A 57,671-nucleotide genomic window follows, 5' to 3' on the forward strand; every position below is an offset into this window, starting at 1 on the left:
CATCCGAAAATATTATTTAAAAAATAGGTTTAAATATGCAGACCACAAGATTATTATTTCTTTTCATTACAGTTTTTTCATTCACAAATTGTGATCGTGAAATAGCAAATGTAACGGGAAAATGCGATCGAGAAAAGAAACAGTCCAACAATTGTTTGCTAACCACCGTTTTGGCTTGTGAAAGAACTCCTGAAGCGGAAAGATATCGTAGATTAGGGATTAATATCTGTACAAACATTGATGGGTATGTATTTATGATACAAGCATTCTGTGATGTTCCCGAAGAATGCAAGCCTGCACCTAAAACTTCTAACTCGAGACGAGATTAAAAACGACATCCCTAAACATATGCTCCTACTACGAAAATAATTTAACTTAAACCGATTTTGTTTTAGTACATAAAAAAGCCCGGGGATTCCGAGCTTTTTCACTTTCTCCTTTGCCGTCAGGTTTACACCCTCCCGACAAAGTTTAGTTCTGGATTCTAATTAAGAAGCGAGTGCTTGGTCAAGTAGGTCCTTCGCAACCACACGAAGAGCCATCACTTCTTCCGCACCTTCAAAGATAGAGAATACGCGAGCATCCACAAAGTAACGTGATACTGGATACTCTTCCGCATAACCCATACCACCGTGAATTTGCATTGCTTCTCGAGTGACCCACTCAGCAATTTTGGAAGCATACAATTTTACAAGTGTTGCTTCCATTTGACCTTTGTGGTTATCGAGTAGAGTTGCTACATAGTTAGTGTACTGGCGAGTTGCTTGGACAATCATAGCCATCTTCGCAATTTTGAACTTAGTTAGAGTGTAATCGTAAATTGGTTTTGCGAATACTTTACGTTCTTGAGAATAACGAAGTGCTGCTTCTAATGCTGCTTGCATCACACCATTGGCACGAGCTGCTGTTTGGATCCGTCCACCAGCAAATCCTTCCATTTGGAAATAGAATCCTTTGCCACGTCCTGCATCTCCACCAAGAAGGTTTTCTTTAGGAACAAAGTAATCTTCAAAAGATACTTCGTAGGAGTGCATTCCTCGATAACCAATGGTTCCGATTGCTTTTCCTTGGATGGTTCCGCCGCCGTCTTGTTTGTAACTGAACTCATGTCCGTCAAACGAAGGTTTTTCAGCAAGTAGGATGGAAAGGCCTCTGTGTTTGAGACTTGGATCCGATTCTGTTCTACAAAGGATAAGAAGAAGGTTCGCATAACCTGCAAATGTACACCAAGTTTTTACACCGTTGATGACAAATCCGCCCTCTACTTCTTTTGCCGTAACAGAAACACCTGCAACGTCCGAACCGTAGTTAGGTTCTGTTACCATGATTCCTGCAAATTTTTCACCGGAAGCAAGTAGTGGTAACCATTTGTTTTTTTGTTCTTCGGTTCCCCCTTTGAGGAGAGCCTTGGACATAATTTCTGGTCTTGTGATGAGTGATCCCGCAGCACCGAGTGATCCACGTGAAAGTTCTTCAGTGACCACTAACATGGAAATGTTGTCTGGACGGTCATCTGGTTGGATTCCACCAAATTGTTCTGGAATACAAAGTCCGAAACAACCCATGTCTTTTAATCCATTGATGATTTCTTGTGGGATGAGGTCGTCATGTCTGTGGACATGTTCTGCATGAGGAACCACTACGTTTTCAGCAAAATCTTTGAAGATTCCACGGAAGTTTTCATGGTCTTCAGAAAGGCCATAAGCACCGAAGTGTCCCAGGTCTACGATCTTATCCACGATCGCTTCATAGTTTTCCATTTTGGAAGCTGCTTCTACGAAAGTGTTGATCTCATCAGAAAAAAGTTTAGAGAATAGTTCTTGGTATGTGAGTTCATACTCCGCTGGGCGAGCTGCGAGTTCGGAACGAATGTTTGAAACAGTTTCCGCCGCAAAAGTAAGGGCCATTTTTTGTTCCATTTCGCCCGTTCCCTTGGAAGCATCCCAAGCATAAACGATAAAGTTCTCAGCAACACGTTGTTGAGCGGTCATCCAAGCCAATTGGTAAAACACATGTTGCGTTTTGTCCATTTTGCTTACAGAAACTTTGCCGTTGTCGGAATTTTTCAGAGCGAGTCGTTTGGTTATATCATTGAGGAGGGCGGCTTGAGAACTTAGAGCCTTCTCCGCCTGGGATTTTTCGAGTTTCACTGCCGTTGCGGTCATGTGTTTAACGTTCCTGCGGGTGGTTTTCTTCCACTATACGGAAGGAAAGTACCCTGTCATTTTCATTTTTAGACTAGGTTTTGGGTCAGGGAGGTCGAAACTGGGCAAAAGTACGGAGCTAGGAAAGAAATTATTGAAAGTCATAGGAATTGATCCTGGGTCCCACCGCGTCGGATATGCCATTTTGTCCTTTCCTGAAGGCCTTCGTCGCAATCCAACGCTTTTAACTTACGGAACGATTGAGGTGGCTCCGAAAACCCCTTCTCCTGACAATTTGCTCCAAATCCGATCGGAACTGATGGACATCCTCACCGAATTCCAACCGGATGCGGCGGCCGTAGAAGAATTGTTTTTTGTTCAAAATACCACGACAGGAATGAAGGTCGCGGAATCCCGCGGGGTCATCCTTCTTTCTCTGGGGGAAAAACAAATTCCCGCAGTATCTTTAACAGCTACCCAAATCAAAAAGGGAATCTCCACAAAAGGAAACGCTACCAAAAAAGAAGTTCGGGCAGCGATCCAAATGATATTAGGATTTAAGGATCTCAAAGGCCACGATGACTCTTGGGATGCCATCGCTTGTGCCTTTGTGGGTCGGTCTTTAGTTTGATCCACTCCGAGCCTGGTTCATAGACAAAAAGATTTCATCCTTCTTCTCTCGACTAGCATTGGCTGAGATTGTAGAAAAACCTGTTGTGATTTCCAGATCTCCCTTTTGTAATCCACTGATCACAGTATCCGCATATTCATCTAAGTTCAGTCCCGCCGTATGCGTGTTAGGGATTCCTAAATCTGTGTCCACCATAGGAGGAGAAACCTCAATGATTTTGATTGGTTCCTTACGAAATTGAAACCTAAGTGTCATTGTGAAAGAGTGTAACGCAGCCTTGGTGGCACTATACACAGGAGCATAAGCCAAAGGAATGTGGGACAAACCAGAAGTGGTATTTAAAATCGCAGCATTCTCTCTCGCAAACAGGTGTTTAGCGAATAACGTAGAGAGGTGAATGGGAGCCCCTAAGTTGATATCGATTTCTTTTCCCATCTCCGACCAAGGTTCCACTTCATTTAATTTAGGATACCGTTGGATTCCTGCATTATTGAATAATACATTCAGCTCCGGATAATCCTTAGTTGTTTCCAAGAACAATCGTTCCCTTTCCTCGGGGCGAGAAACATCACAAAGATACGTTCCCCAATCAGGGTATGATTTCCGAATCTCCTCCAGTTTCTTTTCATTTGTTCCGCAAACTATTATTCGATTTCCGAGACCTGCGAGTCGCTTGGCCAAAGCCAGCCCAATCCCACTTGTTCCGCCCGTGATGAGTATTGTATTTCCATTCCATAACATCTGATTACCTTCCATATTTGTAACTTACATTTATAATATTATGTAAGTTACAAATTGTCAAGTCCGTAAGTTTCAAAACTAACGTTTTTTTCATTTTGTAATTTCGAATTGACCGGGAAGGTTTAAATCCGAGAATTTCCCTATGCCACGGACTGGTCTCACCCCTTCGGAAATTCAAGATAAAGCGGTAGAAATTGCCATCGACCAAATGCGAGCCAAAGGATTTGAAAAGGTTCGCCTGGTGGATGTGGCCAAAGAAATGAGAATCAGCCACGCGGCACTATACTCCCATTTTCAAGACAAAACGGCGCTCCTTGATGCGGTATCGGAACGTTGGCTTGTGAATCTGGACAAAAGGCAAGATTTGTTGGTTCTGGAAAAACGAGATCCTCTGCAGAAGATTCTCACTTGGTTTTTAAATTTACATCGAATGAAGTTGGAGAAAGTAAAAGTAGATCCCGAATTGTATAAAGCCTTTGATATTGCCGCATCAGAATCCAAACCGTTCATCCAAACTCATTTATCAAATATGCGCAAGCAGATGTCGACTCTTGTCACGGAAGCCATGGAACAAAAAAAGTTGAAAAAGAAAGATATAAAAATGGTCACAGAAATCCTGATTACCACCGGCACGGCTTTCACCCATCCAAAACTTGTGGCCCAATACTGCGAAGAGGATCGTGAACCTTTGTTAGTGCAGACAATAGAAGCGGTATTGAAGGGATTGGCTTGAGGGGATTCGAGGAGCTGTTTTGGATGTTTGGTACTTGGACACATAGCTTGCAGATGAAAGTGAGTGAAAAAAAGACAATTTGCTGATTCTAAGCGTTTCGATGCTGTTATGCGAATGGAGGAAGTTGCCGCTTTAATTAATTTATAATCTCTTTCTTTTAGAAACAGTAAATATCAAAAAGAGCATTAGATCTGGAGTTACAGAGTGTAATATAGAAATAATTTCAGGATAACTTAGAAAAGTTATAATTAAATGTATTGGTAAGCCGAAATAACAATAATATTTTAAAAGTTTGTACAAAGATTTGAGTTTTTTATGCTGATTGTAAATATTTTTGTATAGAAAATATGAAGGCAAAATTTGGAAAACAATGCAGAGAAATGAATATAGGAGATAATTAAAAATTATTGAGAATCCGCCCGCTGCGAATTCGGATACGCGAATTGAATTAGAGACGGAAAATATTCTATAAAGTAATGAAGCCAGTATAAATATTATAATAATTCTTACACGGATAATTTTTAGCAAGTGGGCATTAGAAATTTTCATCAAGTAGATAGAATGTTATTATATATTAACCTTATATTTTAATCAGAAACTTAAAGATAAATTTTAAAGTTCCTATTGTAATTTCTTTTTACATTCAAAATAGTTGAAATCGATTTTCTTCTTACTTTTTTTCTCCTACCAAAAACCTTGCCGTATTCACATTTCGGATCGTCATGGACTTATATAATTTATGGCTAATGATTTTGGCTAGTTGGCTTTTGTTCACATTTTCTTTTTTAATATTCCAAAAGATGGCACCTTTGACATAACGAACATCGACAAAATCTTTTTTGAAAGGTAGTTCCTCAATGGTATTTTTTGAATCTATATCGGGAAACAAATAGGCGATATCCGTTCTTTGCGTTGGATCGTTTTGCCAATCTTTTGGGATAGCATCTGCAATTTTTTTCATTTCTTTTTCAGTCTTAACGAGTGTAGGAATTTCAAAATCGAAATTTTTTTCTAAACCGGTTGTTATTACTAAGTGAACCGTTTTTGGATCTTGGTTTGATTCAAAAATAACATTCCCTGAATTGATATAAGTGGAAACCTCAGTAAACCCTAAGGACTCAAAAAGAACCTTTAGTTTTTTCATCTCCACTTTTCGGTTTCCTCCTACATTGATTCCTCTAAACAATGCGATGTATTTCATTTTGAGTTTTATCCTAAATTTGCGATCCATCAGATGGCTTCTTTCGAAACCAACTGATCCATAAACGCTAAAAGATCGTTTCCTTAAGGCCTTGGGCAAACCAAAAGAAAATCTTCAAACACTTGGGAAATCAAAAGTTTGTTTTTAAAAACAAGGCCAGTGCTTCCTGCAGAAATTTCCGCACCTTCATTGGCGTAGACTTCTGTTACTTCTTTATTTGCAGGATTGATTTTGAAAACGCGAGTGGGTGCTAAATTGGTTCGGTTCATGACATGACGAATGAATTTATAAGTAGAATCATGGGCCGCAAGCCAAAGCATTCCCTTCTCATCTTCCATAATGTTGTCAGGTCCCGCACCAATGGCAATGGATTCCAAATACTTTAAATTAATCTTTCCCGCAGTGCGATCCACTTGGTAGACGCGGATGGCTTTTTCTGCAAACACAGATCGATACAATACTTCCTCGTTTCCTTTTTTACGAACATAAATTCCATTTCCGAGGAGGACGGGAACTTCCAATGCTTGGAAAGATTTTCCATCATAATAGGCAATGTCAGCCCTGGCACTGCGAATGATCATATCCCAATACTTACGAAAAGCGTTACTGGTTCCATTGTCATTCGATGCAAAAATTTCACCAGAATCATTCATAAAGATATCGTTCGGACTTGTGAGAGTAGGATCACTCAAAGTTTTTGTATGGGACCATTTGCCCGCTTTTGTACGTTCAAAGATTTCGATGGTATGTGGATTTTCATCCACTAATGTATGTGAGATGACAGCTAAAGTATCCACTCCTTTCACTTTCGCATAACTGATACCATGCGGACGAAAGTTTTCAGGATAATTGGTTTCTATTTTTTTGGATTCTAATTTCTGATTGGTATCTTGGAGCGAAACTTCGAATAAAGCTCCAATATCTTTCAGACCATTGCGGCGTTCATGAGAAGACACAATGACAGTAGAAGTTTCTCGAATGAGATCTAGATCTTCCGGGCCGGGAGTTCCTGAAATTCGTTCACAGCCAGCGATCGGCTTTTCCTGGATTCGGCCACCGCAATCCAAAATTAGGAAAACGAGGGTGGAAATGGAAAGGAGAGTCCATAAGGTTTTTACGCGCATCCGACCATTTTGGTTCAGGAATTCAGATTCCTCCAGAAAAATCTTTCTGGACATTATTGTGCACTGCAAAATAATGGAAGCATAAGGAGTAACATCCGATGAGCAATGTGGAAAACAAGCTTCAAGATATCGTAAATGCTGGAATTGGTGCCGTAAAGACTTCCAAAGAAGTTTGGGAGAAACTTGTCGTGGACCTAAACGAGAAAAAAAGCAAATTCGAAACCAACTTTCAAAAGTTAAAGGAACAAGGCGAAAGCGACACCAGTGACAATGCCTTAAAAGTAAAAATGGGTATTGCTTGGGGAATCGTTCGTTTTGACGAGCTCAAAGACAACGTAGTTAAGTATTTAGACAAAGTCAAAGAAGGAAACGAAACAAAACCTTCTTAAGTTTTATTTTGTATATCACCATCCTGAATTTTCTTCCGGCAGGTTTTGTTCGCAAGGCCTGCTGGGTTTTTTAATCTGAACTTCGGAGTGACCGGATTTGAACCGGCGACCCCTTGCCCCCCAGACAAGTGCGCTACCGCTGCGCTACACCCCGTGTTCTGAAATCCAAAAACCTTACGATCCAAAACGGGTCAAGCCCCTTACTAATAAGAATTCAAATGCCGAGATTGTCTGGAGAAATTGCCCAGATGATTTGCCCATGTGCGAATTTCTCCCGAGCCACGTTGATGGCGATAGTAGAACCGGGTTGGAAAATTAAGTTTTCGGCTACCGTTGCATTTCCAAGGAGCCTTGCTGCAAAGTAGGTAATGTCTGGATTGTGACCAACTAACAATACTGTATCGGAATTGGAAAAATTTACTAAACAAGAGATGATATCGGAACAACCTTTTCCGGCAGCCAGATCATCAGATGCCAACATTTCTCCCCCATACTTTAATTCTTCAGAAAGGATTTCGGCGGTGTGTTTAGTTCTAAGATAAGGACTATAATAAACTTGTTTGACTGCTAATGCAGAGTTTTTTATGAATCTTCCGATTTTATGAATATCACTGACGCCTTTGTCTGTTAGTTCCCGCTGGGTATCGGAAATGGTAGGAGTTGCATTTTCAGCCTCACCGTGACGAACTAAAATGATCTTCATAGTCTCTCCTAATCCCAAGATTGGAACCACGGACTTACGGAGAAACAAAAAATTAAGGAATTTCTTGCGAAAAAGAATGATAGAGGTATTCTAAGGATTATGACAGACAAACCCTACCGCAAAAACGTAGGCATGGTGGTTTTTAATTCTTTAGGAAAAGTAATCGTTGGGGAACGAGTACAATTCCCAGGTTCTTGGCAGTTCCCTCAAGGTGGCATTGATGAAGACGAAGATTATTTGGATGCCGCTAAACGAGAATTATATGAGGAACTTGGTATCAAAAAAGCAACTTATGTAACGGAATATCCTGATTGGATTCCCTACGACTTTCCCAATTCCCTTGGCCTAAACGCTCACTTACAAAAATTTCGTGGCCAACTACAAAGATGGATCCTTTTCTATTGGGATGGGACTTTGGAAGAATGTGATTTGGTCCATCACGAACAAGAGTTTTTGACCATCCAATTTATGGAAATTGAAGATACCATCGAGGCGGTTGTGGAATTCAAACGAGATGTTTATAAAAAGTTTGTTCCTATTTTTAAATCGGCCATCCAAAATTACATTGCCGAGAAATCAAAATCCAAGTAAGTTCTAGAAAGGAGACAATCTTTGGCAAAATCAGAAGAAGCAAGAGCGCGAATTGTAATACGGGGAATGGTACAAGGGGTTGGATTTCGTTATTACATCCTGCAAAAAGCCCAAGAGATGAGACTCAAAGGTTATACACAGAACTTACCCAATGGGGAAGTAGAAGCCGTTGTAGAAGGAGACAAACTTTTTATCGAAGATTTGTACAGAGCTATGCAACGTGGACCGACCAAAGCAAAGGTAAAAGATCATGTCATCGAATGGAGTGATCCCAAAAACCAATTCCGAACATTTTTAATTAAAAAATAACATGAAAAAACGAAGACTTGGCAAAACAGGCATGGTGGTATCCGAAATTTGTATGGGTACCATGACATTTGGTTCCTCGTGTAACGAAGATGAGGCGTTTCGGATTTTAGATCGTGCTTATGATGCCGGAATCGACTTTTATGACACTGCCGAAATTTACCCAGTCCCCCCTCAAAAATCCTGGGTTCATAGAACAGAAGAGATTTTTGGAAAATGGTTAAAAACAAAACCTCGTGATGGAATCCTCATCGCCACTAAAGTGGCAGGCCCCGGTCATGGATGGTTTAGTCCTCCCCTTCGTGAAGGAAAAACAGCTTTAGATAAATATCATATCCGTCGTGCGATTGAAGGCTCCTTACAGAGATTAGGCGTAGAAACTATTGATTTGTACCAGACACACTGGCCAGATCATGATGTAGCTTATGATGAAACTATGGAAGCACTCACAGAGTTAAAAGACGAAGGGAAAATTCGATACGCCGGTTGTTCGAATGAAACCTCTTTTGGTCTTATGAAAAGTCTTTGGACTTCAGAAAAACACAATCTCATTCGTTATGATTCCATTCAAAATAATTTTTCAATTCTGAATCGTCGATTTGAAGATGAGTTAGCACAAGTTTGTCGAAAAGAAGGAGTATCCTTACTTCCTTATTCTCCTCTTGCTGGTGGTGTACTCACAGGAAAATACAACGGACCCGTTCTTCCGGAAGGTTCTCGATTTGTTCGTTATATGGCAGAAGGGGAAAGACAAAAACGAATGGCCAGCCGTTTCCTAAATGAAAACACTTTGACTTCCACGGTAGAACTGATGGCCATTGCCGAAAAATATGGTATGAGTTCCACAGTTCTTTCCGTTGCTTGGAGTAAACAACATGATTATGTTGCCTCGACCATTATAGGTGCTAATACCGTGGCCCAACTAGATGAATCTTTAAAAGCAACTGATGTGATTCTATCAGATGAAATCTTATCGGAAATCAATCTTGTTTCCAAAAAGATTCAATACCCTATGGGTTAAGGTAAGAAAAATCAATGAGTTCCAATCACTCCGATCAGAATTTAGAAAAACAATCCAATGGAGAACAGTTTCCATCGGGAAAAAAAATATCGAAATTCGAAAAGATTACTTCGGGAATTTTTCGGAAGTTAATGATTTTATTTTTAATCACTTATCTCTTCCCAGAATGTTCGAGTTTTGGGCCTAAAAATGCACAAAGTAGTCTCATCATTGTTCATATGACAATTGTTAAAGATGAAATGGTTTTGGATGAGTTGATAGATCCCAGGTTTCAAAAAGTAACCCTTAGAAAGGGGGAAAAAACATTTGAATTCAATGAAAGCTCCGAACACTACTATTACTTTCAAAATTTAAAGGAAGGCCAATATGAAATTCATGATGCTGTCCATCTTTTGAATCGTGGTGCTTCCGACTTTGCCTTCGGAAGTACAAAACAACCTACTAAAATTGATATAGATTTTGAACGTTCAGAAATAGAAAAATCAAGAATTGACTTACAACCAGGAACCGTTGTATTTCTGGGAAGTTTTCATGTAACTGTAGATTTTAAATTCCAAGAAGAACCAAAAATTAAGATTCGTTACAGTAAGTCCAACGAAGAAGAGTTAGCCGCTATGGATCATTTATATAAGAATTTTCCTAGAACCGGTTGGGGACAAAAAGCAAAAAATAGAATCAAACTTCTTTCTTCATTTGCCCAATAACAGAACTAATTGATTTTTTTCCTATCGCTGGGAATATATGAATTCATCTCGATTCACTCAACTTCGAATTGATTTGTAACGTACCTTATGAAATTTCTAAACTAATGTCACCAAATCTGGATCTTGTAAGTGAGGAGTGTTATTCCAACTCACTGGCTCCCAATGGTCTTTTTCTCGTCGAAAGATGCTGAGAGAAGAGTTGGTAATTGACTTCATAAATACAGGAAATTCTACAGGAGACATTTTACAAGAAAGGCCCATCATGATGGCAATGGGAGTACTGGAAGAAACCACAAGAGTGCTCTTTACGTTTCTGGGAATATCCTTTGGACCAAAAGATACTTTTTCCACATATTCTTGGAATGTATATGGTTCCACTGGATCCCAAACTCCATGAACCCAATCATTTAAAACAATCTGAATTAGTTCTTGGAAGTAGTCTCTGGTTTCCTCTTTTCCTTCTTCCCAAGCCTTTTTGTATGATTCATATAGTTTTGCAAAATTAATGTTTGCGTGACGAATCTTAGCTGCAAGACCGAGCCACATTTTAGAATCGAATTCGTCCCAAGCTGAATTTTCAACTGGATCAGGGATACAAAACCGATCGTTTATAAAACTTTCGATGATTCCTTGTGCTGTTTGTTTTTGCCTATTGAGTGTGCCTGTATAAACAGAATCAAATTCGATTCGTTGGCTTTTGAAATAGTCACCGAGTAGTTTTGCTTGTTTCCAACCATGTTCCGTTAACTGGTCGTAATTTTTTCCGAGTCTGTCTGCCTGTCCATGACGTACCAAATACAATAAAGACATTTAAGTTTGGAACCTCGGGTTGGACACGCTGAGTGTTTCTTTCAATTGGTTTTTGGTAAAATTCCAGAGGGGACCACCCGGTTTCAAATTCAAACCAGTGTTATCTTTTGTTTGTTTCCGGATTTCTTTGGCGAAGGTTTTATTCCATTCAAGAAGAAGATTGTATTTTTTTTTACGGCTTAGATTTAAAAATTGGTTTCTGTCATATTCCGATTCCAATTGGGAAATCTTTAAATTTAAGTTTTGAATACTGTCCCAATCAGATTCGAATTCTTGTGATTCTGTTTCTCTGGCAAGCACACCTAACATGTTCCAGGATACTAATGCTTTATAGGATAATAGATCATCACCTTCTAATTTAGGAAGCAGGTCCTTCATTAAAAAATCCTGAATAGCGGAAATAAGTTCCTTTGTATCTGGTCTATATTGCACGAGTAACTCCCATAATTAAAATTAGGCGACCGACTGTAAAGTTCCGTATTTAAACAAAAAACCTTGTCCCAGATCAAACCCAGTTTTTGTTGCGATTTCCAAATCGGTCGGGGTTTCAATCCCTTCCAAAATACATTTGATACTTTTCATTTTTGCAAATGCCAAAAATCCTTTTAAAATCTCGGCATAGTGTTTGTCGGTACGAAGTAAAAACAACCAACGCCGATCAAATTTTAGATAACTAACACCTTCCAAAAATTCAAAACAAAACAAGTTATTTTGTCCACCAATATCATCTAGAGCAAATGGAATATTCATTTCTTTGAGATGGTTCATACAAAACTTAGAGTCTTCAACAGAAGCATAATCAGTGTTTTCAATCAATTCGCATACTATGTTTTTATTACTTTTAAGAACCGAGTCCCAATGATCTGCATGAATTTCCTTACTAAACACATGGGCATCCATATTCAAAAATAAAGGAAATCCCTCCGGTCGATTTTGAATTTGGAAATCCTTCAACTTTTTCTCAAAGGCAAAAAAGAAAGCCGGATCATTATGCATTATTTGGAAAGCTCTGTCTGGCGGAATTTTTCCATTCTTTGTAAAGAACCTTGCCAGTGCTTCATAAGCGACTGTCTTTTTGTCCGCAATGGAAACGATTGGTTGGTATTCAGTGGCAAAGGCACCGTCCCAATAGAGGGATTCCAAAGATTGATACTCTTCCCAATACCGCGGCAATTCGAAAACATCCATTCCTAATTCTAGAGTTTGTTCCATAAGAACCTCCGACTCTTTCCAAAAAAAGTGGTCCAGGCTTAGAGTCAAGGTAAATGATTTTGATTCTCAATACCGTATAGCGATATAAGGAAAAGCAAATATTAATTTGAATCCAATTCCTCAATGAGTCGCATGGCTTCCCATTCCATTTCTGCTGTGCGCCGACCAATGGCTGCAAGCTCAATCCCTTTGTCTTTGCCGGAAAGGTGCCGCTCCGTTTGCTGTGCACTCCCTATGGCCCAGCGCACATTCCCCATTATCTCCCAATAAATTACCTTAAATGGATCCACGAGGATACCGGAAGTCTTTTGGTATGCCGCGTAAAAATCTTTGCGGTCTCCAAAACCACCAACTTCTTTGCTCAGTCGGCCAAACCTCCAATCGCGCATACACAACCATGCAATGTCTTCGTGTCGGTCCCCAAAGTGAGCGAATTCATAATCTAAAATTCCTTGGAGGCCTTCGGCATTCATCATAAAATTTCCGGTTCGAAAATCCCCATGAACAAGAACAATTTCATCAATGGAAGGAGCATGAGTTTCTAACCAAGAGAGACAGAGTTCAATGGCCGGGTGGGCTTCGGGAAGTTCGTCTAACGACTGTCTTAGATCGGCAATTGCAATCGAAATATAATTGTCTATAGTGACGAGTTTTAGTTTTTGTTTTAGCTCTTCATCGGAAACCGAACTTGGTTTTACTGTGTGGAGTTTTGCTAAGTTTTCTGCTAAGTCAGAAACCATATTTGTTTTACGATAGGAATCCAATTCCTTGTCTTTGGTGATGTAACGCCCCGTTGCCTTACCACCAATTTTTTCCATAAGATAGAAGGGAGCACCAATCACCTCTGGAGTTTCTTCTAAAAACACTGGCGTAGGAGTTTTGACACCGGCTTTGTAAACAAGTTCGGCCACTTTGAACTCATCTCGCTTGGAAAGAGAAGAAAGTAAACTTCCTCCCTTGTCCGTACGCAAAACTAATGATTGTTTACCGGAATTAGTTGCCAAGTCCAAGGCGTAATTGTCTTGGCAGGCTCCCCCACTCAAATGATGGATATGAGAAACTTTAACATTGTCTTTCCAAATCGCAGATAAGTGGAGTTCTACCTTTTCCTGTATTTCCTTAATTTCCATAACCTCAAAAATCCCATTTTTCGGATACATAGTTACGACCAATCACCATTTTATGTACTTCTGATGGTCCATCCGCAATCCTTGCTGCCCGAGCATCACGATAAAACAACTCAAGTGGTAGGTCACGAGAGTATCCTTTTCCTCCACAGATTTGAATCGCCATATCAATCGTATTACATAAAGATTCGCTCACCTTCCATTTTGCCATGGATGTTTCTTGGCGTGCATCTTTTCCTGTTTTTAATAACCAAGCGGCTTTTAATGTGAGAAGGAAGGACATTTCAATTTCTGTGGCGCGTTCGGCAAACATCCATTGAATTCCTTGGTGGTCCGCAATACGAGAGCTAAACACTTCTCTTTCTTTCGCATAACTTCGTGCAATCGATAAGGCTCGCCTTGCCATCCCTGTCCAGCGCATACAATGTGTTAAACGTGCGGGACCAAGCCTTTCTTGAGAAAGACGAAACCCTTCTCCCACACGACCGAGGACCATATCTTCTGGAACTTCTACATTCTCAAAATTCAGTTCACAATGTCCACCGGGCCCATGCGAACCCATAAGCTCAATTTCCCGAACCATAGTATAACCTTTGGCATCGGTTGGCACAAGAAACATAGTGGTTTTACGAAAACTTCCATTTACCTTTGCCATCACAATCAAATACTTCGCGCCATTGGCTCCAGTGCAGTACCATTTACGGCCGTTGAGAATGTACTTATCACCTTGTTTTTCAGCATTGGTTTGTAAAGAAGTTGGATCGGAACCAGCGCCAGGGGAAGGTTCTGTCATAGCAAATCCTGTTCGCAAGGTCCCTTTGATTAATGGATGTAAGATGAGCTCTTTTTGTTTTTCCGTGGCGGCGAGAGAAAGCAAATGCATGTTTCCTTCATCTGGGGCATCACAATTAAAGATGTAAGGTGCAATGGGTGAACGACCCAGTTCACTAAATATAATACAGGTGCCAATTAAATCTAATCCCAATCCACCTTCTGACTTAGGAAGGTGTGGTGTCCAATAACCCAAAGCCTTTACTTTAGCACGTGCTTGTTGGTTGATATCTTCTGGCATTCGACCTTTTTCATAGTCATAATGTTTTTCCAGAGGAATGATTTCATTTGTGATGAAGTTTTGGATGTTTTTGCGAAGTGTTTCCACTTCTTGGGGAATTTCAAAGTCCATTGATTCCCAGAATTAAAGGAATCAATATGAGTCGTAAAATCTTTTTTTAATGAGATCGAAAAATAGGTCTTTCACGTTTTGAATTTCTTCTAATTTCAAAATGCAAATGTGGACCGGTCGCTCTACCTGTTTGTCCTACTTCTCCAATTTTTTGTCCCTTTTTTACTTTCTGACCTAGGTTTATATTAAAATCGAATAGATGTCCATAACGAGTTTCATAACCCAAACTATGTTTTATAATGATTAAATTTCCGTAACCACCTTGTTTGCCTTTAAAAATAACCTCGCCATCCATGGAGGAAAATACGTCTGATCCTTGTTCGGCGGCTAAATCGATCCCTCCGTGAAAGGTATCTTTTTTAGTGAAAGGATCTAATCGTTTACCAAAACCAGATGAGATTCTAGCTTCCGTTAATGGAAGCTGAAATCCAAATCCATAGAAGAAGGATTTTTCAGATTTCCCCATAGAGATTCCTGGTAAAAACCATTTTTCTCGTCCTGAATCGTATTGTAATTTATTGGGATCGATATTATACTTTTCGACTAATGTTTGTTTTGTTTTTTCATCCCCTGAAGTTTCTTCTGGGTGAAAGGTTCCACGCATATTAGGGATTTCTAAAACCATTCCTGGTGATAAATCATGAGGAGAGCTTAGCTCATTAACTGAGGATAAAGTTTCCAAATCCATTCCCGTTCGAGCCATAATTTTGAAAAAGTTATCCTCTTTTCGGACCTTGTATTGATAGTATTTCAGGGGAATGAGTTCTTCCCTTTTTGCTCCCGATTTTGAAATTCGTAAGTTTTCTTTGATTTCGGAGCGAAGATTTTTGAGAGAGGGATTCGAATATTCCAAATTCGCCAAACTAACGGGGCCTGAAATAAGGGGTAGAAATCCACTGATAGCGGCCAGAAACAGGACCCATTTTAGAAAATCGACGGTTTTAGACATAATCTTCTGATTTGAATATCGACCATTTCCCAAAAAAACGATGACGATTCTTGCCGAAATTGAGGAACTGTAAGGCAGATGCAGAATCGTTTTTTTGAGATCTTTCGGCTCACAGCCTATTCGTTGGGTCTCGTTTATGTATGTTCCTTCTTTTATTCCGTTATTTTTTTAGCCTTCGTGAACAATACGGTGCTTGGTGATCGGATTCCCGAAGACCAGATTCTCCCCCTCTATGAAGAATATTGGGAAGGTAAAACTGACTTTTCCACAATGCTTACTGAGTATGAAAAAATTGTGACTCCGATCAAAGAACAATTCCAAAAGGAAATAACTGAGAATCCAAGTTTACTATTATCTCAGTTTTACGATAAAGTATTTTCTGAAAAACCTCACTATCTATTAGGACATTCTATTCCGTGGTTTTTATGTTATGTGGGATTGGGATACTTGCTTTATAAAAAGGTATTACAAATTCCTGTTACAAACCTTCAAGATGAACTTTCAGTCCCCATTTTACTCCGAGGAATCGCAAACGGATTTATTTGTTTCATCGTAGTCGTCATTTTTGGTTTGCTCCTGGAAAAACTGTCAGTACCAGTTGAGTCGGGTGTGTTTGCAAAAAAACTTTACGAAGCTCTTCATGGAAATGGATATCTACTCGCTTGGGGAATTTATGTTGTGGGAATCATTACAGGAATCCTTGAGGAAATCTTTTTTAGAGGTTTTTTATTAAAGGCCTTTATCGACAAAAATCTTGCGCAAGAAGGTTTGTTCATCGTGTCTTTACTTTTTGGCTGGCTCCATTATGGAGAAGGAACATCAATTGCCATTCCATTTATTATTTGTGGTGTGGGTATGTTCTTTGGTTATATTTATATTAAAACTGGAAATATTTGGATCGCTATGGCCTGTCACGCTACATACAATTCATTAGGTTTAATCAATGCATACTTGCAACTTCCTGGAGTCCAATCATGAAATCGGGTAAAGGATTCCGATCATTTGTTTCTTATTTTTGTTTCACTTTAATACTTTCAGTGAGTGCAACAGATTCTCTTTTTGCAGGGGAAACAGTGGAGATTTTAGGTGGCCCAGAGGACGTTAATCTTCGTTTGGTGGCTCTTTTAAACAAACTTGATCCTGATTTTTATGCAGATGAAAAAACACAAGGATTTGTTTACCGATACAAACACCGATGGAAAAACCCTTATGACTTTAATATCTATGTGGGAAAAGTGGGAAAAACATCACCAGACTCCATCATTCGAATTGAGTCTCCAAGACGAGGGCAAGAAAGAATGTGGAAACAAATTTTGGAGCAAGAGTTACTCCAAAAACCTCCTCATGAATCAGCGGTTCCCTTGTCCGAAAAATATCATGTGGTTTCTCAAGGTTTAAATTTAATCTCTCCAATGGCCTCTGTTGGTTACAACTCATGGAATTCTCCCTTATTTACCAACAGAGACACGTTTGTGAGTATGAGTATTTATCTGTTATGTGATTTGATTTTGGCAGGTGGGGCCTATTTATATGCCCAAGAGAATCTTCCGAAAAAGAATATTTGGGACAATATGGCCAATGTAAAAGGTGCTGGGAATGTTTGGGACTCACCCAATGCGGTCGGTGTATTTGCTGCGTTAGCTGTCTCTAGGGCAGTTCGTGCCTTTGACGCCTGGGAAGATACTTCAGCACATAACAAAACAGCACAATTTGGCTGGTCGTTTAAATTCTAGTTTTTCACCACCTACTAAATACAGAATTTCTATTATGATTTGAATAGATCCCTTGCGGCATCGGAAGCACTGGATCTTTCAAAGTCTTCTCTCTCAATTAAGGTTAAATCCAATCCTTCTTTATCGATTCGGCTGAGAATCTTTGCTATATCCCCCACCTTACTCAATTTAGTTGCTAAATATTTGAAAGTGACTCCACATTCAGGACATTTTTTATCTTTTAAATAGTTAAGTCCTAGTTTTTTACAATTTCCACAAGTTCCGTAGAGATCGTCGATATAGAGTAATTGTTTTTTTACATCCTCCACACTGAGTTGTCGCCAAACTCTAACAAATTTAGTATTCTTTCCGGATGTATCTGAAGTCATAGGCAATAGGAAGTATCGTTTATGAATCTTGTCAAGAAGCAATCCTCTGTGGTTTTAATTCTATTGATTTGCCTTTCTGGTTTTTTGGCCGTTGCTATCGGAGCCTTTGGCGCCCATGGATTAAAAAAATTTGTGAGTCCAGAACTTATGGTAATTTTTGAAACGGGAAATCGTTACCATTTTTATCATACTCTGGCAGCATTACTATCCTTTCTTTTTTTGCAACAGTCAGTCGTTTTGGAATCGCCAAACAAAAGTAAAAGTTATTTAAAGTTAGCAACTTGGATGTTCCTTTTGGGAATTTTGATTTTTTCTTTCAGTTTGTATGCCCTAGCCATTACGGGAATCCGAATTCTTGGAGCCATCACTCCCATTGGCGGAGTGAGTTTTTTAATTGGCTGGATCAGTTTAGGTGTTGGTTCTTATTATTTCTTTGTCCCAAAAAAATAATGGCCTTGTTTACTGATTAAATTTCTAGAAATCAATCCGTCTGCGATGAGTAACAACCCGTCGGCGGCGGCTTTTTTAGCCTCTTCTTCGGTATCTTTTTGTAATGCCATAAGTTCGTGTACATATTTTCTTTTTTGGATATCCAAAACTCCTAACATAGAACCTGCAATTTTTTCATCCATTTGCAGAAATGCCAAAGCAAGTGTCTGCGGGGGTGTTTCAATACATAAATAGTATAATGCGAGATTATCAAAATATGATAACTGGCTTAGTTTTTCGAGTGTGGGTTCTGATCCTGACATATATTTCCTTTAAAATTTAATCATAAAAAAAAGTTAAATTGTTACTTCTTTGATTTTCCCATTCAAATAAGATATCAAATGTTTGGCATTTGCAGATTCGCCTGTCGTTTGTTTCATCAGGGTATCCACATCGAAAATTTTTCCTTTGGAATGGATATTTTTACGCAACCAATTTAATAGATCAGAAAAATCCCCATTCGCAGAAAACTTGTTATGCGAATCAGGAAATTCTTCTGTAAATTTTTTAAAAAACTGGGAACTAAAAATATTTCCAAGAGTGTAAGTTGGAAAATAACCAAAGGCTCCCATTGACCAATGAATGTCTTGTAAAACGCCTTCTGCATCGTTTTCAATTTTAAGTCCAAAATTTTCCTTCATCTTTGTATTCCAAATCTCAGGTAAATCTTTTACTTGGATTTTTCCATTGATTAGATCTCTTTCAATTTCAAATCGTAAGATGATATGCAGATTGTAAGTGACCTGGTCGGCTTCGACTCTCACTTTTGTTTTTTCTGTACTATTGATGTATTGGTAAAGATCTTTGAATGGAAGTTCCTTATCTGTTAATCCAAAATCAGATAACAAAATGGGATACACAAATTCCCAAAATGGTAAAGAACGGCCTACTTGGTTTTCCCACAAGCGACTTTGGGATTCATGGATTCCTAAACTTAAGAATTCCGTAATGGGAGTTGGCCAATCGGGCATTGCGGAAAGTCCAGATTCATAAAGAGAATGACCCGTCTCGTGTAACACTCCAAAGATGGAGGATAAGGGATCGGTTTCGGAATATCTTGTTGTGATTCGTTTGTCTCCCTTTCCCAAACTTGTGGAAAACGGATGGTTACTTGTATCCAATCTAGATTCTTTTGATGTGAGTCCAAGGAGAGCCGGCAATCGATTACAAAATTTGGTTTGTTTCTCTACAGAAATAGAACCGGGAAATGGATTTTTGAATTTGGGAGCCTTGGTAACAAGAGGAACCAAAGATTCTTTCAAATCAACAAATAGAATTTCGATTTGGTTTGCTTTGGCACCTTTTTCATAACTGTCAAGCAAGGCATCGTAAGGTTCTGTCGTATAACCGAAGTAATCTGCTTGCTTTTTAGATAAATGGACAAGTTCTTCCAATCGTTTGGCAAAGGCTTGGAAGTTTTTTGCTTTTTTTGCTTCTGCCCATTCTGCGTGGGCAAGGTTCGTAACCTTTGCGAATTCAGAAACAAAATCCGAAGGAAGTTTATCTGCTTTTTCCTTTTCTTCCATAAGGACTTCCAACTCCCGGTGCCATAGAGACCGTTCTGATTCAGGAAGTTCACTAATAGATTGTTTTGCTGATTGGATTTGGCTTAAGAAAGATTTGTCCGTCATCCAATCGTGGGTGAGTTCCGCGACGGCAGCAATCTGTGCCGATCGGTACTCCCGACCCTCTTCCGGCATCATTACTTCGGAATCCCAATGGAGGGCGGATGCGACATCTTGGAATAGTTTGATTTTTCTATATTGTTTTCGGTAATTTTCGAGTGCTTGGGGCAGAGCCATAGTCTCATTTTCTCCCTACCACACTTTCTGGAACCAAAAATCATTGACCCGTTACCCCCAACCAAAACTATGTATTTACTGTCGCGGGTGTGGTGTAACGGTAGCACAGCAGCCTTCCAAGCTTCTGGCGAGGGTTCGAGCCCCTTCGCCCGCATGACAATCTTTTCAAAAATCAATCAACATTCAATATCCAGTTGGCTCGAACAGTGGTGCGACCTGAAATAGGAGTGACCCATAGGGAACGACTATTTCAGAAAGAAAGCCACGAAGGCTTTCGACGAGCAACGCCGTGCCTCGGAGCGACGTGAGGACAGGATGTCCGAACCGCGGAGGGCGAGTCCCTCCGCCCGCTTTTTGAGTGAGTCGGTACAGAATGGATACTAGTATCCCCGCCCGATTCAGGGTGGGGAACTAGACCCGCCACCCAATGCTTTCCTTCTATCACAACCACCGTATTCCAAAAACCCAAATTGCAAAAATTCGCAATTTATTTTAAATAAGTTCATATTTCGGAAATCTTTTCACTATCGCCAAAGGAAACAGATTCATATAGAGATAGGTTTGCAAAGGTTCTAGGTAATCGATAGATCCCAACTAACTTTCCATTAGATGGGATCAAGGAGATTCATATCTTGTTGGACTAGTGTTTTATTTGGAGGCTCTACCTAACTTTGTGGCCTCTGCAACTTCGACTAATTTACCTGTTTTCACATCGTAATAGTATCCATAGACAGGAATATCTTTAGGAATCAGGGGATGGTTTCGGATTCTTTTCACGTCATCGATGACACTTTGCTCTAAATTTTCAAAGGTTAAAAAAGGAATGAATTTAGCTTCCTCTGAACCACCAGACTCTTCTAAATTGCGCCATCCGTTAGAATCAATAGTGGCCGTTTTCAAACTTTTTGAAAGTAGGTTACGAATGATCGGGTCCGTGAACAATTGCATCCCACAATCAGAGTGATGGATGACAAAAAATTCTTTGGTTCCGAGTAGTTTATAAGAAATCACCAGGGAACGAATGGCGTCATCACTGGCTCGGCCTCCAGCGTTGCGGATGACATGGGCATCTCCTTCGGAAAGGCCTGCATACTTCGCAGGATCTAGTCTTGCATCCATACAAGTAAGGATGGTAAAACTTCTCGCAGGAGGAAGGGCCAGATCCCCTTTTTTCCCAAATTCCGATACGTATTTTTCATTCGCACCGAGGACTTCTTTATGAACTTTGCTTGTTTCTTGCTGGATGAGTGTGTTTGACATAGTGGAAATAAATTTCAATATAACGGAACAGACAAGAAAACAATTTTCTGAGGAAGGATTTCTCAGCCAGATCTGCACATTGCATTTGGCAAACGGACAAGAGATTGGAGAAGTTAGTTTTGGCTTTCATTCCTGCGCCAGGGATACGAAAGGCTTGGTCGCCTGCCATCGTTAGATGGTAGGCGACGGGAGCGAACGCGGACCCTGAAGTAGCCCGGTCAAGGTTACCAAAGAATCCTGATTTTAGTAAAATTTGAGGCGCTAAAGAAACTAAAAAAGAAAAACGATATCTTGCATTAATTTCAGTTAGCTTGCAAATGCATAATCACTATACCCTTTTTCACCAGGTGTATAAAGAGTGGTTTGATCAAACGAAGCAAGAGCTATGTTCTTTTGGAAGCGAGTGACTAGGTCTGGATTGGCAAGGAAAGGTTTACCAAAAGCAACAAGGTCAGCAAGTCCCGAAGAGAGATCTTTTTCTGCACGTTCCACGTCATACCCACCACTTAAGATGAGAGTTCCCTGAAAAGCTTTACGAATGTTTTGCACTGTTTCTGGTTCTACGGTTGGTGCCCCCATGGAGGAGTGATCCACCAAATGGATGTAAACCATTCCTATTTCATTTAACTTTTCAGCTAACAACGAATACTCGTCATGAGTTTCAGGAAAAGGAAAAAGATCATTATAAGCTCCATATGGAGACAAACGAATTGCTGTTTTTTCTTTTCCGATAGCGGCACTCACTGCTGTTGCAACTTCTACTACATATCGAATCCGGTTTTCAATAGAACCACCATATTCATCTGTTCGTTGGTTGGATGAGGGATGTAAAAATTGTTCAAGCAAATATCCGTTAGCTGCATGTAATTCCACCCCATCAAAACCCGCTTGGACTGCATTTTTCGCTGCATTCACAAATTCTTCTAAGGTAGATTTTAATTCCGCTTTGGTCATTTCTTGTGGAGTGGGATGGTCTTTCATTCCGTCCGCATCTGTCCACATTTGTCCTTTGGCAAGGATTGCTGATGGTCCAAGAACTTTTGCCCCTTTCGGTAAATTCAATTCGTGTCCAATACGACCCGTATGCATCAGTTGAACAAAAATTTTACTCCCTTTGGCGTGGACTTTATCAGTTACTTTTTTCCAGGCTTTGGTTTGTTCTTCTGAAAATATTCCAGGAATTCTCGCATAACCAAGACCATTCGGTGATGGTGAGGTTCCTTCTGTGACGATGAGTCCTGCTTCTGCTCTTTGTTCATAATATGTGGCTACGAGGTCACCAGGTACGTTTCCAAGGGAACGGGAACGGGTCATGGGGGCCATCACCACTTTATTTTTTAAGGAAAGATTTCCTAACTTCGCTTCTGAAAATAATGATTTCACAAGGTTCTCCAATGTTGATTTACTATTGAAAAATAGACTACAATATGAAGTGATTTGATGTTATAATTATTTAATATTAAACTAATTTTCGAAAAAAATCAAAAATCGATACCAATAATGGTTAGGTCGTCCTGACGATCCTGACCATTTAGAAAATTTTGTAGTGTTTTTAGGAGGTAGTCTTCCGCCTCTTCCAAGGAGAAATCGCGAGTGGATCGGAAGAGATCATAGAGGGCCTCTTCGCCAAACTCCTCTCCTTTTAGATTGAAGGCTTCAAAAACTCCGTCGGTAAATACAAAAAGTCGGTCTCCCGAATCCCAGGTGAGATCCGATTGTCCGTAGTGGATTTGTTTTTTGAGACCCATCATCCGACCTGTTTTTTCGAGAAGTTGGATTTGGTTGTTCCGTAAAAGCACTGCAGGCGGGTGGCCTGCGGAGGCAAACTGAATGGTTTTTTTAGCAAAGTCAATATCTAAAATCAATGCCGTCAAAAGGCTATTGAGGGATACAAAGTTGTCCATAAATTCTTCATTAAAAATTTCCATCACCTTTGATGGAGGTAATTCGAAGTTCTTGATATTATCATACAAACCTTTGATTGCCATAGTAATCATAGCTGCATGCACTCCATGGCCCGTTGCATCCGAGATCAGAATTCTATACTTTGATTCTTTCAAAAGACAAATATCAAAATAATCCCCACCAACTTCCGACACCGGAAGATAACGATACACTAGCTTTAATTGTTCGATAAGTTTAGGATCTGTGATGAGAGAATTCTCTTGGATTTTTTTAGCCACAAAAAGATCTCTTCTCATAGCGCTGAGCGTACGATTTAAAGTTTGCGTGCGTTCTTTGACTTTTTCTTCTAAATCAAAATTGGACTTTTCTAAATTAAATTTTACAAGGATTTCCGCTGCTTCTTTTTCTTTGATGATGGTGTTGTAACGATCTGCCAGAGCAAAAGCAAGTAACATCATTTCAGCTGCGGAACCATATTGTGGTCCGTCAATGGTAAAGGAATTTGTAGGTAAGAGTCCTAATGCCCTTAGTGTAGAAACAATGAGAGCTAAAAATAAAAATGCAAAAGCTAATAGAAAAAAATAGGCTATTCTTTCTTTTTTCAAAGAACAAATAGTTCCAACAAATAAAATCCAAAATGCTGTGAATGCATGGCTAAGAACTATGATTTTAACAAACGATTCAAAAGAAAAAATATATAAAATTGGCAAGAAGATCTGTAAGAAGATCAAAGCGATACTCATTCGATCCAATTTAGGAATCAACTGCTTTGTATTTAATAAACTTCTCATAAATACTAAAAAGAGAATCAAAACTATAGAGATGAATAAATTCACCGAATATTGATCCATCCACGGTGAGTGTGGCCATAAGTATTCCGAAGCTATTCCATTGTGCGAAGCGATGGTAAAGGCTGTACTAGACACTACTAAAACATAGAGAAAGTAATTAGAATCCTTTAGGATAAAAAATAAAAACAAATTGAAAAGAACCATGGCAAAAGCGATTCCAAAGTACATGGCTTGAATGACATGGTCGTTGATCTCATGACGATCATATAAATCTCGATTCCACAATTGGATGGGAAGATGGATTGAGTTTGGTGACTTTACTTTCAAAAAAACCGTCGCATTCGTATTTTCTGGAAATGAAATCGGAAATACAAAAAACCGACTTTGGTAGGGACGTTCTGTCATTGGAACAGAGTAACCAGATGAAACTTTTTTCATTTCTTTTGAGGTTTGAATATACAAATCCAGAGTTTGTAATCGCGGGTAAGAAATAACAATGGTGATTTCTTTGGAAGTTTGGTTTGTATTTTTTAATTGGATTTTTAGCCAATACGTAGATTTTGAATAGGAAAAATTAAAAGCCTCATCTGAGGAAGGAACGTTTATAAATTTTGATTCATAGATTGGGGAGCGAATGGAATCAAAATCCAAATCATTGGCAGGATCTTCAAAAACTAACATTGCTTTAGCGAGATAGATTGGGGATTTATCACTATCGCCTATATCAATAATTGGAACTTTCGCAGAGATAGGATAGACAATCAAAAACAAATAAATCGAAAGATAAAACCAATGGCTTCGAATCCATTTCATCTGGAATCTTCCGTAGCAAATAAATCGAGGGAAAACATTTGGTTGTTTTTTGCAAAAATACAAATCCCATCAAAACTCACCGACAGCCCTTGGGGACCAGGAAGTAATTTCTCTGTGATTACCTCTCCTTTTGGGGAAAGTAAAAGAAGCGAAGTCTCTTTATCATCACTATATTCATCATGAAAGCTAAGAAGGACGATTGTATGTTTTCCATCAAACGTAAAGACAGATACCACCTCCGATTCGATTGGCATCTCTAACAAAAGATTTCCCGAAAAATCAATCATATAGATACCGGAAAAATCACTTGTGATGACGATTCGATCTTCAGTTACTATGATTGGAGTTTTTGCCATCCCAAAGGAATGAGGCCCTAAAGTATCCGTAGCACTGAAGGGAAATTCTTTAATGGTTTCCAATTGGGAATCCAAAAGAAGAGATTCATCCAAAGAAAATGGCAAATACACTCCACCAGGAAATTCGACTGGAGGGGAAGCCAACTCTCGAACCAAAGAGATCCCCGAATCGTGAGTTTGTTTGAATTCTTTTTTCTCTCCTGTATTTGCTGATTCTATGATGGCATAATAATAGTAAATTTGGTATTGCGAATCGATAAACACAGGATGATAAGGAGATAAATATTGGAAAATAATTTCATCAGAAGAATTGATTCCTAGAATTCCTTTGAGTGTATGAAAGACGAGATTTCCTGATTCTGTTTCAAAAACCTTACCCGAAAAAATTTCATATTTTGGTAATGAAATACTTCGTAGTAATTCTCCCGATTTTAAATCATAAACTTGGATTTGGGATTGGTGAGGAAGATACAATGTATCGCCAAGTATCGTAAAACAAAAATTATGCGAAATTCTATTTTCTGAGATGTCACGTTCTTCTGTTGAAAGGATTTCGTAACACTTATAAGCAAGTGGTATAGATACAATGAGTTTGCCTGAAAGATCGTAAAGACAGAGTGTATCAGGTCTGTTTAGTTTTGAAAAGTATTCTGATCCTTTTTGAAATCCTTGGTAAGAACAAAGATAACCTGATTGGTAAAAGAGAATAGGGATTTCTAAACCTTCCTGAAAAGGTTTGCGAATGGAAACTTTCCAAAGAATTTTCTTTTGGCTTAAATCATAGGTTTGTAAAAAATATTTCTCTTCAAGAGCACTGATAAAAGTAAATTGGTCCCTTGCAATAAATTCGGAAACAATGACGAATTCGTTTTTCTCCAAAGTAAAAAGTGGGGCTGCGGAAGATGGAAATCCTTGTGTTTGGATTTTCTGGAATTCGTTTGGGTATTTTTTTTGAAACCATTGGAGAAGCCATCTTTTGACTGTAGAGGGCAAACTGGGATCACGTTGGAAGTATAAAGTTTTTAATGCTTCCTCTTCTGTTTGGGCCAGAGTTTCTAAAATTTCCTCAAAGAATGAATAAGGAAATATAGAATTTTTATGGGTGATGATTCCCGAGACTGAAGGATGACGAATTAATTCTGAACGCTGATCATCAATTCGCTCGGCCGTTTGTTCGTAAAACTCTGGATAGGTGGATCTGGGATCACCAGTACCTCGGGTTTTGATCCACCAAAGACTCTGGCAATCCTTACACTCATAGATTTCCTGAAACAAATTCAGGGAGTTTTCTACGATATCATTGATAGGAAACGAGTGGGTTTGTCTTTCGTCTTGCACCGGTTCTAATCGGGAAAAACGGGAAGATCCTTTCTGGCAAAATAAACAGGACATATGGTTTCAGGGAGTCTAGGTCTATCTAGAAAAACTCCACAAGTCAAGTCCGTTTCTAGTGAAACGAAATAAACGTATACCTTTACTTTGTTCTTGGCAATTTATTTCAAACTTTGTATTTTACCATTAATCCATGTCTCTACAACCCAAGACATACGAAGCCCTGTTGAATGATCTAAAACGTTTGGATGAAGAAAACCAAATCTTGAAACAGACTTGTGACGATACAGCTTCGAAACATTCGAATCTCATTCATGCTCTCCAATTCACACAGTTTTCCATTGATACAATTTCCGAAGCCATCGTATGGTTAGATGAAGAGGGAAACTATGTTTTTGTAAATGATGCCGCTTGCAAAAACTACGGGTATACAAAAGAAGAATTACTTTCCATGAAAATGTTCCAAGTAGATCCGCTGTTTAGTGCGGATCGTTGGAATGCTCATTGGCAAGAAATTTTAGATCGTAAATCCTTCACCATCGAAACAATCAATAAAAGAAAAGATGAGACCCTTGTTCCGATAGAAGTTACCGTAAACTTAGTAGAATACGATGGAAAACAATACAATTGCGCCATCATTCGTGATATTACGGAACGAAAACTAGCGGAGGACAAACTGAAACAATCGGCAATCCGATTAGCCGAACTCAATGCTACTAAGGATAAATTTTTTTCGATCATCGCCCATGACTTACGTGGCCCCTTAGGAACCCAACGCGAATTTACCAAAATCTTAAGTGAAAAAGATTCCCGTTTTTCAGAATCCGAAAGGATACATTACTTAAAGATGTTAGAGGAATCCTCTGATTTGGTTTATTCCTTACTGGAAAATCTACTAGACTGGGCTCGTTCTCAGAGTGGAAATATCACCTTCCAACCAATCGTTATTCATTTTTATGATCTTGCACAAAGAGTGATCGGACTTTTAAATCTTTCCGCTGACAAAAAGAAAGTGACCATCTCTAATCAAATCCCAAAAAACCAACAGATTTTTGCTGATTTGTTTATGATTGAAACTGTGGTGCGAAATTTAATTTCCAATGCAATCAAATATAGTAACCCCAACCATGAAGTTGTCATCGGCATAGTTTCGCAAGAAAACCAAACTCATCCGAGTTCCACTGTATTCTTTGTTAAAGATGAGGGAGTGGGAATGGAAAAAGGACAAATAGAGAATCTATTTCGATTGGATAAAAAAAAATCAACTCTAGGAACGGGACAAGAATCTGGAACGGGACTTGGACTCATTCTATGTAAGGAATTTTTGGAAAGACATAATGGATCGGTTTGGGTACAGAGTGAACCTAAAAAAGGTTCCACCTTCTTTTTTCAATTAGGACAAAACACAATATAAGATTCCTTTTTTGCTTATCATTCAAAAATTTAAGATCTTTTATAATTTTTTTGGACTCAGTTTTATAAAAATCGTATATTATAAGGGATGCGAAATTTCAGTAACATAGTTTTCGTTTTTTTCTTTATATTTCTTTTCCCTCTTGCGGCGGAAGATCTAAAACCTGATAATGATCCTAACATAAGTAATGCGAAAAAATCTTCTTCCATTTTTGGATCTGGATTAAAAGTACTGGAACTGGCGGGAGAATTTATTCAAACTCCATCAGCTGGTGGTCCACAATCTGTTTCTAGTATTTTGAATTCTGCGCGCGTTGCCGCAAGTTTTGCAAATTCCGATTCTGCAAATAATTTAAATCCACCGGGAATCATAACAGAAAGCGCAGAATCAAGACCTACTTCAACAGTCTCTCCCAGGATTAAATATTCACACCAAATTTCTGAAGATTTTTTTGTCGGCTTAGTTTATGCGAAAGGAGAACACTACAACGACACGAGAACCAGTTTTAGTACAAATGGTCTCTATTTGAATGACAAGATTCGTTCAGGGATTAATGAAGTTGGATTTAAAATTGGAATTGGTCCCTTAAATTACCTAACCAGTACAAGTTCCAATGAATTTAGTTTTTCCTATTCTGAATTGTCTTCCAAAGGACCCTTTCAATCGTTTCAGTTAAAATTTCCATTTTTAAGGACGGGAGAACAATCTGTAACAGAAGGATATGCTCTTTCCACTGGAACTGTAGAGTTTAGAACCAAGAATTATGGAATGAATTTTGGATTTGTCACCTCCATAACAGATTGGCTCAACTTATACATGATAGGTGATCTTACCGTTTTTGCAGGACAATTAAAACTCGCTTCCTATGGAATCGAAACCGCTTCTACCGGCACACTCAATACAAACAATCAGCTCGTATTTAGTACACCTGTTAATAAAACAGATTTAACTATGTTTCAATCCAAAGAAGGGTTATCAAGGGGACTCGGTGGGGCAACAGTATCCTTTGAAATGGGACTTGTTTGGAAATTCTTTGATACCTTTGGATTAAAGTATGGAGGTTTCTACCAAATGTCTGCTTTTAGTGTTTCTGAAGTGAGTGGATACAATTGGGGGCCCGACAAAAAGCCGGTTGAGCTTAGCTCTGTTCCAAATCTTAATTCTTCCCAAAGTTCCAAAGAATTTGGATCTTATGGAGTGAATGTTTCCGTTGTAAAAAACTTTTAATCCTGATTTCCTGTCTTATTAATAGAGACTTATCTCTCAAAGACAGGATTAGATGAAACATAAATCCATACTATACGCCCAAAAACTCGACTTCCAATGGCCGACATTGGATCCTTTTTTGTTTTGTGTCCACCATGAAGATTTTTATCCCAAAGGGAACGGAAAGTTTGGCCCCGATGCTTCCTTACAGGGAAGACAAATTGGCCAAGACTTTGCCGGCAAAGATGGATGGAGGATGTATCATGGAGAAACCATTCCAGGGTTTCCAGGTCACCCTCACCGTGGATTTGAAACTGTTACTGTAGTCCAAAAAGGACTCATTGATCATGCAGATTCCCAAGGTGCAGCTGGAAGGTATGGTGATGGAGACGTGCAGTGGATGACAGCAGGGGCTGGAATCCAACATTCAGAAATGTTTCCTTTGGTAAACGAATCAGGGGATAACACTTTGGAGCTCTTTCAAATTTGGCTCAATTTACCCGCAAAGAATAAATTCGTGGATCCTCATTTCAAAATGTTTTGGAACGAAGACATTCCTGTAAAAACGATTACGGATGTAGGTGGCAAAAAGGTAAAAATCAAAACTGTCGCAGGATCATTGTTTGGTGACAAACCACTCGACCCTCCTCCCGATTCTTGGGCCGGAGATCCTAAAAACGAAGTGGGAATTTATATTTTGGATTTTGATCCAGAAGTCAGTTTTGTGATTCCTGGAAGTGCCAAAGGAAATAATCGGAATCTTTATTACTTTCGTGGTGAAGGACTTGTGTTAGACGATTTAGTGGTTCCTGGCAAACATATGTACAATCTCGATTCCGAAGTTGCAGTGACATTAAAGAATGGATCAGAACCGGCTCGAGTTTTGATTTTAGAAGGAAAACCCATTGCTGAACCTGTGGTACAGTATGGGCCCTTTGTGATGAACAAACAAGAAGAGATTCAACAAGCGTTTGACGACTATCGCAAAACGCAGTTTGGTGGTTGGCCTTGGGATTCTTATGATCCAGTCCATGTCGGCAAAGGGAGATTTGCTAGGCATGCTGACGGAAAAGAAGATTTACCCGCTTAAACGAGTCGGAATTTAGATAAAACGCCTAACGATCTGTTAGGCAACCAGTACTCGCATCTTTTACCATCTGGATGTACTTCCAAAGATATCCAGAAGTGATCCGATAGGGTGGTTTTTTCCAAGCTGCTCTACGTTTTTCTAATTCTTCTGGCGAGATTTTGAGTTCGAGTTTGTTGGTACGGGCATCGATCAGAATCGTATCCCCATCTTGAACAAAAGCCAATTCTCCCCCTTCCATCGCTTCTGGCGTGATATGGCCCACGACAAAGCCGTGACTTCCTCCAGAAAACCTCCCGTCTGTAATGAGTGCCACATTATCCCCAAGGCCTGCTCCTATGATGGCTGAAGTGGGTTTTAACATCTCAGGCATTCCAGGCCCCCCTTTGGGCCCGACATAACGGATCACAACTACATGACCTGGTTTAACTTTCCCTTCACGAATTCCTGTATTGGCTTCTACTTCGGAATCAAAACAGATGGCTTTGCCTTCAAACATTTCGCCTTCATGCCCAGTGATTTTTGCCACTGCTCCTTTTTTGGCGATATTTCCATACAGGACTTGGATATGACCTTCTTTTTTAATGGGGTTACTAACAGGGCGAAGTAAGTCTTGGTCACTTGGAAGATCAGGAAGTCCTTCCAAGTTTTCTGCGATGGTTTTTCCAGTCACAGTCAAACAAGATCCATCAATCAAACCTTCACGTAACATAAATTTCATGATGGCTGGGGTTCCGCCAATGGCATGTAAGTCTTCCATCAGGTACTTTCCACTTGGTTTCATATCCGCAAGGAGTGGGGTCGTATCGGTTACTTTTTGAATTTGTTCTAAGTCGAGAGGGATACCCATAGTTCTTGCAATAGCAATCATATGTAAGGCTGCGTTTGTGGATCCCCCAAGAATGGTGACCACACGAAGGGCATTTAGAATGGAAGTGGGAGTGATGATATCCGAAGGTTTGATGTCCTTTTCTAAAAGATTGTACATATACTTTCCAATATTCATACATTCTTTCTTTTTCTCTTCACTGCGTGCCGGAGACGAAGAACTATATGGCAAACTCATTCCCATCACTTCGATCGCAGTTGCCATAGTGTTCGCAGTATACATTCCGCCGCAAGCTCCCGGGCCCGGGCAGGAATTTTTAATCACTTCTTTAAAATCATCTTCTGTGATTTTGCCGTTAATTTTTTTTCCATATGCTTCAAAAGCAGAAACAATATTTAATTTTTCGCCTTTGTAGTTTCCACCGTTGATGGTTCCACCATATACCATGATGGAGGGGCGATTGAGTCTTGCCATGGCCATAATGGCCCCTGGCATATTTTTATCACAACCGGCAGTAAATAAAAGCCCATCATAATAATGAGCACCGGCAATGGTTTCAATGGAATCAGCAATGATCTCCCGAGAAGGTAAGGAATAACGCATCCCATCATTTCCATTGGTGATCCCATCACTCACACCAATGGTATTGAAGAGTAAACCAACCATTTCTTTTGTATCTAAAACACTTTTCTTTTGCAGGGCAGAAAGTGTTGTTAGGTGCATATTACAAGGATTTCCATCAAATCCTGTACTTCCAATTCCAATGAATGGTTTGTTTAAATCTTCATAGGGAACTCCAGAGCCAATGATCATTGCTTGGGAGGCTGGGAGGGATTCGTCTTGGGTAAGAGTGCGACTGTATCGATTCAAAGTCATAATAGTTCAATTTCCTTTGGATTAAAGACAAAATGTAAGATGGCGAGGTTAAGGAAAGCGGATTTTGAAATTATGGATGAATCATTTCGACAAGAATTTTATTTTCATTATTTCCTTGGGCCAAATCCTTTTCCCAATCTTTAAATTCTAAATTCAAACAACTGTTAGCACGATCACGATTGGCCTGAGGTAAAAAGCCATTGGCTGCAATGGATTTAGCAGACTTCGCAATTTTTCCGCGAACAGACTCCAACCATTGGATCTCTGTAAAATTAGCAAAGCGGCTTCCATTTGCTTCTTGGAATCCTTCTAATTCACAAGTTTCCACAACTCGAAAGGTATATTGTGATTTGAAAGTATCGATATTAGCAACGGTAGTTGCTTTCGAACTCAATACTCCAGATTGTAAGATCGATTCTTGGCAATCGACAGTTCTCGATTGAATGATCCTAGCTTCATTCAAAATAACATTTACTTCCGCCTGGGTTACGATGAGTTGATTTACATTACATACTCCCAAGGGACGACGACTACAAAATTGATTGTTCGAAGTTAAGGAAGTATTTGTTTTAATGCAGTTTCCTGATTGGCGAACCAAATACAATGTGGTTAAGTACAAGGTTTGTTTATTCTCTTCTTCTTTTTGTGTTTCCTCACCACTCTCAAAACAAGAGATCAAAAAAAGAATCAAACTGAACCAAAACAAAATCAGGAAAATTTTTTTCAAAATCTTACCTCCATTCCAATATTAATCAGAGGAATGATCGCCATTTTTCCGTTAGGTGTTTGGGAAATAATAAAGGGAGAATTAACAGTATCATACGTCGGTGCTGGATTTTGATTTCTTTGGTAATTTTTTGTGTTATCAAATTCAAACCCAGCTTGGTTGCGACGACCATAAAAATTCACGAATTCAATGTAGGTATTGATATAACCCCAGGAATAGTTTTCAATTCGGTCAATCCGCAAGTCAAACTGATGGAAAGGTAAAAACCTGTCGCTGTTATAATTTCCTGAATAGTTTTGAAAGTATAAGTTTAGCCCGAAAGTGGCCGCTTGGTTTGCTCGTGTAGCGCCTGTAATGGGAGTGTAAGGAGTTCCCGAAAAATAACGAAACCTTCCGCCCACCATCCACTCTGGATTGAATTTATAACCAAATACAATATTTAAGATATGAGTTCTGTCCAAATCATAAAGTTGTTCTTTGTCATTATTGTAGATTACTTCAAACTGATTATCATCGTAATAATTAATATAGTTGGTTCCAAATTTGGATTGGGCGAGTAGTGTTCTGGAATTATTCAGTAAGGTTCTGTTTCTTGTTTCATCACTGTTCATTCGAGATTGGTTATTGATTCGTTTTGTGATGGAATTGGTGTAAGAGATCCAACCAAAAAGACCAGACTGTTCTCTTGGATCTTTTGTTTTTTTGATAAAAATTTCAATCCCTTCGGAATGCCCATACCCAGCATTGGAATAATTGAGATTTTTAGGTGTGATGGGGTTAGCGAGAACTTTGGCTGTTTCATTCACAAAGATCCGCGTGTCATTATTGAGAGCATACGGATCAACAATATAAGCATCAGGGACAATGATGTTTTGAAAGATATTTCGAAAACCTTCCACCTTGATTTGCCAATTATTTGCAAACTCTTGGCTCACACCAATGGAATTGTGTTCGGACCTTTCCATAAAAAGATTGGGATTTCCAGACTTGGCAGACAAAGCTTCCACAGAAACAGGAGCATTGTAATGAATTCCGTGCCCTGCCATAAATCCTGTTTTTGTCGATTCAAAGAGATATCCACCCGTAATCCGGGGAGCCAAATTTGTTTCATTACTTCCCGAATAATTATCAACCCGCGCACCGGGTGTTAGGCGGAATCCACCGTATTTAAAAGGAAGTTCTGCATAGGCAGATTTTTCACGGTATCGTATCCGGTCTCCATCAATCACAGATCGGAAAGCCGCATTGGAATTTAAAAGATCGTTGAATATATTGTAGAATAACCGGTTGTAAGAAGAAATATTTTCTCCTTTTAAAGTAGTCTCTCGAAACCGGCCCTGCACCCCTGCTTCTAGTTTGAGATGTTCTTCCCAAAGTTCCCATTCAAAAGCGTTGTGAACGTAAGTAATCGAATCAGCAGTTCTATTCTGTAACCCAAAAATATTCTCTGCCGTGAGGGGGTTTGTAAACCTGAGTTCAAAAAATTCATTAAACGATGTGCGAGAGTAAGATAAAGTATTTCGAAAGGTTTTTCCTTTCCAAACATAACGAATGGCATCGGTTCGAAACATACGATCAAGGCCTGTTGGAGGGCGCGGGTCTTCCCCTCCCCTTTCCAAATCGGCTTGGGCTTTGGTATAGGCCTGCCTATCCCTTGTTCCAAAAGTTTGGATGGAAAGCCTGTGTTCCGAATTGATATCCCAAATTAATTTCCATTGGTAGTCATGGTATTCTGCATATTTGGCATCTTCTGGAATTCCTTGTGGGTATGCTTGTAAGAGAACTAAGTTAGGATAGTTTTTTCGACCGGAACTAACCATCGCAAGTCCAGGCAATACTTTGGATTGGTTGTAAACATCAGTTAAAAACAAATTGATATTGATAACTGTTTTGTTTTCATCCACACGATCCGTTCCTTCAATGGCGATGATTCCACCAGTCGCATAACCATATTTAGCTGGAAATGCTCCTGTAAATACATCGAAGGATTTGATTAAATTATTATTTAAAACAGAAGATTGGTTACCCAAATGAAAAGGATAAGGAAGGGGAAATCCATCGAAGTAGTATTGGTTTTGCCTTGTGCCACCCCCGCGAAGGGACAGGTCCCCCCTTTCACTATTGGAATAAGGATTTCCTGTGAGTAAATTAGTTCCAATGTTTGTAAAGACCGATGGCAAAATTCCCACGGGAGCACCAATCACTACACCTGGAATGGTTTGCAGGGCTTTTAAGGAATCACCAGACACCCCGGGCAAACGTTTGATTTCTTCTTGGACGAGTCCATACCGCGAAAGTGGAGTTTTATCTCTTTCTCCACTCACTAAAATTCCCGATAAATTGGATTCTGAAATGGTAACCAAGATGACTTGGCCTTTGAATCGAACTTCTCGAAATATTGATTCGGTTCTGTCGGCAGTAGATACTTTGATTTCATAATATCCAGGTTCGGGAAATCGAAGTTTGGCGATCCCTTCTTCATTGGAAACCCCACTGGTTTTTCCTTTTTTAGAAATGACGACAGCATTGGTGACTGGTTTTCCGGTATTTGACTTTACAATTTGAAAAACAACTTCGATATTTCCGTCTGCAAAGCTCGGACTATACCAACCAAAAGAAACGAGAAGTATAAATAAAAAAATTCTGGTATGTTTCATTTGGGAGATGGGATCAAACTTTCTGCCATCCGATACAATTCGTCCAATGACTTTTTGTCACCAAGCAACCTGTATCCTTGCAAAACCCCTTCATAGACAAAGAATAGATGTTTGGCGAGTAAACGACAATCTACTTTAGAATTTAAATGGCCATTTTCTGCAGACTCTTCCAAGTATTCTGCCAAACAATTGATGGTATTATTTGCAATTTCTTCAATTGCTTTCAGAATCTCCACCTCTTGTGGTGCAATTTGGGCTCGAAAGTTGGCCATTCCGCAGCCATAGAGTTGTGATTCCCTTGCTTCCCGGGAAAGGATCCTCACCCAAGCCTTTACAAATTCCAATGGCTTCGGGTTTCGTTTCATTAAGGATTTAAGCAATATTAAATTCTCATCCGAATACTGCTGGAGAACTTCTTTACCTAACATTTCCTTTGAAGAAAAATGTTGGTAGAGACTGGCCTTAACTGTTTTTGCTTCCTCTACGATTTGATTGAGTCCCGTCTCTGAATAACCTTGTTTCAAAAAAAGATGCCGACTGACTTGGAGGAGGCGTATGCGAGTTGGTTCTTTTTTCATATACCCCCAAAAATTACCGATAAACAAAACTAAGCAAGAATTTATACCAACTGGTCTGTCTAAAAAGTTCTTGCCAATACATACCGACCGGTATGTATGTATTCCAGGAGAATCCAAATGAACTCTGAAATGATTTCCATCCACGAAAAAACCACCACAGTCACCGAAGCCTTAGAAACCAGACACAGCATTCGAGAGTATCTGCCTGAACCAATTCCCGAAGAAATCCTCAAACGGATTTTTGAAAAGGCCTTACGTACACCCAGTTGGAAGAATTCACAACCCTGGAAGATTCATATAGTAAGCGGGAAAAAACGAGATCTATTGGCAGCAGAATTAACAAAAGCGGCACGCGAATCTACCCCACAGCCAGAAACCAATTGGCCGGAATCTTATCCGAGTGATGCCAAAAAACGGATGTTTGATTTGGGAATGAAAATCTACGGAGTGGCAGGCATTGATAGAAAAGACAAAGAAGCTAGAGATCAATTTATGCTTCGTAACTTTGACTTTTTTGGTGCACCCACGGCTGTGTTTATCACATCAAAATTTGATCTTAACTTTTTTGTGGGCATTGATTTGGGTTGTTTTGTCCAATCGGTTTTGCTTTTAGCAAGAGAAGAAGGTTTGGGAACCTGTCCTCAGGCGGCCCTAGGTGCTTTTCCCGATGTAGTGAGAGGTTCTCTCCAGTTACCAAAAGAAGAAAAGGTGATTATGGGATTGAGTATTGGATACCCAAAACCTGATTCCGAACTCAATCGTTTCCATACTCCAAGGGAATCAGCCGAAGATTTAATTCGTTTCTATTAAAAAATCATTTCTGATTCGGAAAGTTTGGTATATGATGATTCGACACTAAAAATTAGAAGCAAGTAGGGACAGTATGTATTCTAAATCTTTCTGGAATGAGCGTTATGCGAACGAAGACTATGTTTACGGGAAGGATCCGAATGAATTTTTACGCACTCGTTTGCCTAATTTAAAAAAAGGAAGAATTCTTTTTCCTTGCGAAGGGGAAGGGAGAAATGCTGTGTTCGCTGCGGGCTTAGGTTGGGATGTGTTTGCCTTTGACCAATCGGAAGAAGGAAAACAAAAAGCAACCGCTCTGGCAAAAGAAAAAAATGTAAGTTTTCATTATGAAATTTCAGATGCTTTAAATTATCCATATGCACCTGAACAAATGGATATGGTGGCTTTGATTTATAGTCACTTTCATAAATCGATCAGAACTACAGTACATAGAAATTGTGTCCGAACTCTGAAAACTGGTGGCATTTTGTTATTAGAAGCATTCTCACCTGACCAGTTACAATATACCTCTGGTGGTCCCAAAGATCCAGATATGTTATGCAATCTAAAGGATTTACGGATGGACTTTTCAGAAATGAGCATTGAATACGAAGAAGCCTTGGAGATTGAACTAAACGAAAGTCCGTTCCATAGGGGTAAGGCCGCCATCGTTCGACTTGTCTTACGAAAAATCTAAGTTAGTTTTTTCTTTCAACTTCTGAAATCCATGATTCTCTTTCTTTGGAAGAAGAGGGAGAAATAGTTTCATGAAGTTATTTATTTCGTTTTTATTGGTAACGGTATTGTTTTTGCAATGTTCCTTCGGTCAAAAAGTAAAGTATGCAGACCTAAAACAATCTTATCCCAAAGTCAATTGGGAAGCTCGTAGAACAGAAGCCGTCAAACTCCTATCAGATCTTTTAAAGATCCCCTCTGTTCGTGGAAATGAAATCCAGGTTGCAAAATACATTCAAGCTGTCTTAACAAAAGAAGGTATCCCTTCCCGTTTTGTTTTTGATCCCAAGTTTCCCGCAAGACCCAATTTAATTGCCGAACTACCAGCAACCGTTCCCAATCCAGAGCCAGGGATCATCCTCGCAAACCATTTAGACACTGTTGAGTTCGATACCAAAGAGTGGAAAGTGGCGCCGCTTTCTGGATCTGTCAGTGAAGGCCGTGTATGGGGACGTGGTGCCATTGATATGAAAGGAATGGCGGTGATGGAATTACTCGCCTTTCTCGAAATCAAACGATCTGGAATTCCTAGAACAAGAAAGATTATGTACCTGGCTCTAGCGGATGAAGAATCAGGATCAGAGTTAGGTGGAAAATATATGACTTCAAAACAAAAACAGGTTTTTGAAGGTTACGAGTATGCCATCAATGAAGGTGGAGTGGCAACAAGAGATATCGTAATTCCTGGAGCAACTATCTTTAACATTCAATATGCGGAAAAAGGTAATATTTGGTTACGGGCAAAAATTAAGGGAACCAGTGGACATGGATCTACTCCCCCTTCTCAATATCCGGCATTATCCTTAATTCAATTTTTTAATGAGGTTCGAGAACTTGAATCTGATATTCGCATCACAACAGAAACTGATGCATTTTTCTATCAACTAGGAACGATCAGTTCTTTTCCCAATTCCTTTTTTTTGAAGAATGCTAGAAACCCTTTGATCAAACCCTTATTACACGGAACGATTCGCAGCAACCGCCACCTAACAGCGATGACTACCAATACTAAGTCCATCACTGGATTTCGCACTACGGAAGGTGAAGGTGGAGAAAATGTCATTGCCGGGGAAGCTTCTGGTAGGATGGATATCCGCACCTTGCCTGGAGTGGATATTATCGAATTTTCCAATAAGGTAAAAACCATTGCTGAAAAGTACAAAGCAGAGATTACTTTTACTGATATCAATCCCACGGATATATCTCCTATCAATACAAAGTTTTTTAGCACCTTGGCTGCGGTATCGGTGAATAAATTTCCCAACAGTACGGTGACTCCATTTCTTTCTCCAGGAAAAACCGATAATTCTTATCTTCGTCGTGTGGGAATCAAAGCTTATGGTCTTATTCCAGCCGTTCTCAAATCAGAAGACATCGATGGAATGCACGGAAAGAACGAAAACATGACCATTGATAATTTGGAACTCGGTACAAAGATTCTTTTTGAAACTTTAGTGGAAATGAATCAGTAGGATCTGTTGGCTTTTCTGACTTTGTCTGCAATAAAGCTATTAGCAAATTGCAGATGTTGTTTTCTTAATTTTTCATTGAGTTTTTACTTAGGCAAGTTTTACCCATTCCGTTAAAACTTTCTGGAGAGAGTCCATGATATTTTTCCCTCTGTATATTTTTGTACATCAATGATTAAATCATCGAGAAAGATAGCAGCAACTTTTATAGAATTAAATATACGATGCGCTATGTGTTTTTCAATCTGGATTTATTTAAAGTAAGAGTGATTCTGTAAATCGCAGAATAGAGAAATGGTAAGTGTCGCAGACCGACCGAGGGCGAAGTCCCGAAGCGAAGCGTTTCCCCCACAGCTATGCGCTGTTGCTGCTTTTAATGATTTGATTTGTCTATTTTACGGATTTCGTTTAGTACTGATTCAGAAATCCAGATTCCTTTTTTTGATGTTCATTAATATGTTTTTCTAAATCTTCAATTATTCCTAATTTTCTCGCTTTTGCTAAAATTCCTAGCGTTCCTGTTATTTTTAAACCAAGACTTTTTGCAATTTTTCTAGCCTTCAAATCATCCAATATAACAAGAGAGTTTTTTTGATTCTAGTGCCAAAGTAATAATGGATGCTTCCCCGCTATCTAAAATTTGTTCAAGAAACTTAACTGAGAATTTTTGGTTAGGATTTTTGATTTTATAAAGTCAGGAATATTTTCTCCGAATTCAGTTTTTACTGTGTCAGTAGTGATCACAGAATTGTATAAACTTTTTAAAATACGAAATTATTGGATTTTTGAAATTTGAGTTATGTGCAGTGCCTTGGGTGATATAAGTTCATAAAAATAGTTATAAAAGACTGTCCTACAAAGATTCTAAAAAAAATTTTGCTACTGTGGCCAATTTATGATTTGGAAAAGTTTTTATTGCAATATCCCATATTGATTTAGCACCTTCAATTTCGCTGGAATTCCAGTATAATCCACCAAGATTAAAATACGGTTCCGGGTAGGTTGGATCTAATTCAATCGAATTTTCATAAGCGGAGATCGCATTAGAAATTTGATTTAGACCAACATAACATACGCCCAAATTAAACCAGCTTAAGGCATCCTGCTGATAAAAATTTGCAGCATCGCTTAAATATTTCAAGGCATCATTATATCTATCTTGGGATAAAAATAGATGCCCTAGACAATAGCCGAATTCAGCCTTGTTTAAAAGAACTGAGTTTTTATAAGCTTCTTCTGCTTTCGTATGATCTTTTAGCGCTTCGTAAAGATGACCAATTCGATCCCATATTAAACCGTCATCCAAATAATTCATTTGCATTGCCTTTTCAAAACTTAACAATGCTAAATCTGTGTTTTTATTGGTATTGTCTGATTCCCGAAGAAACCAACAAATGTATCCGAGTTCTGCGTATGCAGACGGAATATTCGGAAATTTTTGAATAAATTGGGAAAAAAACTCTTTGGCTTTTAAAAGATATTTACTATCGAATCTTCTTATTATTGAGTAAAGTTCAGCGAGTAAAAACCAAGAATATTTTTCAGAACCTGATGACAATAGTGATTTTTCTGCGTAATTAATTGCTGAATCATATTTTTGTAAGTTCTTATATGCCAAACCTATCCAATATAATATAGAAGATTTATAATCTTCTGGAACTTGGGTGATATCAATAGATTCTAATATAGGTAGGGCATTTTCGCTTTCTTCCATTCGTGATATGTATAATACAGAAAGGCTATATTTAGCTTCAATGAGAGTCGGATCAATTTTTAAAGCTTCTTTGTAGTGTAACTCTGCTTGTTTGTAATTATTTAATTTATGGAATTCTCCTCCCATATTTTTCCAGGCGCTTGCATTTTCCCTTTTGAGATCAATTGCCTTTTTGAAGTAATCAATTGCCTCTTCAGATTTTCCTATTGCAGCAAATGCATTTCCGAGATTGTATAAAATAACATGTTGAAATTCGTTGTCGATATTGAGCCGATTCTGAAAGAAATCAATAGCACGAAGTATAAGGGAATTATTTTTGTATTTCCCGTTCATTGCTAAATTTATCACCGAGCAGTAAAAATAGTAATGTATCTGATGATCATTTGGAAAAATGGAAAAAATTTGATCCTCATACTGAAGAATTTGATCATCTTTTCTTTGTGAATAAAGCTCAGTGATCAATTTTAAAGCCGCAAAACTATCGTGCGGTAAATAAACGGTGGCCTCGTTTTGAATTAGATCTACATTAATTTGATGTGCTAATTCTTCTGGTGGTTTGTGGTAGGCTTTGAAGCATTTGATAAATTCATTTATAATACTATTTTCAATCGCTCTTTTCAATTTACTTTCAGAGTCTAAAATTTGGCATTGAAAATGATTTTTGCGTATTTCTTCAATAAATGATTTTTGCCGCTGCTCAATCTGACCGGAATCTATTTGAAAAGCAAAAATAGGCAATTTCCTGAGTAGAGCTGTTTTGTATTCCAAATGCGTTACTGAGATACCTTTATCCGAAATAGAACCGTATCTTCCACCCAATAGCAATATAAATGCGTCAGCTTCACTAATCCATTGTAAACATTCATCTATCGGATTGCTGGGAGAAGATGGCCAATATTCAAAACGTAAACCTTTGAGGTGGAGCTTCTTTATGATATCAAATGCAGCTTTGCGGTATGATTCTAAATCACCGGTACTGCTAATAAAGATGGATAATTTTCTTGTTTGGAAATGATCAGCCATATAGAATGTTAAAACATAATAAAAAAATATTTCACTTTCGAATACTCAAGGCATTTCGTATAACACCATTTAGACTTACAATCTCTTCGTTACTCGAATTGCCTATTTTAGAGAACCTAAATACTTTAGAATGCCCTCTTCTCCTCGCTCTTCGGCAAGGTCCACAAGACTAATTCCACCTACAGTTTTGACTTTGGTCTCTGCACCTGCAGACACGAGTAGTTTGACCAGATCCAAATTGCCTCGATAGACAGCTCGGTAGAGAGCGGTTTCTCCCGTGGTATTGCGTAGGTTGACATTCGCGCCTTTTGTGATCAAAAATTTTGCGATTGGTAGATCTTCTTCATCGACTGCTTTGATGAGTGAGGAATTGCCTAAGGAATCCTTAGCGTTGACGGAAACCCCTTCTGCTAAAAGTTCTTTTATTAATTCTAAGTTCCCCTTTTCTACTGCCTGGAAAAGGCGGAGTTCTCGACTCATAGGAGCTTTTACTACAGTTTCATCTTCGATACAGGAGGAGCTGAATCCAAACATCAGCAAAAAAATGACAAAGGAAGGGATTTGGATTAAAAATCGACTGGATAGAAATTGTAACATCGGTTTTAGTCTAATGGTTTAACTATGAAACGTCGATCCATTTTTCCAACCAGTTTCCAGTTCCTTACTATTTTGGGTGTGAGCCTCTCCTCCTTTGTATCTTGTATCTCCATCATTAGCCCAGGAGAGGTAGGACTTATGTGGCGGCCCTACAGCACTGGCCTCAGCCAAAAACCATTGGAGTCACGGGTACAAACCTATATGCCTTGGAATAGCGTATATGTTTATTCGATCCAATGGATGAGCCACCAAGAGAAAGTGGAAGTACTGACGAGAGATGATTTAACCATTACGGTGAGTGCGGCTATCATCATACGACCGATCCAAAATGAAATTTATGAACTTGAAATGGAAATTGGAAGGGACTATTATGAAAAGGTAGTGAAACCTCAATTTCGTACAGCGATACGAAATATTTTATCAGCATACAATATGGTTTCGATTTCGAAAGAAACACCTAACGTATCTGCTCAGATCAAAAAATCTCTTGCTGAAAAGTTAAAAGACAAACATGTCGAAATTGATGATGTGATTATTGATGACGTCGAATACAGCCCATCAATTCTTAAAGCGATCGAAAGCAAACTTACCAAACAACAAGAACAAGAGCAAATGAAATTCGAAATCAATATCGCCAAACGAGACGCAGAAATCCAACAGATCTCCGCAGAAGGAAAAGCGAAAGCAGCACTGATTGAAGCGGATGCGCAAGCAAAAGCGCAAAGGATGATTTCGGAATCTTTGACACCGAGATACATTCAGTTGAAAGCAGTGGAAAATCCGAATAACAAATTGATATTTGTTCCTAATGGAAAAGATGGATTGCCGATTATCGTGAATGCGGATGGGAAGTAAAAACTTAGAGTCCTCAACATCCGTATTAAAATTTGAGTTTGGGAATTCAGTTCTTTGGGATTCCCAAATTTTTTAGATTTTGATTGAAATCAAGTGGTTCGATTTGTGAACGAAGGTTCCTATCTTTTATGTGCATCCTTAGTGGATTTTTAGGATTAGGCGATTTTGATATAGACCTTGAGAATGCTTTTGTAAGTGGTTTCAGTAATGTAACGATTTCACCATGCCCCCTAACTTCCGATAACTGAAGAGCATTCCAGCCATCCACAGAAAATTCTGTATTCACTTTATGAGAGATGAGTGCTTTTACAGAATCGGTTCGGCCAAAATATGCTGCATATAACAAAGCGGACCAACCTTCATACAATGCGTTTGGATCAGCGCCTTGGTTCAAAAGTGAAATAACTTCTTTTTCATTTCCTTCATAAATGGCAGCGATCATTGGTTTGCCCAGAGTGGGATCTATTTTTACATTTGTAGGCTGTGGCTCGAAAGTTTCATTTGGAGAAACAATATTAGATTCTTTTTTCAATGGTGAAATCAAAACGATTTCTAACTGGTCTGCCAAACCAGTTAAATCATTCACCCAACCAAACCTACCATCGGCCAAATTAAAAAACCGAGCGGCCGATCGAAACGACAAACCTTGACCAGATCCAAAGTTTTGTGGTTTTGTTACGATAGTTCCATCCTTTTGGATCAAACAAGCTTCCAAACTCATTTTATCGATTTTTGGAAACCACTTATCTTTTTCTGTACCTACATCAGTCATCCACATAACAAACAAATGATCTTTTCCAAAAGGAACAATCCTTGGAATCCTTTCTCTTTGTTTGGTGGTATTTGTTAAATAAATAGGTTTAGAAAGAACATCATTACTTTTAATGAGTAAACCAATATCATAAGAGGACTGGTCCAAATTAGAATCAAAAGTGATCCAAGTCGTACCATCCTTTGCATATAAATCACCAGTGGAAATTGGTACATATTGATAGGTTTCACCTGGACCAGCCTTTGGCACAACAATTGGCAATTCCCGTTTTTTAGAAGGAAAACTATCGACAACCAAACCTCTGGGATAAGCATCCCCTACGGTTACCATCACCAATTGTTTTCCATCGTTAACGAACCTGGGTCGAAAACTATGACTCACATTCCAAGTAAATCCTTCTTGTGATTTTCCATCGGGCCTCATCATTCGTTTGCCAGAATGATCAAACAAAGCAAGATATTCACTCTGGTGAGTGACACCATCATCCCATTTCCGATAGGTTGAGAAATAAGTCGCATAACGATCGTCAGCTGTTTTAGCTAAAGTTAAAGTTCCAAAAGTGGTATCGATGCCTTGGTCACCCACCTTTTTGTATTCTTTTGTACCAACAATTTTAGTGCTGAAGTTTAATTTACCAGAAGTGGTGTATTGGTTGATAAAGGCAGAATGGAAATTCCTAGATTCATAGTTTCCTTTTTTTTCCAAATCAAAAGCTGACAATAATACCGTGATTCCACTGGAATCTGCAAGTATATCTTCAATGCGATAACTTTTGAGACTCAGAATTTCTCTTATCATTTTGAATTTTGAATCCAAACTTAAAATTCTACCATTGGAATTTGTATCATTGTACGCGAGAAAGTATTCTCCGGATTCGGTATACACGAGCTTTGGAGCAGGTGTGCCATCGGACATTGCATTTGTATAGGAAATCGATGTAGTGGCAAGGTTAGAATGATCAGAAGGTAGTTTGACTGAAATACGTTCTGTGTTTTTGGCAATTTGATTGATGTTTAAAATGCTATCTGAGTCTGCCGAAAGGAAGGAAGTGAGAGGGAGGAAAAGACAGAAAGAGAGGAATAAAAAATTTCTAAGAAGATTCGTATTCCGAGAAAGAGAACCCATGTTCATACTTTTTTTCATTTCAGAATTTTGTCTGATTGTTTTGGAAAAACAAGAAAGAAATTTCCAAAGAGGGAGATTTGAATCAAAGAAACCCCGCAGTGGCGCGGGGCTTTAGGATTGTTTTAAAGCTTATTTTGAGGAATGGTGGATACTGTTACTTAGCAATTAGTCCACTGCCTCCAACCATCGCCCATAAACGTATTGCGTAGTAGAAGTATTGCCTCAAAAACTGTTGATTCAATTTGTAATAATTATCTTTAGTGAATAGATTTTTATAAAAATAAAACAAATCTCAAAGTTACGTACAGATTACACCTTTCTTACAATTTCGTTTCTTTTGTCAATTTTTTTCAATAAATTTTAATCGTAAAATAACCACCTAGCAGCTGAATGTGTGCGTTATGTCCAATTTATATAAATATTCCGAAGAACATGAGTTATATATTATACATTATTAAATGGTAATACAATTCATGATTTATGTATTTTGGCTTTCCAATAAAGAGGTGAAACATATGACAATTAAGTCTTTCGAAAATAAAATCCGAAGTAGAGTTACAATCGCAATTCTACTATTTACAATGACATTCCTACAATTTTGTTTAGGAATTAAAACCACTCATACCGAAGAGAAGGAAAACTTATCAATGTTAGGACTTTTAATTGGTACTAACGATCAAAATTCAACATTGATTTCACCTGATGGAACGACAGTTACCTCAATGATAAAATCCAATGATGGCGGAACGATCGAACTTGGGAAAGAACTCAGCTTTGTAATTCCTCCAAATTCTCTAGATAAGGATACAGAGATTACGATTGAAAAAACGGGAAAAGCTGATTCCAATAGCCAATTTAAGTTCTTTGGGCAAGGGTATAAGTTTTCTCCACCTGGAACTCAGTTTGCTATGGATAAACCAGCCACTTTAGTCGTTACTTATGATTCATCCAAGATTTCAGAGCAAAATTTAAATCTTAGATCACAACAAATGTTCTACTTCGATGAGGTAAGCAAATCTTATGTGGCTGTTCCAACTTCTATTGATTATGCAAATGGAAGACTTGTAGCCCAAGTGGAACATTTTACGAGTTATGCATTATTCGCAGTTCCTTCTGCAGCTGGAAATAATTCCCCCCTTATTTCTCTTCAAAGTCCGGTTCCAACTCAAATTCACGCAGATGCACCAATTTATATTCGAGCCGATGTTAGAGACATTGATTTGGATGGATCGATTCTTGCGGTCAAGCTGTCCTATAAAAAGTCAACTTCAGCGACCTATACGAATGAAGTTGCAATGCAACCAGAAAACAATATCTCGATATCACCCACAAGTAGGTATGTCTATTTGATTCCGTCAACATTCTATACAAATGCGGACAGACTTGCAGGCACAACTCTCGATATTAAGATCGAGGCTTGGGATAATAAGTCACTTAAATCAGTCTCTCCTATAGTAACCAGTTATATCGTGAATCGTAATTGTTTACCTAATACTTTACGAACCAACCTGACGGGAATACAGAATATAAATGTCGGTTTCCAGAGAAATATTATTCTCTCTTGTAGAAATGAAGATACTAATTCCTACCTTACAGGACAGTATATTGTTCCAGAAGTTGTTAATGCGATTAATAATGTAGGGAAGTTGGATAAACCAGGTAGTACAGGGACTCTCTTTACTGCTACTAAAAGTGACTATGTTAGTTCAGGAAAAGTAGAATTAAGGCTGTTATCTTCAGTTTCAAATTCGGTCACACAAGACTTTACAATTCTTCCAGGAAATGTTCAAACGCTTACTTTTTATGAAACTGATGCATTTGGAAATAAAATCGCATCTCTTTCTAAAACGAATGAACCTCAAACCATTTCCATAAAAGAAGGAAATGTGAAATATTTCGCTCTTGAAGGACATGATGGTTATGGAAATATCGTAACCTACTTTCCTTGGTTGAATGCAGATTGGAGTGTTCCTACCAACGGAGACCTCGGAACCTTAGATCGAGATACGCCCACAAGTTTAATTGTAAATCTTTATACACTCGATGCAAAAGTTGGATTTTCCAATCTAGTAGCGAGCATTGCAGAAGGAGCCATCCAATTGACTCAGACGATTCAAATTCTTGCCAGAGAAGTAATTGATATAAGATCTAATTTCAATGATGCAAGTTATCCTGGGGCGACATCATTTTTTTCATCTGCAGCAAACATAACTTCAAATGGTGATACGGCCTATGCGGTTTTCAATCATTTTCAAAGTGAATCTAGTGCATTTAATAATAAAGAACAATTAAGCACTTATAAAATTAGCCAATCTTCCGGTGTGTCAACTTTGCCGCCAATTGTATCCTTTACAGGTCACTGGCAATTACAATCTGTTCAGCATCTCTCAATGACTATGGCTGGTCCGGCTCCGTATGTTTTATATAGTACTGCACCAACATATAATGGTGATGCTTCATTTGCCAATGGAGATATCAAGCTCTATGCGAAAAAATATGACTCGAGTTCTAATACCTGGTTACCTATAGGCTCAGTCATAAACTCTGAATTAAATGGATTAAATTTTAGCTATTCGATTGGTATGAATGGAACAGATCCTTGGGTCGCTTATACATCGTATCGCACGAATGGGACAGAACTCCCTAGCTCAGATTTCTTTATCATAGTCAAAAGATTTAATGGCACAAATTGGATACCTGTTGGTTCCAGTTTAACAAATAATCTTCCATCGAAGGTAATCATTCAATTTGACGGATCAACACCCTACGTTGCTTACAATGAAATTGATTCATCAAGTAAAGTTAAACTTTATGTGAAAAAATGGAATGGAGTTTCATGGATTGCAGTTGGTGGAGAATTAAATTTAGCTCCGACTATGAATGCTACCTTACATGATTTTAAGATATTAGGCGGAAAGCTATATTTGTCATTTGATTCAGATCTTAAACTAAATGTGAAAACTTTTGATGGTATTAATTGGGTATCTAAAGGAATAACAAATCTTAATTTTTCAGCAAGTTCTCAGGTTTATCGTTCGACTATTCAAATTAATCCTAAAGGTACGATTTACATAGGTTGGTCGGAATACCCAACAGGTTCCAGTTCAGCCATTAAGTATTTAGGTCATTTTGTAGGTCCAAATTTAAAATTAGATTTTTCGGATAATCTAATAAATGGTTATGTATTTGATTTCGCATTCATTGGAACTAATCCTTATATTGCCCAAACTAATGGTCAAAGAAGTTGGATACGAAAATACGAATGATGTTAATTTTTTGCATCAAAGTAAAAAGATATACTCTATAGGAAGGACTAAAGTTGGAAGGCTAAGTTTAAAAAACTAGCCTTCCGTTATCTCGGTTTGCCAAAGATTCAAAATAATTGTAATTAAATAATTCCAGCAATGGTTTGAATTCCATTTTCTTGGAGGATGATTCTTTATCAGTCCTCCATTGTTCTTACTTCTTCATTCAAATGATGATAATCTAAATTTTAGAAAAACTTATATGTCGCGGCTACTGTAAAGGTTACACCCATTCGATAAGAATAGAACAATAAGTCTTCACCTGTAAGCTCACTTCTTTGATAGACCTTAAACCTAGTATCAAAAATATTCTTAGCTGCGGCTTTGAAATCCAAACGATCATCATGCTTGTAAGTATAAACAATATCTGTTATACCTACTCCTCGTTCAATTGCATCTGGGTTTCCGCTGGTTCCGACGGCATAGATACGATCCCCGAAGAAATTATAATAGGCGCCGATTGTTTGATTCTTTTTTGAAGTCAAGAAATAATCAAATTTAATATTGAATACATAATCTGATTGGCCTTGCAGTGATCTTGAAAGATTAGTGGGATCATAAAGTGCAACTCTACTCAGTTTATCAACAAATCCTGCCCTAACGAGAGCTAAATCCTCCCAGGGAATTACTTGAACATGAGATTTTATAAAAAACACATTCGTCTCTACTCGGAACTTGTCTAAAAACTCTTTTCGATAATCAAATTCTATACCGCGAATCGTTGCTTCTTTTGCGTTTGTATATGAAAAATCAAAACTAATCCCTCCTGCTTGAGGAAGACCAACCATTTCTATTGGATTTGACATGTGTTTGTAAAATGCACCTATTCCAAAATAATCAGAATTAGTAATATAATATTCATATCTAGCATCATAATTATGAATGTACGTTCTTCTTAGGTTTGGATTTCCAAAAATACGATCTGCTCCAAAATAAGGAGTAAATCCAAATGGAGATAATTCTCTTAAATCAGGTCTCGTTAAGGTTTGAGTATAACCGAATCGAAGATTCATATCTTTATGCATTTCCCAAACCATATTGACAGAAGGAAGTCGATCTTGATTTCGGAGAACACCTATTCCGTTATTGTCTTGGCTACAAATATTATTTCGAACAAGAGCAACTCTTACGTTTTCATCTTGAATATCGCATCCATAATCTACATTTCGTAAGGATGATGTATCCCGAGTCCGAAATGTTTTTACCTTTTGAAATGAATCCTCAAATCTGACTCCACCAATAAACCTAAGTTTTGGAATGAGAGGCATATCCACCTGTGCAAATTGAGCATGAAGCTTTTGTTCAGCATCATATGCATTTGGTTCAATTTGCCGTTCAGAAAAAGTTTTGTTAGCGACTCCTGAAGAATTTCGTATGTATTCAGTTGGATTATAAACAATTTCGCCTGGTACTGGCCAATAGTCTGTTGTTCGCGTTCCAACGTTTGACTTATTGCCAAATTCTCTGAATGAAAAACTTTTAAAACGATCTAATGCCATCCCACCGACTTTTAATTCAGATTTCAGCCCATTCCACTGTTCAAAGGGGATTGAATATTTTAAATTCGCCTGCCTAACTGTATCTTCCGAATTCGAAAAAAATCTAGTTCCATCAGGATTATTTCCTAGCTTGAAATAAGGATCAGTCAAGTTTGCCGGTAAAGGCCTACGCCAAACTTGTTGGGTTAAATTTGGCTCATCCCTTGTAGCAAGTGAGTAAGCTAAGTTCCATTCTAATTTATGAGGTCTGGCCATACTTCCAAACTGCAGAGCATGATCACCTCCCAAAACAGTATTAAATAAGCCCCTGGATGTGACGACACCCGTTTGAGAAATAAACTCGAAATTATCTATGAAATTTTTTCCAAACGAATCTCTAACCAATGTATCAGAAGCTACTGTGTAGAGATTTTTTAAATAAATCTGTTGGCCTTTCATCATCTCGTAACTTATATTCAAGTTTGTTGCAAAATTTGTGTCCTTGTTATATATTTTGGAATCTTGAGTTTGAATCGGAAAAAGATAGTTTGCTTCCTTTAAATTAAAATCACTTGCATTATTTCTAATGTATCTTGCAGTTTTTTCGTCCCTGAATCTAAACTCTTCACTTCGCATAACACCAAAAAGTACGCCTAACCTCTGGCCTGACTCAGTAAGTTTGAACGTATTTCCAACGGAAAAGTTAATATTTTTATCATAACCTGCTTTTCCAGTATCAGGAGTCCATTGTTGGTTAAAAGACAATGCAGATAAATTAACAAAATCTGGTGGTAATCCGCCGAAACGGTTCCCAGGCTCAAGAGGCATCGCTGCCGGTAAGGAATTGACAATACCAGGTAGCTGATAAGCTGAATTGGGTCTTCCGAAATAATCTACCGCATCAAAAGTCTTAAACTCTTTACCTGTGGTATTCATATTTCTTCCAATTCCTAAACCAACATTCATTTGAAATTTGTCTGGATATTCTTGAGTTTCAATTTTAACCAATCCTCCTGAAAATTCAGCAGGATCTTCAGGAACGAATGTTTTCAACACCCGGATATTTTTTATCATTGTCGAAGGAAATATATCAAGTGGAACAACTCGCTTATCTGCTTCCGTTGAAGGAATCAACACTTCGTTCAAAACTGTATTTGAGTATCTTTCTCCAAGTCCACGAACAAAAACATACTTTCCGCCAATGAGGGTAATACCAGTTACCCGCCTAACTACATCGCCAGCATTTGAATCTGGACTTTTTTTAATGGCTTCTTGGGATATACCGTCTGAAACGGCAGCAGATTTTCTCTGGAGTGCCAATAATGCTGATTCAGTATTATTGATCGAACGATCCTTTACCTCAACTGTCTCTAAAGTTTGAGCACCGAAAGTAACATTGATGGATTGATTTTTGCCCGAAATGATAGAAACAGTTCGTTTTTGTGGACCGTAACCATACATCTGGAACTCTACATCGTAAGAACCCGGGGGAAGTGCTAAAGAGTATTTTCCATCAAAATCAGTTTTCGCAAACTTTTTCTCTGAACGAACTACAATCGTGGCACCAAAAACGGCCTCACCATTTTCAGAATCGATAATGACTCCGCTAATCGAGCCTGTTGCCTGGGCAAACAATGATGAAGTAATTATAACTAAACCCAGAAATAATGTGATTAAATGTTTCATAAATGAATCTCTGAGGAGAGAATTATTTACAAGCGTTTAAGGTAAATGGAAACACCATTCAATTGCATGACATGCAGTTTAAATTTATGTTACAAAATTGTAACAATCTAGGGGGATAAAATTGCCACTTTAAAAATGCCATTAAACTCAAGTACGCTTTTGATTTCAGTAATTTCAATTTCTTCACCTTTTGATTTCAGTGAAATGAGACCAATTTTATGAAAATTTGCTTTACCATATGGTTTTACACTTTTTACAAAAATTTTTATATTTTTTAATTCTGCTTTTTCGAAACTGAAATTTGAAAGTTTTTCAATAGCAAGATTTTCCAGTGACTTAATTAATTTATCATAATCTTCCAATGGAGTTACGTCCAAAGAAGTGCCACTTCCGTAGATATTTGGATAAAGTATAAAATCCCGTTCTTTTTGACTCAGAATTGATTTAAGATTGGTTTGGTTATGTTTCTTAATACATACTTCATCTAGAAATGTTGAAACTGCAATTTCTACCGATGGGTAACCCGAAAGCTTTTCGTTAGATGATTTTCGAAGTTCAAGAATCTTTTTAGTTTCTGCTAACCGAGGGTTGTTTTCAGCAGACACAGGCTCCGGTAATTTTGCAGTTTCCTTTTTACATTGTGAAGTGATTAACAATCCAAGCAAAATAATTAAAATTAGTTTCTGTTTCATAAATAAAAAGGCTCTGGTAAATCACCAGAGCCTCAAGTGAAATTTTTTATCTGGTATTACTATTTACTACGGTAAACAGTCCAACCATCCCACCATTTACCTTCTGCAACCGAACCTCCACCAAGAGAACCATCACCAAAAGATGTAGTAAAGTCCGGCTTAGCACCATTTCCGCATTCTGGAATACTACCAAGTGAAACTACAGGAACTGAAGTAAGTTCGGTATTATTTGTCATAACCGCTCCACAAGTAAGGTCAGCCGTTATGCCAACTTGTCCCTTTATATCTGTCCAGGAAGTAGGGATAGATGAAGCAAGACAAGTGAAGTTTTGAGCTGGATAACCATAGACTAGGCCTTTTGAAAAAATTCCATTATGTCTATCACGAACCATCACCCCAATACTTCCTACAATACTCTGACCAATAGAAGTGAAATTGGAGATTGTTGGATTAGATGGAGTTCCTACGTTTCCTGCAGCTGCATTTCCATCAAGTTCAAACCCTCGTGGATCAGATGAAATAGTTCCACCACAAGAAGTTGGATATTTTGCTCCAATGATATGAGTAAGAGAACCTTGGAATCCTTCATCCACATCAAAGTCGTCATCCTGCCCACCAGTCACAAGAAGATGGGAGCCATTTACGTCTCCACCCCACCACTCAAATCCATCATCCAATGGTCTATGAATTTGGACGTAGTTATAGTTACTTTCTTGCGTTACTGTATAACTAGATACTCCATTCAATTCATTTCCAGGAGCTACCTCATTTCCAGCAAATTCTATCACAACATATTTAAGCTTTGCGACACTGTTAACACCACCTGGATAAGGCCTTGGGGTTGTTCCTTCGGAGTTCTTTGTATTTACTCCCGCAGCACCGAATGCTTTTAAGGTACTATTTCCAATCACTACAATGCCACCCCAATCACCAGGTGCTCTTGAACCAACAGACGAAGCAGAGGTGAAACAGATTGGCTGAGCCGCTGTACCTTCTGCTGTGAGTGTTCCACCTTCGTAAACGAAAAGGGAAGATCCTCGTTCTCCATAAATCACAGACTTTGGTAGAACTGTAATCGAACCACCATTCGTTACGTTGACTGTGCCTCTTAAAAAAGCAGAACCACTTACTATAACAGCAGTGGAAATTGTTCCTTCAAGCACTTGAGTAGGAGTGGGAACACCGACACCATCGCAAAGATCAGAACCAGCAATCCCTTGGTTAGAAAACAGCAAAGCTGCAAGAAGAAGATTATTATCCTCTTTTTCTTCCACACAATTCACCGTAGCAAGGCCCATCACAGTGATGAGAGCCAAGACCAGGCTTTTATTGATAAATTTTTTCATTTTAATTCCTCTTCGAATAAATCGAATTTGTTGGCTAGCGGGTCTTCCCGAAAGGGACTTGGAAAAATTCTCCCTCTAGCTACAGGAAACTATGTTCTTTATATGTTACAGAGGGATGACAAGCTGGTGAAGGTTTTATTAAGGTTTGGTTAAAGTGCTATTTCTGAAGTCTTTCTAAAATTTTTACAAGGTTGCTTTTGATCCGGCGAATTTGGTCAGAAGTCAGTTGTAGTGCGCCATTTTCCGCTTTATCGATGACAAGCTCTGCTTTGGTAACAAAGGCAATGGCTTCTTCATCAATGGCCTCTTTACGTTTTTGTTTTTCTCGGTAGGCGTCCAAGGCTTTTTGTACATCCAAAAGTTCTTTAGAAATCCCGCCGATAGCGATATTGAGTTCAACTATATTTTCATCCATTGTTGATTGTTCTTAGATGCTATTTGTAAACTTTAATGCTCTTTTTGTTATTGGTACAAAACATCTATAAATTTCTTTTTTGCGTCCAAATGTTCTTTGAAGGTCGCAGAAAAATAATGAGATCCATCTGGTTTTAAAAGGAAAAATAATTTATCTGATTTCATTGGCTTAAAAGAGGCCTCTAATGCTGGTAAGCCGGGGTTAGAAATGGGTCCCGGGGGCCATCCACCATTGATATAAGTATTGTATGGAGATACAATTTTTAGATCCGATTCAAATAACCTTTTTTTAGGTTTATCGAATAAATACTGGATGGTAGCACAAGATTCCAAATTGATACTTTTTTCAATGCGAGTGAGAAACACTCCCGCCATCATCGGCCTTTCTTCTTTTCTTACAGCTTCCCTTTCTACAATCGACGCCAGAACCACACGAAAATGGAGGTCTGCCGGTTTGATATCTTTTGCTTCCGGAATCGATTCTAATTTTTTATAGAATCGTTTGATCATCATCTCTGTGATTCTTTCTAAAGGATAATTTAAAGGAACCGAATACGTTTCTGGAAATAAATAACCTTCTAATGTTTTTGCCGGGATATTGTACTTCGTGAGTAATGCCTGACTTTGGGCCACTTTCAAAAATTCTTCTCGTGAAATGGCGAGTTTTTTTGAAACCAACAAATCACCAATCTGACGATTGTTATATCCCTCTGGTACAGTGAAGTTTACAAGTTTTACTTTTCCTGAGATAATGACGTCTAAAATTTTACGGGAACTCATACCATCATTAATATCATAGACACCTTGTTTGATTTTGTTTCCCGCTCTTGTAAACTTCATCAAATAATTGAAGTATACGGAGGATTTAATCATTCCTGCAGCAGCTAACTCGCGCACTACACTCGAAGATGGTTCTCCTGAATCGATGATGAGTTCGTATTTATTTTGACCATCACCAACGGCCCCCCCTTTGATTTCATCTATCACGAAAAAACCAATCAAAGCCAAAACCAGTAGTAAGGAAACACCAAGTCCTGATAGAATCAGGTATTTTTTAAGTTTCGAGTTCATTCCATCCCCATTCTCTTGTTATATCGACAATTACCAAATCTTTTTTAGGGCCTTACGACCGGTTCCATTTCTAAATGAACGGAAAATTTTTCAAATACACTCTTTTTGACCGATTCTGCCATTTCCAAAAGTGCGGAAGTTGTTCCGGCTATATTGATTAGACCCAAACAATGGTTCTCTGAGATCCCCACTCCCCCTGGATATTTCCTTCCTTTTTGAATACCGGAGTTTTCTATCAACCATGCGGCAGAAAGTTTTTTAAATCCCAGAGATTCTGGATACACCGGTGGATTTCCAAATCCAAGTTTTTTTGCGGTTTCCAAGAAATGATCTGTTTCCCCATCGGATAGAATGGGGTTGGTAAAAAATGAACCCGCAGAACGTGTGTTTGGATCATTTTCATCTAACACCATTGATTTTTTCTTTCTCAGTTGAATGACTAAATTCCTAACTGCTTCCATCCGAAATATTCTTAGCTCAGAGTCAGGTATCTCTTGTGACGATTCTTTTGAATTATGATTTTCCCAGGCTTTTTGCACTTCAGGGTATCGTAAACAAGGGGGAAGTAATTTAGATAATTGGAATGTAACTGATAGGACTATATAATCTTTATAGATTCCAGATTTAAACTCACTATTTCGATAGCGAAATTTACAATCCTTATTGGATATGATTATGATATCTCCAGATGGATCCATACATTCTACTTTTAAAATAGAATCTTTGGCTTCTTGACCGTAAGCTCCAATGTTTTGAATGGGAGATGCACCGACAGAACCGGGAATTCCGGAAAGACACTCTACTCCAGCTAATCCTTGTTTTACTGTATACTCAACAAAATGATCCCAGGAAACACCCGCTCCTACTTGAAAAATTGTATGGCTATCATTCGCATCTAAACATCGAATGCCGGGGATTTGCATTTGAAGGACAACTCCAGGGAAACCAGAATCCCGAAATATTGTGTTGGAACCTCCCCCTAAAATAAAAAGAGGCTGGTTTTCCTTTTTACAAAATTCTAAGGCATGGCTTAAGTCTTCAGCTGTCTTAATCGAAATGAAGAATTTTGCCGCACCACCCAATTGGAATGTTGTGAATGGAGCCAAGGGAATATCGTTCTGAACCAACATAGTTCCAATAAAAAGTTTCCGCAAAAATCGTAAGTAAGAAAATCAGTCTTATGAGTCGTTCCAATCCCAAAGTTTACGAATATTCTGGATGCAGTACCTGCCGCAATGCCCTCAAGTATTTGAAATCTAAAAAAGTAGAATTCAATCAAATTCCCATTCGCGAAACTCCCCCCACTGTCACCGAATTGAAAAAAGCAAAACAATACTTAGGTGATATTAAAAGACTTTTTAATACTTCAGGAAAAGATTATCGCGAGGGGAACTGGAAAGAAAAATTAGGGGCTCTTACAGAAGAACAAATTTATAAAGAACTTTCAGCTAACGGAAATTTGGTCAAACGGCCTTTTGTCGTCGGGGATGGTTGGTTTTTGGTGGGTTTTAAGGAAGAGGAGTGGAAGGAAAAGTTGGGGTAGGAGAAGTGGTGTGCGAATCGGAATATCCCCACCCCGTTTGTGAGTGGGGAACTGAACCCGATTTAGAAATTCTATTCTCTTCAGCTATTCATGTTTTTTCTTTTGGATTCTTTCTTAACCAATTCAGAAGTAGGCATTGTATCTTTTTCTGAGTCGTCTTCAAAGTATACTTGGATCATTTCGCTTTTACGATGAATTTTTTTCTTTTCTTTTTTCTCTTTATTGTTTTTATCCAGAGTCAAAAGAAATTCCATTACCATTGGTAAAACCAATCTAGAAAGAGCGGTAGCTACCAATACACCCGCGATCACAACCGTTGCCAAAGGTCTTTGGACTTCTGCACCTGCCATACTTGAAATAGCCATAGGTAAAAAACCAATCGCAGCAATAAATTCTGTTGTGAGCACTGGCCTAAGTGATAAAATTCCAGAGGTAATAACTGCTTTTTTAACATCAACGCCTGATTCAATTTCATCTTTTAATGTCGATGCATAGACCACTCCATTGAGTACTGCAATTCCACTGACGGCGATAAATCCAACTGCTGCTGGAATACTGAATGGCAAACCCCTAATCAACAGTCCAAGGATTCCTCCTGCTGCGGCAAGAGGAACAACAGAAAATACACCGAGTGCATAATAACTACTGTTAAATGCTATTACGAGCATAATAAAAATGATGGCCAAGGCAACGGGAACAACTAACACTAATCGATCTCTTGCTCGAACAAAATTGTCAAACTGTCCACCCCATTCCAATTCATATCCAAATGGCAATGAATCTGAAATGATTTTTGTTTTTTCTTTTGCTTCATTAATGTACCCGACAAGGTCTCTACCACGAATATTTACTTCTACGAAAATTCTACGTTTCAAACCTTCTCGGTAAATAGCGGAAGCAGAGTCTAAAATTTCAATATCAGCCACTTGAGCCAAGGGGATTGTTGCCCCTGTTGTTGACATGATCGGAATGTTTCTTACTGATTCAATATCTTTAGCTTCTAAATCTAATCTGAGTACAAGATCAAATCTTCTAGCGCCTTCGAATATTTTACCCGCAGTAGATCCTATTCTCATCATTTCCACTGTTCTCAAAATTTCAGAAGCAGATACTCCATACCGAGCCATCTTGTCGTAATTGGTATTGACTTGCAACATCGGTAAACCCAAAACTCTTTGCACCCGAAGGTCTCCAGTTCCTGGGATTTTACTTAACACAGAAGCTAATTGGTCCGCTTGTAGTTTGAGCTCTTTTAAATCATCACC

Annotated in this window: 52 protein-coding genes and 2 tRNA genes (1 of these 54 running past the window's edge); 20 read left to right on the forward strand and 34 right to left on the reverse strand. The window is 38.5% G+C overall.

Annotated features, from left to right (window positions below):
• Window positions 1-488: 488 nt before the first annotated feature.
• Window positions 489-2,165, reverse strand: a complete 1,677-nt coding sequence (locus JWG40_RS13585; RefSeq protein WP_205286336.1) for an acyl-CoA dehydrogenase family protein — start codon at window positions 2,163-2,165, stop codon at window positions 489-491.
• A 133-nt stretch (window positions 2,166-2,298) separates the two neighbouring features.
• On the opposite strand from JWG40_RS13585, the gene JWG40_RS13590 reads away from it, so the two are divergent.
• Complete coding sequence (locus tag JWG40_RS13590) at window positions 2,299-2,775, forward strand: crossover junction endodeoxyribonuclease RuvC (protein ID WP_205286337.1); 477 nt, start codon at window positions 2,299-2,301, stop codon at window positions 2,773-2,775.
• Here JWG40_RS13590 and JWG40_RS13595 read toward each other — a convergent pair.
• Window positions 2,767-3,516 carry an SDR family oxidoreductase gene (locus JWG40_RS13595; RefSeq protein ID WP_205286652.1) on the reverse strand — a complete coding sequence of 250 codons (750 nt, stop codon included), beginning with the start codon at window positions 3,514-3,516 and terminating at the stop codon, window positions 2,767-2,769. The genes JWG40_RS13590 and JWG40_RS13595 overlap by 9 nt on opposite strands.
• A 142-nt stretch (window positions 3,517-3,658) precedes the next feature.
• Between JWG40_RS13595 and JWG40_RS13600 the strand changes: the two genes are divergently transcribed.
• Window positions 3,659-4,249 carry a TetR/AcrR family transcriptional regulator gene (locus JWG40_RS13600; RefSeq protein ID WP_205286338.1) on the forward strand — a complete coding sequence of 197 codons (591 nt, stop codon included), beginning with the start codon at window positions 3,659-3,661 and terminating at the stop codon, window positions 4,247-4,249.
• A 670-nt stretch (window positions 4,250-4,919) separates the two neighbouring features.
• On the opposite strand, the gene JWG40_RS13605 is transcribed toward JWG40_RS13600, so the two are convergent.
• Both JWG40_RS13605 and JWG40_RS13610 read right to left on the reverse strand, forming a co-directional pair.
• On the reverse strand, window positions 4,920-5,450 hold the full coding sequence (locus JWG40_RS13605) for a DUF1697 domain-containing protein (protein WP_205286339.1): 531 nt from the start codon (window positions 5,448-5,450) through the stop codon (window positions 4,920-4,922).
• 83 nt (window positions 5,451-5,533) lie between these two features.
• Complete coding sequence (locus tag JWG40_RS13610; protein ID WP_205286340.1) at window positions 5,534-6,628, reverse strand: arylesterase; 1,095 nt, start codon at window positions 6,626-6,628, stop codon at window positions 5,534-5,536.
• A 44-nt stretch (window positions 6,629-6,672) separates the two neighbouring features.
• On the opposite strand from JWG40_RS13610, the gene JWG40_RS13615 reads away from it, so the two are divergent.
• The gene (locus JWG40_RS13615) at window positions 6,673-6,963 is read left to right on the forward strand and encodes an LIMLP_16025 family protein (protein WP_002972751.1); all 291 of its coding nucleotides are present in this window, start codon (window positions 6,673-6,675) and stop codon (window positions 6,961-6,963) included.
• A gap of 82 nt (window positions 6,964-7,045) precedes the next feature.
• Here the strand turns inward: JWG40_RS13615 and JWG40_RS13620 are convergent.
• Window positions 7,046-7,117: transfer RNA gene (locus tag JWG40_RS13620), tRNA-Pro, on the reverse strand.
• Window positions 7,118-7,177: 60 nt separating this feature from the next.
• Entirely contained in the window at window positions 7,178-7,666 is a 489-nt protein-coding gene (gene sixA, locus JWG40_RS13625) for a phosphohistidine phosphatase SixA (protein WP_205286341.1), read from the reverse strand.
• A gap of 99 nt (window positions 7,667-7,765) precedes the next feature.
• On the opposite strand from sixA, the gene JWG40_RS13630 reads away from it, so the two are divergent.
• The 4 genes from JWG40_RS13630 to JWG40_RS13645 are packed head-to-tail and all read left to right on the forward strand — an operon-like array spanning window position 7,766 to window position 10,288.
• Window positions 7,766-8,257 carry an RNA pyrophosphohydrolase gene (locus JWG40_RS13630; RefSeq protein WP_205286342.1) on the forward strand — a complete coding sequence of 164 codons (492 nt, stop codon included), beginning with the start codon at window positions 7,766-7,768 and terminating at the stop codon, window positions 8,255-8,257.
• Between the two features lie 21 nt (window positions 8,258-8,278).
• Complete coding sequence (locus tag JWG40_RS13635) at window positions 8,279-8,566, forward strand: acylphosphatase (protein ID WP_205286343.1); 288 nt, start codon at window positions 8,279-8,281, stop codon at window positions 8,564-8,566.
• 1 nt (window position 8,567) lies between these two features.
• Window positions 8,568-9,584, forward strand: coding sequence for an aldo/keto reductase (locus JWG40_RS13640; RefSeq protein ID WP_205286344.1), 1,017 nt, complete (start codon window positions 8,568-8,570; stop codon window positions 9,582-9,584).
• A 14-nt stretch (window positions 9,585-9,598) separates the two neighbouring features.
• A complete protein-coding gene (locus JWG40_RS13645; protein ID WP_205286345.1) occupies window positions 9,599-10,288 on the forward strand; it encodes a hypothetical protein in 690 nt (229 codons plus the stop codon).
• Window positions 10,289-10,384: 96 nt separating this feature from the next.
• Here the strand turns inward: JWG40_RS13645 and JWG40_RS13650 are convergent, their stop codons facing one another.
• The 6 genes from JWG40_RS13650 to JWG40_RS13675 all read right to left on the reverse strand — a co-directional run bounded on the left by JWG40_RS13650 (window position 10,385) and on the right by JWG40_RS13675 (window position 15,569).
• Complete coding sequence (locus tag JWG40_RS13650) at window positions 10,385-11,098, reverse strand: histidine phosphatase family protein (RefSeq protein WP_205286346.1); 714 nt, start codon at window positions 11,096-11,098, stop codon at window positions 10,385-10,387.
• On the reverse strand, window positions 11,099-11,476 hold the full coding sequence (locus JWG40_RS13655) for a hypothetical protein (protein ID WP_232369375.1): 378 nt from the start codon (window positions 11,474-11,476) through the stop codon (window positions 11,099-11,101).
• 75 nt (window positions 11,477-11,551) lie between these two features.
• Window positions 11,552-12,310, reverse strand: a complete 759-nt coding sequence (locus JWG40_RS13660) for an EAL domain-containing protein (protein ID WP_205286348.1) — start codon at window positions 12,308-12,310, stop codon at window positions 11,552-11,554.
• Between the two features lie 101 nt (window positions 12,311-12,411).
• Complete coding sequence (locus tag JWG40_RS13665; protein WP_205286349.1) at window positions 12,412-13,440, reverse strand: phosphotransferase family protein; 1,029 nt, start codon at window positions 13,438-13,440, stop codon at window positions 12,412-12,414.
• A gap of 4 nt (window positions 13,441-13,444) precedes the next feature.
• Complete coding sequence (locus JWG40_RS13670; RefSeq protein ID WP_205286350.1) at window positions 13,445-14,620, reverse strand: acyl-CoA dehydrogenase family protein; 1,176 nt, start codon at window positions 14,618-14,620, stop codon at window positions 13,445-13,447.
• Between the two features lie 46 nt (window positions 14,621-14,666).
• A complete protein-coding gene (locus JWG40_RS13675) occupies window positions 14,667-15,569 on the reverse strand; it encodes a LysM peptidoglycan-binding domain-containing M23 family metallopeptidase (RefSeq protein WP_205286351.1) in 903 nt (300 codons plus the stop codon).
• Window positions 15,570-15,647: 78 nt separating this feature from the next.
• Here JWG40_RS13675 and JWG40_RS13680 point away from each other — a divergent pair, with 78 nt between their 5' ends.
• Together JWG40_RS13680 and JWG40_RS13685 are read left to right on the forward strand one after the other, a co-directional pair.
• The gene (locus tag JWG40_RS13680) at window positions 15,648-16,547 is read left to right on the forward strand and encodes a CPBP family intramembrane glutamic endopeptidase (protein WP_205286352.1); all 900 of its coding nucleotides are present in this window, start codon (window positions 15,648-15,650) and stop codon (window positions 16,545-16,547) included.
• On the forward strand, window positions 16,544-17,302 hold the full coding sequence (locus JWG40_RS13685; protein ID WP_205286353.1) for a hypothetical protein: 759 nt from the start codon (window positions 16,544-16,546) through the stop codon (window positions 17,300-17,302). The genes JWG40_RS13680 and JWG40_RS13685 overlap by 4 nt, the downstream gene beginning before the upstream one ends.
• Window positions 17,303-17,334: 32 nt before the next feature.
• Here the strand turns inward: JWG40_RS13685 and JWG40_RS13690 are convergent, their stop codons facing one another.
• Complete coding sequence (locus JWG40_RS13690; protein ID WP_205286354.1) at window positions 17,335-17,670, reverse strand: hypothetical protein; 336 nt, start codon at window positions 17,668-17,670, stop codon at window positions 17,335-17,337.
• A gap of 21 nt (window positions 17,671-17,691) precedes the next feature.
• Here JWG40_RS13690 and JWG40_RS13695 point away from each other — a divergent pair, with 21 nt between their 5' ends.
• Complete coding sequence (locus JWG40_RS13695; RefSeq protein ID WP_205286355.1) at window positions 17,692-18,120, forward strand: DUF423 domain-containing protein; 429 nt, start codon at window positions 17,692-17,694, stop codon at window positions 18,118-18,120.
• On the opposite strand, the gene JWG40_RS13700 is transcribed toward JWG40_RS13695, so the two are convergent.
• Both JWG40_RS13700 and JWG40_RS13705 read right to left on the reverse strand, forming a co-directional pair.
• On the reverse strand, window positions 18,096-18,422 hold the full coding sequence (locus JWG40_RS13700) for a hypothetical protein (protein WP_205286356.1): 327 nt from the start codon (window positions 18,420-18,422) through the stop codon (window positions 18,096-18,098). The genes JWG40_RS13695 and JWG40_RS13700 overlap by 25 nt on opposite strands.
• Before the next feature lie 33 nt (window positions 18,423-18,455).
• A complete protein-coding gene (locus JWG40_RS13705; protein ID WP_205286357.1) occupies window positions 18,456-19,961 on the reverse strand; it encodes a carboxypeptidase M32 in 1,506 nt (501 codons plus the stop codon).
• 83 nt (window positions 19,962-20,044) lie between these two features.
• Here JWG40_RS13705 and JWG40_RS13710 point away from each other — a divergent pair.
• A tRNA-Gly gene (locus JWG40_RS13710) sits at window positions 20,045-20,115 on the forward strand.
• A 494-nt stretch (window positions 20,116-20,609) separates the two neighbouring features.
• On the opposite strand, the gene JWG40_RS13715 is transcribed toward JWG40_RS13710, so the two are convergent.
• From JWG40_RS13715 to JWG40_RS13730, 4 genes are all read right to left on the reverse strand, one after another.
• Window positions 20,610-21,221, reverse strand: a complete 612-nt coding sequence (locus tag JWG40_RS13715; RefSeq protein WP_205286358.1) for a beta-class carbonic anhydrase — start codon at window positions 21,219-21,221, stop codon at window positions 20,610-20,612.
• A gap of 306 nt (window positions 21,222-21,527) precedes the next feature.
• Window positions 21,528-22,604 carry an alkene reductase gene (locus JWG40_RS13720; RefSeq protein ID WP_205286359.1) on the reverse strand — a complete coding sequence of 359 codons (1,077 nt, stop codon included), beginning with the start codon at window positions 22,602-22,604 and terminating at the stop codon, window positions 21,528-21,530.
• Between the two features lie 98 nt (window positions 22,605-22,702).
• The gene (locus tag JWG40_RS13725) at window positions 22,703-24,730 is read right to left on the reverse strand and encodes a 7TM diverse intracellular signaling domain-containing protein (protein ID WP_205286360.1); all 2,028 of its coding nucleotides are present in this window, start codon (window positions 24,728-24,730) and stop codon (window positions 22,703-22,705) included.
• Window positions 24,727-26,478 carry a hypothetical protein gene (locus tag JWG40_RS13730; RefSeq protein ID WP_205286361.1) on the reverse strand — a complete coding sequence of 584 codons (1,752 nt, stop codon included), beginning with the start codon at window positions 26,476-26,478 and terminating at the stop codon, window positions 24,727-24,729. Before JWG40_RS13730 ends, JWG40_RS13725 begins: the two co-directional genes overlap by 4 nt.
• 133 nt (window positions 26,479-26,611) lie before the next feature.
• On the opposite strand from JWG40_RS13730, the gene JWG40_RS13735 reads away from it, so the two are divergent.
• From JWG40_RS13735 to JWG40_RS13745, 3 genes are all read left to right on the forward strand, one after another.
• The gene (locus tag JWG40_RS13735) at window positions 26,612-27,832 is read left to right on the forward strand and encodes a PAS domain-containing sensor histidine kinase (protein WP_205286362.1); all 1,221 of its coding nucleotides are present in this window, start codon (window positions 26,612-26,614) and stop codon (window positions 27,830-27,832) included.
• Between the two features lie 87 nt (window positions 27,833-27,919).
• The gene (locus JWG40_RS13740; RefSeq protein ID WP_205286363.1) at window positions 27,920-29,059 is read left to right on the forward strand and encodes a hypothetical protein; all 1,140 of its coding nucleotides are present in this window, start codon (window positions 27,920-27,922) and stop codon (window positions 29,057-29,059) included.
• Window positions 29,060-29,111: 52 nt separating this feature from the next.
• Window positions 29,112-30,128, forward strand: a complete 1,017-nt coding sequence (locus JWG40_RS13745) for a pirin family protein (RefSeq protein WP_205286364.1) — start codon at window positions 29,112-29,114, stop codon at window positions 30,126-30,128.
• Window positions 30,129-30,153: 25 nt separating this feature from the next.
• Here JWG40_RS13745 and ilvD read toward each other — a convergent pair whose 3' ends face one another.
• From ilvD to JWG40_RS13765, 4 genes are all read right to left on the reverse strand, one after another.
• A complete protein-coding gene (gene ilvD, locus JWG40_RS13750) occupies window positions 30,154-31,830 on the reverse strand; it encodes a dihydroxy-acid dehydratase (RefSeq protein ID WP_205286365.1) in 1,677 nt (558 codons plus the stop codon).
• Between the two features lie 70 nt (window positions 31,831-31,900).
• Window positions 31,901-32,548 carry a hypothetical protein gene (locus tag JWG40_RS13755; RefSeq protein ID WP_408611533.1) on the reverse strand — a complete coding sequence of 216 codons (648 nt, stop codon included), beginning with the start codon at window positions 32,546-32,548 and terminating at the stop codon, window positions 31,901-31,903.
• 5 nt (window positions 32,549-32,553) lie between these two features.
• Window positions 32,554-35,214: a TonB-dependent receptor plug domain-containing protein gene (locus tag JWG40_RS13760; protein WP_205286367.1), complete on the reverse strand. Its 2,661-nt coding sequence runs from the start codon at window positions 35,212-35,214 to the stop codon at window positions 32,554-32,556.
• Window positions 35,211-35,792, reverse strand: a complete 582-nt coding sequence (locus JWG40_RS13765; protein WP_205286368.1) for a TetR/AcrR family transcriptional regulator — start codon at window positions 35,790-35,792, stop codon at window positions 35,211-35,213. Before JWG40_RS13765 ends, JWG40_RS13760 begins: the two co-directional genes overlap by 4 nt.
• 117 nt (window positions 35,793-35,909) lie before the next feature.
• Here JWG40_RS13765 and JWG40_RS13770 point away from each other — a divergent pair, with 117 nt between their 5' ends.
• From JWG40_RS13770 to JWG40_RS13780, 3 genes are all read left to right on the forward strand, one after another.
• Entirely contained in the window at window positions 35,910-36,602 is a 693-nt protein-coding gene (locus JWG40_RS13770) for a nitroreductase (RefSeq protein WP_205286369.1), read from the forward strand.
• A gap of 73 nt (window positions 36,603-36,675) precedes the next feature.
• Window positions 36,676-37,278 (forward strand): class I SAM-dependent methyltransferase, encoded by a 603-nt coding sequence (locus JWG40_RS13775; RefSeq protein ID WP_205286370.1) that lies wholly within the window; start codon window positions 36,676-36,678, stop codon window positions 37,276-37,278.
• A 70-nt stretch (window positions 37,279-37,348) separates the two neighbouring features.
• On the forward strand, window positions 37,349-38,788 hold the full coding sequence (locus tag JWG40_RS13780; protein ID WP_205286371.1) for a M20/M25/M40 family metallo-hydrolase: 1,440 nt from the start codon (window positions 37,349-37,351) through the stop codon (window positions 38,786-38,788).
• Between the two features lie 405 nt (window positions 38,789-39,193).
• Here JWG40_RS13780 and JWG40_RS19945 read toward each other — a convergent pair whose 3' ends face one another.
• The 3 genes from JWG40_RS19945 to JWG40_RS13795 all read right to left on the reverse strand — a co-directional run bounded on the left by JWG40_RS19945 (window position 39,194) and on the right by JWG40_RS13795 (window position 42,119).
• Entirely contained in the window at window positions 39,194-39,349 is a 156-nt protein-coding gene (locus JWG40_RS19945; RefSeq protein WP_232369376.1) for a PIN domain-containing protein, read from the reverse strand.
• 289 nt (window positions 39,350-39,638) lie between these two features.
• Entirely contained in the window at window positions 39,639-41,522 is a 1,884-nt protein-coding gene (locus JWG40_RS13790) for a tetratricopeptide repeat protein (protein WP_205286372.1), read from the reverse strand.
• A 102-nt stretch (window positions 41,523-41,624) separates the two neighbouring features.
• Window positions 41,625-42,119, reverse strand: coding sequence for an ankyrin repeat domain-containing protein (locus JWG40_RS13795; RefSeq protein ID WP_232369377.1), 495 nt, complete (start codon window positions 42,117-42,119; stop codon window positions 41,625-41,627).
• 24 nt (window positions 42,120-42,143) lie between these two features.
• Here JWG40_RS13795 and JWG40_RS13800 point away from each other — a divergent pair, with 24 nt between their 5' ends.
• Window positions 42,144-42,974, forward strand: coding sequence for a prohibitin family protein (locus JWG40_RS13800; RefSeq protein WP_205286373.1), 831 nt, complete (start codon window positions 42,144-42,146; stop codon window positions 42,972-42,974).
• Between the two features lie 46 nt (window positions 42,975-43,020).
• Here the strand turns inward: JWG40_RS13800 and JWG40_RS13805 are convergent, their stop codons facing one another.
• Window positions 43,021-44,877, reverse strand: coding sequence for an ankyrin repeat domain-containing protein (locus JWG40_RS13805; protein ID WP_232369378.1), 1,857 nt, complete (start codon window positions 44,875-44,877; stop codon window positions 43,021-43,023).
• A gap of 509 nt (window positions 44,878-45,386) precedes the next feature.
• Here JWG40_RS13805 and JWG40_RS13810 point away from each other — a divergent pair.
• Entirely contained in the window at window positions 45,387-48,137 is a 2,751-nt protein-coding gene (locus tag JWG40_RS13810; RefSeq protein ID WP_205286375.1) for a hypothetical protein, read from the forward strand.
• 227 nt (window positions 48,138-48,364) lie between these two features.
• On the opposite strand, the gene JWG40_RS13815 is transcribed toward JWG40_RS13810, so the two are convergent.
• The 6 genes from JWG40_RS13815 to JWG40_RS13840 form a co-directional block, all read right to left on the reverse strand.
• Entirely contained in the window at window positions 48,365-51,340 is a 2,976-nt protein-coding gene (locus JWG40_RS13815) for a TonB-dependent receptor (protein ID WP_205286376.1), read from the reverse strand.
• 107 nt (window positions 51,341-51,447) lie between these two features.
• Window positions 51,448-52,032, reverse strand: a complete 585-nt coding sequence (locus tag JWG40_RS13820; protein WP_205286377.1) for a hypothetical protein — start codon at window positions 52,030-52,032, stop codon at window positions 51,448-51,450.
• 59 nt (window positions 52,033-52,091) lie between these two features.
• On the reverse strand, window positions 52,092-53,378 hold the full coding sequence (locus JWG40_RS13825; RefSeq protein WP_205286378.1) for a hypothetical protein: 1,287 nt from the start codon (window positions 53,376-53,378) through the stop codon (window positions 52,092-52,094).
• A gap of 157 nt (window positions 53,379-53,535) precedes the next feature.
• The gene (locus JWG40_RS13830) at window positions 53,536-53,793 is read right to left on the reverse strand and encodes a hypothetical protein (RefSeq protein ID WP_205286379.1); all 258 of its coding nucleotides are present in this window, start codon (window positions 53,791-53,793) and stop codon (window positions 53,536-53,538) included.
• Between the two features lie 47 nt (window positions 53,794-53,840).
• Window positions 53,841-54,863, reverse strand: a complete 1,023-nt coding sequence (mltG, locus tag JWG40_RS13835; RefSeq protein WP_205286380.1) for an endolytic transglycosylase MltG — start codon at window positions 54,861-54,863, stop codon at window positions 53,841-53,843.
• Window positions 54,864-54,907: 44 nt separating this feature from the next.
• Entirely contained in the window at window positions 54,908-55,993 is a 1,086-nt protein-coding gene (locus JWG40_RS13840) for a UDP-N-acetylmuramate dehydrogenase (protein ID WP_205286381.1), read from the reverse strand.
• Window positions 55,994-56,043: 50 nt separating this feature from the next.
• Between JWG40_RS13840 and JWG40_RS13845 the strand changes: the two genes are divergently transcribed.
• On the forward strand, window positions 56,044-56,406 hold the full coding sequence (locus tag JWG40_RS13845; protein ID WP_205286382.1) for a Spx/MgsR family RNA polymerase-binding regulatory protein: 363 nt from the start codon (window positions 56,044-56,046) through the stop codon (window positions 56,404-56,406).
• 80 nt (window positions 56,407-56,486) lie between these two features.
• Here the strand turns inward: JWG40_RS13845 and JWG40_RS13850 are convergent, their stop codons facing one another.
• Window positions 56,487-57,671, reverse strand: the final stretch of a protein-coding gene (locus tag JWG40_RS13850) for an efflux RND transporter permease subunit (RefSeq protein ID WP_205286383.1). Its footprint extends 2,055 nt past the window's final position; only the last 1,185 of its 3,240 coding nucleotides appear in the window; the start codon falls outside the window, past its right edge — the gene reads right to left on this strand; it ends in the stop codon at window positions 56,487-56,489.

The sequence above is a fragment of the Leptospira abararensis genome (assembly GCF_016918735.1).
GTDB lineage: Bacteria > Spirochaetota > Leptospiria > Leptospirales > Leptospiraceae > Leptospira_A > Leptospira_A abararensis.

Bases quoted from the DNA above. Each gene is read 5' to 3' on its own strand.
- JWG40_RS13585 (WP_205286336.1), bottom strand. From the start codon at position 2,165: ATGACCGCAACGGCAGTGAAACTCGAAAAATCCCAGGCGGAGAAGGCT.
- JWG40_RS13595 (WP_205286652.1), bottom strand. From the start codon at position 3,516: ATGTTATGGAATGGAAATACAATACTCATCACGGGCGGAACAAGTGGG.
- JWG40_RS13600 (WP_205286338.1), top strand. From the start codon at position 3,659: ATGCCACGGACTGGTCTCACCCCTTCGGAAATTCAAGATAAAGCGGTA.
- JWG40_RS13605 (WP_205286339.1), bottom strand. From the start codon at position 5,450: ATGAAATACATCGCATTGTTTAGAGGAATCAATGTAGGAGGAAACCGA.
- JWG40_RS13610 (WP_205286340.1), bottom strand. From the start codon at position 6,628: ATGTCCAGAAAGATTTTTCTGGAGGAATCTGAATTCCTGAACCAAAAT.
- JWG40_RS13615 (WP_002972751.1), top strand. From the start codon at position 6,673: ATGAGCAATGTGGAAAACAAGCTTCAAGATATCGTAAATGCTGGAATT.
- sixA (WP_205286341.1), bottom strand. From the start codon at position 7,666: ATGAAGATCATTTTAGTTCGTCACGGTGAGGCTGAAAATGCAACTCCT.
- JWG40_RS13630 (WP_205286342.1), top strand. From the start codon at position 7,766: ATGACAGACAAACCCTACCGCAAAAACGTAGGCATGGTGGTTTTTAAT.
- JWG40_RS13640 (WP_205286344.1), top strand. From the start codon at position 8,568: ATGAAAAAACGAAGACTTGGCAAAACAGGCATGGTGGTATCCGAAATT.
- JWG40_RS13645 (WP_205286345.1), top strand. From the start codon at position 9,599: ATGAGTTCCAATCACTCCGATCAGAATTTAGAAAAACAATCCAATGGA.
- JWG40_RS13650 (WP_205286346.1), bottom strand. From the start codon at position 11,098: ATGTCTTTATTGTATTTGGTACGTCATGGACAGGCAGACAGACTCGGA.
- JWG40_RS13655 (WP_232369375.1), bottom strand. From the start codon at position 11,476: ATGAAGGACCTGCTTCCTAAATTAGAAGGTGATGATCTATTATCCTAT.
- JWG40_RS13660 (WP_205286348.1), bottom strand. From the start codon at position 12,310: ATGGAACAAACTCTAGAATTAGGAATGGATGTTTTCGAATTGCCGCGG.
- JWG40_RS13665 (WP_205286349.1), bottom strand. From the start codon at position 13,440: ATGGAAATTAAGGAAATACAGGAAAAGGTAGAACTCCACTTATCTGCG.
- JWG40_RS13670 (WP_205286350.1), bottom strand. From the start codon at position 14,620: ATGGACTTTGAAATTCCCCAAGAAGTGGAAACACTTCGCAAAAACATC.
- JWG40_RS13675 (WP_205286351.1), bottom strand. From the start codon at position 15,569: ATGTCTAAAACCGTCGATTTTCTAAAATGGGTCCTGTTTCTGGCCGCT.
- JWG40_RS13680 (WP_205286352.1), top strand. From the start codon at position 15,648: ATGCAGAATCGTTTTTTTGAGATCTTTCGGCTCACAGCCTATTCGTTG.
- JWG40_RS13685 (WP_205286353.1), top strand. From the start codon at position 16,544: ATGAAATCGGGTAAAGGATTCCGATCATTTGTTTCTTATTTTTGTTTC.
- JWG40_RS13690 (WP_205286354.1), bottom strand. From the start codon at position 17,670: ATGACTTCAGATACATCCGGAAAGAATACTAAATTTGTTAGAGTTTGG.
- JWG40_RS13695 (WP_205286355.1), top strand. From the start codon at position 17,692: ATGAATCTTGTCAAGAAGCAATCCTCTGTGGTTTTAATTCTATTGATT.
- JWG40_RS13700 (WP_205286356.1), bottom strand. From the start codon at position 18,422: ATGTCAGGATCAGAACCCACACTCGAAAAACTAAGCCAGTTATCATAT.
- JWG40_RS13705 (WP_205286357.1), bottom strand. From the start codon at position 19,961: ATGGCTCTGCCCCAAGCACTCGAAAATTACCGAAAACAATATAGAAAA.
- JWG40_RS13715 (WP_205286358.1), bottom strand. From the start codon at position 21,221: ATGTCAAACACACTCATCCAGCAAGAAACAAGCAAAGTTCATAAAGAA.
- JWG40_RS13725 (WP_205286360.1), bottom strand. From the start codon at position 24,730: ATGAAATGGATTCGAAGCCATTGGTTTTATCTTTCGATTTATTTGTTT.
- JWG40_RS13730 (WP_205286361.1), bottom strand. From the start codon at position 26,478: ATGTCCTGTTTATTTTGCCAGAAAGGATCTTCCCGTTTTTCCCGATTA.
- JWG40_RS13735 (WP_205286362.1), top strand. From the start codon at position 26,612: ATGTCTCTACAACCCAAGACATACGAAGCCCTGTTGAATGATCTAAAA.
- JWG40_RS13740 (WP_205286363.1), top strand. From the start codon at position 27,920: ATGCGAAATTTCAGTAACATAGTTTTCGTTTTTTTCTTTATATTTCTT.
- JWG40_RS13745 (WP_205286364.1), top strand. From the start codon at position 29,112: ATGAAACATAAATCCATACTATACGCCCAAAAACTCGACTTCCAATGG.
- ilvD (WP_205286365.1), bottom strand. From the start codon at position 31,830: ATGACTTTGAATCGATACAGTCGCACTCTTACCCAAGACGAATCCCTC.
- JWG40_RS13760 (WP_205286367.1), bottom strand. From the start codon at position 35,214: ATGAAACATACCAGAATTTTTTTATTTATACTTCTCGTTTCTTTTGGT.
- JWG40_RS13765 (WP_205286368.1), bottom strand. From the start codon at position 35,792: ATGAAAAAAGAACCAACTCGCATACGCCTCCTCCAAGTCAGTCGGCAT.
- JWG40_RS13770 (WP_205286369.1), top strand. From the start codon at position 35,910: ATGAACTCTGAAATGATTTCCATCCACGAAAAAACCACCACAGTCACC.
- JWG40_RS13775 (WP_205286370.1), top strand. From the start codon at position 36,676: ATGTATTCTAAATCTTTCTGGAATGAGCGTTATGCGAACGAAGACTAT.
- JWG40_RS13780 (WP_205286371.1), top strand. From the start codon at position 37,349: ATGAAGTTATTTATTTCGTTTTTATTGGTAACGGTATTGTTTTTGCAA.
- JWG40_RS13790 (WP_205286372.1), bottom strand. From the start codon at position 41,522: ATGGCTGATCATTTCCAAACAAGAAAATTATCCATCTTTATTAGCAGT.
- JWG40_RS13795 (WP_232369377.1), bottom strand. From the start codon at position 42,119: ATGTTACAATTTCTATCCAGTCGATTTTTAATCCAAATCCCTTCCTTT.
- JWG40_RS13800 (WP_205286373.1), top strand. From the start codon at position 42,144: ATGAAACGTCGATCCATTTTTCCAACCAGTTTCCAGTTCCTTACTATT.
- JWG40_RS13805 (WP_232369378.1), bottom strand. From the start codon at position 44,877: ATGAACATGGGTTCTCTTTCTCGGAATACGAATCTTCTTAGAAATTTT.
- JWG40_RS13810 (WP_205286375.1), top strand. From the start codon at position 45,387: ATGACAATTAAGTCTTTCGAAAATAAAATCCGAAGTAGAGTTACAATC.
- JWG40_RS13815 (WP_205286376.1), bottom strand. From the start codon at position 51,340: ATGAAACATTTAATCACATTATTTCTGGGTTTAGTTATAATTACTTCA.
- JWG40_RS13820 (WP_205286377.1), bottom strand. From the start codon at position 52,032: ATGAAACAGAAACTAATTTTAATTATTTTGCTTGGATTGTTAATCACT.
- JWG40_RS13825 (WP_205286378.1), bottom strand. From the start codon at position 53,378: ATGAAAAAATTTATCAATAAAAGCCTGGTCTTGGCTCTCATCACTGTG.
- JWG40_RS13830 (WP_205286379.1), bottom strand. From the start codon at position 53,793: ATGGATGAAAATATAGTTGAACTCAATATCGCTATCGGCGGGATTTCT.
- mltG (WP_205286380.1), bottom strand. From the start codon at position 54,863: ATGAACTCGAAACTTAAAAAATACCTGATTCTATCAGGACTTGGTGTT.
- JWG40_RS13840 (WP_205286381.1), bottom strand. From the start codon at position 55,993: ATGTTGGTTCAGAACGATATTCCCTTGGCTCCATTCACAACATTCCAA.
- JWG40_RS13845 (WP_205286382.1), top strand. From the start codon at position 56,044: ATGAGTCGTTCCAATCCCAAAGTTTACGAATATTCTGGATGCAGTACC.